61 protein-coding genes, 1 tRNA gene and 1 pseudogene (2 of these 63 running past the window's edge) are annotated in these 55,691 nt (G+C 49.6%); 16 read left to right on the top strand and 47 right to left on the bottom strand.

Annotated elements, in window-relative coordinates:
• Both M3223_RS06420 and M3223_RS06415 read right to left on the bottom strand, forming a co-directional pair.
• A protein-coding gene (locus M3223_RS06420) for a TetR/AcrR family transcriptional regulator (RefSeq protein WP_251560207.1) crosses the window boundary here: on the bottom strand, positions 1–397 show its 5' portion. 194 nt of this gene lie to the left of the window's left edge; only the first 397 of its 591 coding nucleotides appear in the window; it begins with the start codon at positions 395–397; its stop codon lies beyond the left edge, outside the window.
• On the bottom strand, positions 394–819 hold the full coding sequence (locus M3223_RS06415; RefSeq protein ID WP_251560205.1) for a VOC family protein: 426 nt from the start codon (positions 817–819) through the stop codon (positions 394–396). The genes M3223_RS06420 and M3223_RS06415 overlap by 4 nt, the downstream gene beginning before the upstream one ends.
• A 162-nt stretch (positions 820–981) precedes the next feature.
• Between M3223_RS06415 and M3223_RS06410 the strand changes: the two genes are divergently transcribed.
• Positions 982–1,506, top strand: coding sequence for a hypothetical protein (locus tag M3223_RS06410; protein WP_251560203.1), 525 nt, complete (start codon positions 982–984; stop codon positions 1,504–1,506).
• Between the two features lie 69 nt (positions 1,507–1,575).
• Here the strand turns inward: M3223_RS06410 and M3223_RS06405 are convergent, their stop codons facing one another.
• The 9 genes from M3223_RS06405 to M3223_RS06365 all read right to left on the bottom strand — a co-directional run bounded on the left by M3223_RS06405 (position 1,576) and on the right by M3223_RS06365 (position 10,477).
• A complete protein-coding gene (locus M3223_RS06405; RefSeq protein WP_251560201.1) occupies positions 1,576–2,670 on the bottom strand; it encodes a YncE family protein in 1,095 nt (364 codons plus the stop codon).
• Between the two features lie 112 nt (positions 2,671–2,782).
• Positions 2,783–3,613, bottom strand: coding sequence for a phosphoenolpyruvate hydrolase family protein (locus tag M3223_RS06400; RefSeq protein ID WP_251560199.1), 831 nt, complete (start codon positions 3,611–3,613; stop codon positions 2,783–2,785).
• 24 nt (positions 3,614–3,637) lie between these two features.
• Positions 3,638–4,855 carry a Tm-1-like ATP-binding domain-containing protein gene (locus M3223_RS06395; protein ID WP_251560197.1) on the bottom strand — a complete coding sequence of 406 codons (1,218 nt, stop codon included), beginning with the start codon at positions 4,853–4,855 and terminating at the stop codon, positions 3,638–3,640.
• A complete protein-coding gene (locus tag M3223_RS06390; RefSeq protein WP_251560196.1) occupies positions 4,852–5,763 on the bottom strand; it encodes a sugar phosphate isomerase/epimerase family protein in 912 nt (303 codons plus the stop codon). Before M3223_RS06390 ends, M3223_RS06395 begins: the two co-directional genes overlap by 4 nt.
• Before the next feature lie 12 nt (positions 5,764–5,775).
• Positions 5,776–6,858 (bottom strand): Gfo/Idh/MocA family protein, encoded by a 1,083-nt coding sequence (locus M3223_RS06385; protein ID WP_251560194.1) that lies wholly within the window; start codon positions 6,856–6,858, stop codon positions 5,776–5,778.
• Positions 6,859–6,886: 28 nt separating this feature from the next.
• Entirely contained in the window at positions 6,887–7,243 is a 357-nt protein-coding gene (locus M3223_RS06380) for a cupin domain-containing protein (protein WP_251560192.1), read from the bottom strand.
• 33 nt (positions 7,244–7,276) lie between these two features.
• Complete coding sequence (locus M3223_RS06375) at positions 7,277–8,104, bottom strand: carbohydrate ABC transporter permease (RefSeq protein WP_251560190.1); 828 nt, start codon at positions 8,102–8,104, stop codon at positions 7,277–7,279.
• A gap of 3 nt (positions 8,105–8,107) precedes the next feature.
• Positions 8,108–9,049, bottom strand: coding sequence for a carbohydrate ABC transporter permease (locus M3223_RS06370; RefSeq protein ID WP_251560188.1), 942 nt, complete (start codon positions 9,047–9,049; stop codon positions 8,108–8,110).
• 84 nt (positions 9,050–9,133) lie between these two features.
• Complete coding sequence (locus M3223_RS06365) at positions 9,134–10,477, bottom strand: ABC transporter substrate-binding protein (protein ID WP_251560186.1); 1,344 nt, start codon at positions 10,475–10,477, stop codon at positions 9,134–9,136.
• A gap of 180 nt (positions 10,478–10,657) precedes the next feature.
• On the opposite strand from M3223_RS06365, the gene M3223_RS06360 reads away from it, so the two are divergent.
• Together M3223_RS06360 and M3223_RS06355 are read left to right on the top strand one after the other, a co-directional pair.
• Positions 10,658–12,409: a cache domain-containing sensor histidine kinase gene (locus tag M3223_RS06360; protein WP_251560184.1), complete on the top strand. Its 1,752-nt coding sequence runs from the start codon at positions 10,658–10,660 to the stop codon at positions 12,407–12,409.
• The gene (locus M3223_RS06355; RefSeq protein ID WP_251560182.1) at positions 12,396–13,166 is read left to right on the top strand and encodes a response regulator transcription factor; all 771 of its coding nucleotides are present in this window, start codon (positions 12,396–12,398) and stop codon (positions 13,164–13,166) included. The genes M3223_RS06360 and M3223_RS06355 overlap by 14 nt, the downstream gene beginning before the upstream one ends.
• Before the next feature lie 44 nt (positions 13,167–13,210).
• On the opposite strand, the gene M3223_RS06350 is transcribed toward M3223_RS06355, so the two are convergent.
• From M3223_RS06350 to M3223_RS06340, 3 genes are all read right to left on the bottom strand, one after another.
• Complete coding sequence (locus M3223_RS06350; RefSeq protein WP_251560180.1) at positions 13,211–13,636, bottom strand: hypothetical protein; 426 nt, start codon at positions 13,634–13,636, stop codon at positions 13,211–13,213.
• Between the two features lie 139 nt (positions 13,637–13,775).
• A complete protein-coding gene (locus M3223_RS06345; RefSeq protein ID WP_251560178.1) occupies positions 13,776–15,815 on the bottom strand; it encodes a serine hydrolase domain-containing protein in 2,040 nt (679 codons plus the stop codon).
• A gap of 152 nt (positions 15,816–15,967) precedes the next feature.
• Complete coding sequence (locus M3223_RS06340; RefSeq protein WP_251560176.1) at positions 15,968–16,336, bottom strand: DoxX family protein; 369 nt, start codon at positions 16,334–16,336, stop codon at positions 15,968–15,970.
• Between the two features lie 213 nt (positions 16,337–16,549).
• Here M3223_RS06340 and M3223_RS06335 point away from each other — a divergent pair, with 213 nt between their 5' ends.
• Positions 16,550–17,401: an arylamine N-acetyltransferase gene (locus tag M3223_RS06335; RefSeq protein WP_251560174.1), complete on the top strand. Its 852-nt coding sequence runs from the start codon at positions 16,550–16,552 to the stop codon at positions 17,399–17,401.
• A 106-nt stretch (positions 17,402–17,507) separates the two neighbouring features.
• Here the strand turns inward: M3223_RS06335 and M3223_RS06330 are convergent, their stop codons facing one another.
• From M3223_RS06330 to M3223_RS06320, 3 genes are all read right to left on the bottom strand, one after another.
• The gene (locus M3223_RS06330) at positions 17,508–19,556 is read right to left on the bottom strand and encodes a serine hydrolase domain-containing protein (RefSeq protein WP_251560172.1); all 2,049 of its coding nucleotides are present in this window, start codon (positions 19,554–19,556) and stop codon (positions 17,508–17,510) included.
• A 113-nt stretch (positions 19,557–19,669) separates the two neighbouring features.
• Positions 19,670–20,959 carry a sensor histidine kinase gene (locus tag M3223_RS06325; protein WP_251560170.1) on the bottom strand — a complete coding sequence of 430 codons (1,290 nt, stop codon included), beginning with the start codon at positions 20,957–20,959 and terminating at the stop codon, positions 19,670–19,672.
• Positions 20,949–21,701 carry a LytR/AlgR family response regulator transcription factor gene (locus M3223_RS06320; protein WP_251560168.1) on the bottom strand — a complete coding sequence of 251 codons (753 nt, stop codon included), beginning with the start codon at positions 21,699–21,701 and terminating at the stop codon, positions 20,949–20,951. Before M3223_RS06320 ends, M3223_RS06325 begins: the two co-directional genes overlap by 11 nt.
• Before the next feature lie 196 nt (positions 21,702–21,897).
• Between M3223_RS06320 and M3223_RS06315 the strand changes: the two genes are divergently transcribed.
• From M3223_RS06315 to M3223_RS06305, 3 genes are read left to right on the top strand one after another with little or no spacing between them, the layout of a single operon-like run.
• Positions 21,898–22,752 (top strand): ABC transporter ATP-binding protein, encoded by an 855-nt coding sequence (locus M3223_RS06315; protein WP_251560166.1) that lies wholly within the window; start codon positions 21,898–21,900, stop codon positions 22,750–22,752.
• Positions 22,745–23,401 carry an ABC-2 transporter permease gene (locus tag M3223_RS06310; RefSeq protein WP_251560164.1) on the top strand — a complete coding sequence of 219 codons (657 nt, stop codon included), beginning with the start codon at positions 22,745–22,747 and terminating at the stop codon, positions 23,399–23,401. Before M3223_RS06315 ends, M3223_RS06310 begins: the two co-directional genes overlap by 8 nt.
• Complete coding sequence (locus M3223_RS06305; RefSeq protein WP_251560162.1) at positions 23,398–23,763, top strand: GntR family transcriptional regulator; 366 nt, start codon at positions 23,398–23,400, stop codon at positions 23,761–23,763. Before M3223_RS06310 ends, M3223_RS06305 begins: the two co-directional genes overlap by 4 nt.
• A 100-nt stretch (positions 23,764–23,863) precedes the next feature.
• Here the strand turns inward: M3223_RS06305 and M3223_RS06300 are convergent, their stop codons facing one another.
• The 4 genes from M3223_RS06300 to nrdR all read right to left on the bottom strand — a co-directional run bounded on the left by M3223_RS06300 (position 23,864) and on the right by nrdR (position 26,113).
• Complete coding sequence (locus M3223_RS06300) at positions 23,864–24,118, bottom strand: hypothetical protein (RefSeq protein ID WP_251560160.1); 255 nt, start codon at positions 24,116–24,118, stop codon at positions 23,864–23,866.
• A gap of 101 nt (positions 24,119–24,219) precedes the next feature.
• Positions 24,220–24,903, bottom strand: a complete 684-nt coding sequence (locus tag M3223_RS06295) for a hypothetical protein (protein ID WP_251560158.1) — start codon at positions 24,901–24,903, stop codon at positions 24,220–24,222.
• 418 nt (positions 24,904–25,321) lie between these two features.
• Positions 25,322–25,397, bottom strand: a tRNA-Ala gene (locus M3223_RS06290).
• A gap of 248 nt (positions 25,398–25,645) precedes the next feature.
• Positions 25,646–26,113, bottom strand: coding sequence for a transcriptional regulator NrdR (gene nrdR / locus M3223_RS06285; protein WP_251560156.1), 468 nt, complete (start codon positions 26,111–26,113; stop codon positions 25,646–25,648).
• A gap of 154 nt (positions 26,114–26,267) precedes the next feature.
• On the opposite strand from nrdR, the gene M3223_RS06280 reads away from it, so the two are divergent.
• Entirely contained in the window at positions 26,268–26,486 is a 219-nt protein-coding gene (locus tag M3223_RS06280) for an alpha/beta-type small acid-soluble spore protein (RefSeq protein WP_251560154.1), read from the top strand.
• A gap of 111 nt (positions 26,487–26,597) precedes the next feature.
• On the opposite strand, the gene M3223_RS06275 is transcribed toward M3223_RS06280, so the two are convergent.
• The 5 genes from M3223_RS06275 to polA all read right to left on the bottom strand — a co-directional run bounded on the left by M3223_RS06275 (position 26,598) and on the right by polA (position 32,381).
• Positions 26,598–27,185, bottom strand: a complete 588-nt coding sequence (locus tag M3223_RS06275; protein ID WP_251560152.1) for a lytic transglycosylase domain-containing protein — start codon at positions 27,183–27,185, stop codon at positions 26,598–26,600.
• Complete coding sequence (coaE, locus tag M3223_RS06270; protein WP_251560151.1) at positions 27,182–27,778, bottom strand: dephospho-CoA kinase; 597 nt, start codon at positions 27,776–27,778, stop codon at positions 27,182–27,184. Before coaE ends, M3223_RS06275 begins: the two co-directional genes overlap by 4 nt.
• 73 nt (positions 27,779–27,851) lie before the next feature.
• Positions 27,852–28,646 carry a manganese efflux pump gene (locus M3223_RS06265; protein ID WP_251560148.1) on the bottom strand — a complete coding sequence of 265 codons (795 nt, stop codon included), beginning with the start codon at positions 28,644–28,646 and terminating at the stop codon, positions 27,852–27,854.
• A gap of 107 nt (positions 28,647–28,753) precedes the next feature.
• Positions 28,754–29,611 carry a DNA-formamidopyrimidine glycosylase gene (gene mutM, locus M3223_RS06260; RefSeq protein WP_251560146.1) on the bottom strand — a complete coding sequence of 286 codons (858 nt, stop codon included), beginning with the start codon at positions 29,609–29,611 and terminating at the stop codon, positions 28,754–28,756.
• Positions 29,612–29,723: 112 nt separating this feature from the next.
• Complete coding sequence (polA, locus tag M3223_RS06255; protein WP_251560143.1) at positions 29,724–32,381, bottom strand: DNA polymerase I; 2,658 nt, start codon at positions 32,379–32,381, stop codon at positions 29,724–29,726.
• 132 nt (positions 32,382–32,513) lie between these two features.
• Between polA and M3223_RS06250 the strand changes: the two genes are divergently transcribed.
• Positions 32,514–32,738, top strand: coding sequence for a hypothetical protein (locus M3223_RS06250; RefSeq protein ID WP_251560141.1), 225 nt, complete (start codon positions 32,514–32,516; stop codon positions 32,736–32,738).
• Between the two features lie 50 nt (positions 32,739–32,788).
• On the opposite strand, the gene M3223_RS06245 is transcribed toward M3223_RS06250, so the two are convergent.
• The 6 genes and pseudogenes from M3223_RS06245 to M3223_RS06220 form a co-directional block, all read right to left on the bottom strand.
• The gene (locus M3223_RS06245) at positions 32,789–33,073 is read right to left on the bottom strand and encodes a glycoside hydrolase family 31 protein (RefSeq protein WP_251560139.1); all 285 of its coding nucleotides are present in this window, start codon (positions 33,071–33,073) and stop codon (positions 32,789–32,791) included.
• A 529-nt stretch (positions 33,074–33,602) separates the two neighbouring features.
• A complete protein-coding gene (locus M3223_RS06240) occupies positions 33,603–34,073 on the bottom strand; it encodes an antibiotic biosynthesis monooxygenase (protein WP_353057679.1) in 471 nt (156 codons plus the stop codon).
• A 45-nt stretch (positions 34,074–34,118) separates the two neighbouring features.
• Positions 34,119–34,496, bottom strand: a pseudogene (locus tag M3223_RS06235) (ankyrin repeat domain-containing protein); the annotation flags it as partial.
• 42 nt (positions 34,497–34,538) lie between these two features.
• Entirely contained in the window at positions 34,539–35,372 is an 834-nt protein-coding gene (locus tag M3223_RS06230; protein ID WP_251560137.1) for an ABC transporter ATP-binding protein, read from the bottom strand.
• Positions 35,369–36,397 (bottom strand): FecCD family ABC transporter permease, encoded by a 1,029-nt coding sequence (locus M3223_RS06225; RefSeq protein ID WP_251560135.1) that lies wholly within the window; start codon positions 36,395–36,397, stop codon positions 35,369–35,371. The genes M3223_RS06230 and M3223_RS06225 overlap by 4 nt, the downstream gene beginning before the upstream one ends.
• Positions 36,398–36,399: 2 nt before the next feature.
• On the bottom strand, positions 36,400–37,677 hold the full coding sequence (locus M3223_RS06220) for an ABC transporter substrate-binding protein (protein WP_251560132.1): 1,278 nt from the start codon (positions 37,675–37,677) through the stop codon (positions 36,400–36,402).
• Positions 37,678–37,913: 236 nt separating this feature from the next.
• On the opposite strand from M3223_RS06220, the gene M3223_RS06215 reads away from it, so the two are divergent.
• Entirely contained in the window at positions 37,914–38,669 is a 756-nt protein-coding gene (locus M3223_RS06215) for a glycerophosphodiester phosphodiesterase (protein WP_251560130.1), read from the top strand.
• Here the strand turns inward: M3223_RS06215 and M3223_RS06210 are convergent.
• From M3223_RS06210 to M3223_RS06175, 8 genes are all read right to left on the bottom strand, one after another.
• A complete protein-coding gene (locus M3223_RS06210) occupies positions 38,650–39,270 on the bottom strand; it encodes a nucleotidyltransferase domain-containing protein (RefSeq protein ID WP_251560128.1) in 621 nt (206 codons plus the stop codon). The two genes, M3223_RS06215 and M3223_RS06210, sit on opposite strands and share 20 nt — an antisense overlap.
• 166 nt (positions 39,271–39,436) lie before the next feature.
• Positions 39,437–40,003: a nucleotidyltransferase family protein gene (locus M3223_RS06205; RefSeq protein ID WP_251560126.1), complete on the bottom strand. Its 567-nt coding sequence runs from the start codon at positions 40,001–40,003 to the stop codon at positions 39,437–39,439.
• A 217-nt stretch (positions 40,004–40,220) separates the two neighbouring features.
• Positions 40,221–40,880 (bottom strand): phosphate signaling complex protein PhoU, encoded by a 660-nt coding sequence (gene phoU, locus M3223_RS06200; protein ID WP_251560124.1) that lies wholly within the window; start codon positions 40,878–40,880, stop codon positions 40,221–40,223.
• A 27-nt stretch (positions 40,881–40,907) separates the two neighbouring features.
• Positions 40,908–41,663: a phosphate ABC transporter ATP-binding protein PstB gene (gene pstB / locus M3223_RS06195; RefSeq protein WP_251560121.1), complete on the bottom strand. Its 756-nt coding sequence runs from the start codon at positions 41,661–41,663 to the stop codon at positions 40,908–40,910.
• Between the two features lie 64 nt (positions 41,664–41,727).
• Entirely contained in the window at positions 41,728–42,492 is a 765-nt protein-coding gene (gene pstB, locus M3223_RS06190; protein ID WP_251560992.1) for a phosphate ABC transporter ATP-binding protein PstB, read from the bottom strand.
• A gap of 72 nt (positions 42,493–42,564) precedes the next feature.
• A complete protein-coding gene (pstA, locus tag M3223_RS06185; RefSeq protein ID WP_251560120.1) occupies positions 42,565–43,458 on the bottom strand; it encodes a phosphate ABC transporter permease PstA in 894 nt (297 codons plus the stop codon).
• Positions 43,455–44,369 carry a phosphate ABC transporter permease subunit PstC gene (gene pstC, locus M3223_RS06180; protein WP_251560117.1) on the bottom strand — a complete coding sequence of 305 codons (915 nt, stop codon included), beginning with the start codon at positions 44,367–44,369 and terminating at the stop codon, positions 43,455–43,457. The genes pstA and pstC overlap by 4 nt, the downstream gene beginning before the upstream one ends.
• Before the next feature lie 289 nt (positions 44,370–44,658).
• On the bottom strand, positions 44,659–45,576 hold the full coding sequence (locus M3223_RS06175) for a phosphate ABC transporter substrate-binding protein (protein WP_251560115.1): 918 nt from the start codon (positions 45,574–45,576) through the stop codon (positions 44,659–44,661).
• 186 nt (positions 45,577–45,762) lie between these two features.
• Here M3223_RS06175 and M3223_RS06170 point away from each other — a divergent pair, with 186 nt between their 5' ends.
• Positions 45,763–46,647: a LysR family transcriptional regulator gene (locus M3223_RS06170; RefSeq protein ID WP_251560113.1), complete on the top strand. Its 885-nt coding sequence runs from the start codon at positions 45,763–45,765 to the stop codon at positions 46,645–46,647.
• A 46-nt stretch (positions 46,648–46,693) separates the two neighbouring features.
• Here the strand turns inward: M3223_RS06170 and M3223_RS06165 are convergent, their stop codons facing one another.
• From M3223_RS06165 to M3223_RS06150, 4 genes are all read right to left on the bottom strand, one after another.
• Positions 46,694–47,062: a DUF3243 domain-containing protein gene (locus M3223_RS06165; RefSeq protein ID WP_251560111.1), complete on the bottom strand. Its 369-nt coding sequence runs from the start codon at positions 47,060–47,062 to the stop codon at positions 46,694–46,696.
• An 89-nt stretch (positions 47,063–47,151) separates the two neighbouring features.
• Positions 47,152–47,811, bottom strand: a complete 660-nt coding sequence (locus tag M3223_RS06160; RefSeq protein WP_251560110.1) for a nitroreductase family protein — start codon at positions 47,809–47,811, stop codon at positions 47,152–47,154.
• Between the two features lie 136 nt (positions 47,812–47,947).
• On the bottom strand, positions 47,948–48,607 hold the full coding sequence (locus M3223_RS06155; RefSeq protein ID WP_251560109.1) for a hypothetical protein: 660 nt from the start codon (positions 48,605–48,607) through the stop codon (positions 47,948–47,950).
• An 85-nt stretch (positions 48,608–48,692) separates the two neighbouring features.
• Entirely contained in the window at positions 48,693–49,601 is a 909-nt protein-coding gene (locus tag M3223_RS06150; protein ID WP_251560108.1) for a transglutaminase domain-containing protein, read from the bottom strand.
• 326 nt (positions 49,602–49,927) lie between these two features.
• Between M3223_RS06150 and M3223_RS06145 the strand changes: the two genes are divergently transcribed.
• Both M3223_RS06145 and M3223_RS06140 read left to right on the top strand, forming a co-directional pair.
• Positions 49,928–50,182: a GlsB/YeaQ/YmgE family stress response membrane protein gene (locus M3223_RS06145; protein ID WP_251560107.1), complete on the top strand. Its 255-nt coding sequence runs from the start codon at positions 49,928–49,930 to the stop codon at positions 50,180–50,182.
• A gap of 173 nt (positions 50,183–50,355) precedes the next feature.
• The gene (locus M3223_RS06140; protein ID WP_251560106.1) at positions 50,356–51,537 is read left to right on the top strand and encodes a M20 family metallopeptidase; all 1,182 of its coding nucleotides are present in this window, start codon (positions 50,356–50,358) and stop codon (positions 51,535–51,537) included.
• 65 nt (positions 51,538–51,602) lie between these two features.
• Here the strand turns inward: M3223_RS06140 and aroC are convergent, their stop codons facing one another.
• A complete protein-coding gene (aroC, locus tag M3223_RS06135; RefSeq protein ID WP_251560105.1) occupies positions 51,603–52,658 on the bottom strand; it encodes a chorismate synthase in 1,056 nt (351 codons plus the stop codon).
• 140 nt (positions 52,659–52,798) lie between these two features.
• On the opposite strand from aroC, the gene M3223_RS06130 reads away from it, so the two are divergent.
• From M3223_RS06130 to M3223_RS06120, 3 genes are all read left to right on the top strand, one after another.
• Positions 52,799–53,680, top strand: coding sequence for a LysR family transcriptional regulator (locus M3223_RS06130; protein ID WP_251560104.1), 882 nt, complete (start codon positions 52,799–52,801; stop codon positions 53,678–53,680).
• Between the two features lie 129 nt (positions 53,681–53,809).
• On the top strand, positions 53,810–54,355 hold the full coding sequence (locus tag M3223_RS06125; protein ID WP_251560103.1) for an NAD(P)H-dependent oxidoreductase: 546 nt from the start codon (positions 53,810–53,812) through the stop codon (positions 54,353–54,355).
• An 18-nt stretch (positions 54,356–54,373) separates the two neighbouring features.
• Entirely contained in the window at positions 54,374–54,916 is a 543-nt protein-coding gene (locus M3223_RS06120; RefSeq protein ID WP_251560102.1) for an NAD(P)H-dependent oxidoreductase, read from the top strand.
• Positions 54,917–54,971: 55 nt separating this feature from the next.
• Here M3223_RS06120 and M3223_RS06115 read toward each other — a convergent pair whose 3' ends face one another.
• Positions 54,972–55,346 (bottom strand): winged helix-turn-helix transcriptional regulator, encoded by a 375-nt coding sequence (locus M3223_RS06115; protein WP_251560101.1) that lies wholly within the window; start codon positions 55,344–55,346, stop codon positions 54,972–54,974.
• 102 nt (positions 55,347–55,448) lie between these two features.
• Positions 55,449–55,691 carry the end of an aminoglycoside phosphotransferase family protein gene (locus M3223_RS06110; RefSeq protein WP_251560100.1) on the bottom strand. Its footprint extends 735 nt past the window's final position, so 243 of the gene's 978 nt are visible here — the last part of the coding sequence; the start codon falls outside the window, past its right edge; it ends in the stop codon at positions 55,449–55,451.

Here is a 55,691-nt window from a genome sequence, read left to right as displayed (position 1 = left end):
GCAACAAACGCATGGAATGGTTTGTATCCATTTCCCGCCATACTTCCCAGCCGAGAATGGCCGGGCCGTCGATCAGCATAATGCGCCTGTTTCTTTCCTCAACAGCGGCTAAAATAAAGGCTCGACAGCCCAAATATAGCTGCTCCCATTCATCCTCGCTTGTCGACGCTTCCTGTTCTACTTTTGCGGCTACCTCCCGCTGCACATCCTCTAGTACAATCCGAAACAATTCCTTTTTGCTGCGAAAGTGATGATAGACCGCCCCCCTCGTCATGTTTGCTTCGAGCACAATGGATTCAAGGGCTGTATTGGCATAACCGTATTCAGTAAAATGAACTCTGGCAATTTCAATCAGCTTGCTAATCGTATCCTCCGTCTCGGCCTTGCTTCTCCTCATGGAGTCTGTTCCTTGTACTGATCTGCAAAATGTTCAGCCGGAGGAATAACGGTAATCATATCAATTAAAACCCCGTTAGGATCAGAGGTTATAAAATGCCGCTGCCCAAAGTCCTCGCTGCGGATGTCGAGCTCAAGAGGGAGCTTTGCTTCGCGGATGAGACGCTCGTATTCGGCATCCACGTCCTCCACCTCAAAATTAAGAATCAATCCGTTTACTTTATTCCGAAACGATACGGGAATCGTAGCATGCGCGGCGTCGAGAATCGCCAGCTCAAACGGCATGTCCGTGCCTGACTTTTTTAAACTCACATACCAATCCGCCTCAAAAACAAGCTCGAATCCAAAATGGCTCACGTAAAATGCGGCAGTTTCCGCCACCTTTTCCGTTAAAAGGACGGGATAAAAGCTGGATAGTTTCATAGGAAAAGCCCCTCTCCGTTTATTTAAAGCGATCTTAACATACATACTGTATGTATGTAAATAAGAAATGGGATCTTTTTGAAATTCTAATCAAGCCAGCCCGCACGCTTTCTATTGATTTTTCATATAATGCCGTAGTTCAAGTAGAAGGAGTAACGTATTATGACGATGGAAAAAACCTTTAGCCATACCATCAAAGGATCGCAGCTTGGCATAATTCTCGTTCTATTTATTTTGCTATTCATCGTCACGCAGACTTTTTCCAAGCTTCTTTATAAACGCAGCGGTTCTTCAACGATACATGCAACCCAAACCTTTCGAGTCATAAACGAATCGGATAACTTAAGGCTGCAAATGCGCGAAAACTCCGGCTTCATCGAAGCTCCGCCCTCCAACAGCTGGCTGGAACCCGATGGAGGAAAAGATTTATTCTTACAAGATATTAGTCAGGGATTCAGCAAATGCTGGTATCAGATATATGATCGAGGTGAAGTTGACGGTTTAATTCAGTTTCTGATGATTACTCACCTTATTGGGGACATTCCATACTGCTATTTTTCTAATATCGAGTGGACGAACAATGACATTGCTTTTTATCAAATTAATATAGGAGATAGTAAAGGTGAATTTCCGACGCTCATAATAACGGATCGCACCGACAGTACTAGAAGAGGCCGCTTCCGGTAAAGCTTATTCATAAACATTAATTAAAAAAGGTGATATCCGCCGAAGGATATCACCTTTTGTTATCGAGCATTATCCAGACAGCACCGTTATTGTATTCCCCGCACCATTGGCGAAAAAAACGCGGTTGTTTTTCTCGTTGACGACGCCTGCCGACGTCCCCAGCCCCATACGAAGATCCGCTTTAATGATTTTACTCGTCGCTCCATCGATGACTGTCGCCCGGCTTGGCGGTATTTCTTCTCCGGCGGTTGAGACATAAATGCGATTCAGCTTGCGGTTAACTACCGGAATCCGCGGCGATTCTCCGCCTTGAATCGTCGTCATAATTTGATTCGTTTTCCCGTTAATAACCGTAATTTTAGAGCTGTTTGTCGTGTCGTCCGGCGCGTAAATAAGGTTTGTTACAGGATTAACCGCAAAGGTGTCAATGTCTCCAACGTTTGGAATGGTTTTGATCCGCTGATTCGTCCGCCCGTTGACGATTGACACGCTGCTCCTCTCTTCAACCGCAATGTAAAGGCGATTCGTACGTAAATTAATAACAAGCGAGAGCGGTCCCTGCCCCACTTTTATGGCAGACATTACGCGATGGGTACATCCATTAATGACCGTTGCAGTATTCGATCCGGTATTTAACACATACACCCGATTTGTAAACGGATTAACGGCAACCGCATGAGGAGCTGCAAAGCTGGGATTTTGCGTTCCAACCGGTATCGTTGCGATGACTTTCTCCCTCGTGCCGTCAACAACCGTAACCGAGTTTCGTTCAATATTAAGCGCATATACTTTATTTGTCTTGATGTTGACCGCGATGGAAGCAAAAGCCCCGCCTGCCTCCAAAGTGCGGACGAGCTTATTTGACCTGCCGTCAATTATAAACAGCTTGCCTGTCAAACCCGACACAAAAATTTGATTCGTCCGCGGATTGACGGCAGTGAAAACGGCTCCGGCGAGCCCTTCAACAGTCGCAACGACCCGATTCAAACGGCTGTCAATTACCGATAGACTGCCGCTGCCGTTATTCGGTACATATAACATGCCGGTGCGCTTATTTATGGCGATATCCGACGGCCTGCTGCCTACACGAATCGTTGCGATGACTTTGATTTCACTAATCTCGATTCCCTCCCTACTCCATTTGGAGCAGAGTATGAAAATCAAAGCGTGAGCGCTTGTACGTTTCTGCTGCTACAGCGAAATTGTACACTTGCTCTATTTTTTTAAGGTCGTGCATTCAAAAAGCCCCCTTTCGCTAGAAAAGGGGCTTAACGTCTCACTTTGTCGTTAATTGTTTGAACTTTTCCACCTGCTGCGTAATTGCCACCTCGGTCGGCAGCCGCTCAATGCTGGAGGCTCCGAAAAATCCGACAACGCCGTTAGTGCGTTCAAGCACATAAGCCGCATCCTCCGGCTCCGAGATTGGCCCGCCGTGGCAGATGACCAGAATATCGGGATTGACGGATTTGCCTGCGTCATGAATTCGCTGCACCAAATCGACCGATTCGTCGAGTGTATACGCCGTTTTGGCGCCGATCGCGCCTTTGGTCGTCAGTCCGACATGGGCGACAAGCACATCAGCTCCGGCTTGCGCCATTTTGATCGCATCCTCCTCACTGAACACATAAGGAGTGGTGAACAGATCCAGCTCATGCGCTTTGCGGATCATTTCAACTTCAAGGTCATACCCCATGCCCGTTTCCTCCAGATTTTGGCGGAAAACCCCGTCAATTAGCCCGACGGTCGGGAAATTCTGGACGCCGGAAAAGCCCATATCCTTGAGCTGCTTCAGATACACCTCCATGAGCCGGAACGGGTCCGTGCCGCATACTCCGGCAAGCACCGGCGTATCCTTCACGATCGTCAGCACCTCTCCGCCCATCTCCACGACAATTTTATTGGCATCGCCGTAAGGCATCAGTCCGGCCAGCGAACCGCGCCCCGCCATGCGGTAACGGCCCGAGTTGTAAATAATAATCATGTCGGCTTCGCCCGCTTCGGCGCATTTGGCCGACAGCCCTGTACCCGCCCCCGTGCCGACGAGCGCTTTACCTTCCTTGATTTGCGCATGGAGCCGCTTCAAAATCTCGCTTCTGGAAATTGCCATGTTCCATTCCTCCTAAGCTAGGATCTACTTATTCATCATAACGAGCAGCCGCTCCGCGATTAGCGCAGCTACAGCCGGGTCGTTAATATTTTCTTCCGTCTCGATTAAAGGGATATCCTCGCGAAGATGCTCCTTGATTCCTTTTAATAAAGCCTTGCGCTCCTCCACGCCGTCAAAAGCCTGTCCGGTCCGATCCAACATGGAAACTCCGCCCTGCGGAAAAATGACGATCGTTCCTGCCTGGCTTGCGTTAAGCTTAAGCGCAATTCGCCGGCCCAGCTCCGAGTTCTCGGATAAGGTCGTCCTCATTAGCGTTGTGGTTGGATTATGAATATAAAAAGTCCGGTCCTTGAACTGTTGCGGCACCGTCTCCGGCGGGCCAAAATTGACCATATCCAATGCGCCGACAGACACGACCTGAGGAATGCCCGCCGCACCCGCCGCCTCCAATCGATTCGGCCCGGCGCTGAAAACGCCTCCGACCAGCTCGTCCGCAAGCTCTGTTGTCGTTATATCCGCAACGCCTTTAATGAATCCCGCCCGGATCAGTTCTTCCATCGCCATTCCCCCGGCGCCTGTGGCATGAAACACAAGGACGTCGTACCCTTGCTCCTCTAACAGCTCCCGTACCCGGGTTACACATGGCGTGGTAACGCCGAACATCGTCGCGCCGAGCATCGGCTTTTCCGTTTCGTCATCCTGCTCTCTCGAAATCTCCTGTATCATACCGGCCAAAGCATACGCGGCGTTGCGCAAAATCCGCCGGGACAGCTTGTTGATGCCCGCAATATCGACAACGGAGTACATCATCATAATGTCTTTTTCCCCAACGTAGGGCCGGGTATTACCTGATGCGACCGTAGATACGAGCAGCTTGGGAATGCCAATTGGCACTTCTCTCATCGCTGCCGCGCCAATCGTCGTTCCAGCCGTGCCGCCCATGCCGTACACAGCTCCTATCCGGTCCTGCTCCAGCAGATCCGCCATTATGCTGGACACGCCGTCCATCATAACGGAGATCGCTTTCCCTCGATCGTTCTGCTTCTGCAGCTCAGCCAGACTCATTCCGCCGCGCTCGGCCACCTCTGCACTGCTGATATCAGGAGTGAAAAACGGCGTGCCGAGCACTCCCATATCAATGACAAAGGTTTCAACGCCAAGCGACTCGAGCGCCTGTTTGACAAAATCAAACTCTGCGCCTTTTGTATCCAGCGCACCTACCAGAACCGCTTTTTGGGTCACTTTGCCTCCACTCCGTTCACTAGAGCTTCAACATGAAGCTTGGTCAGCCTGACAACCTCCGCCTCGCCGATCTGGTCTTGCTGATAGAAGGATGGATAGTGAGTATCAATCGTCATCATCGCTTGCGGATCATGCTGGGCAATCGCTCTCAACACCGGCTCATGATCGTAATCATCCCGACCGGCAATGGCAAAATTGCCGAACAAGCCGTGCGGATGCTGTTCGTCCTGCGAATCGTAAGCGCGGTTAGCCCCTTTCAGATGCGTTTGCCAAACATAACCTTTCACATGCTCGTAGGCATCCAGTTCTGGAAATTCTCCGGCTCTCCAGCCGTTGATAATATCCCAGTTGATCTTAAGATTAGGATGATTGGCGTACCGCGCCAGAATGCCAAGCTCCTTGGCGTTTTTCGTCAGCGTCGGTGGCTCGTTTTCAACAAGAATCGTTTTGTTCCGGGTCCGGGCATGCTCGGCATGGCGAGCCAAAATCGCTGCATTATAGCGATATGCGACGTCCTTTTCCGACATCGGGAGCCCATCGAAGCCTTCCGCCCGATGAAGCGAGTAAACCCGAACATAAGACGTTTCGAACAAATCCGCCAGATCGAACAGCCGCTCAAGTACCTGGCTCATTTCCTGATGATGCTGTTCATCGTAATTGTCATATTTCGGAGGCCCGGAGAAGGAGCAGGTATTAACCGCCCATGAGCTCAAGCAGCTTACTTTCATGCCGGCTGCATCCAGCTTGCCCTTGATGACACGGGCCGCGTCCATCGGGATGTTATCCAGGGTGTAACCGTCCAGCTTGGCTCTCAAATCCACATAGGAGAACCCAAGCGCTTTTGCCTGTTGCAGCGCCTCGTCAAATGATTCACAGCCGAGCATATCCGAGCACACACTAAGCTTCATGGTTTGACCTCCCTATTCAATCGTAATCCACTGATCCGAACGTTTTTTATAAGCATCGAAGATGCGCGTTAAATGCAAGGAGTCTTTAAGCGTCGAACGGGTGATTTTTTTCCCTTCCAAGACGTGGCTGGCAAAATAATTAACGCTCTGCACCATGCCCTGCAGCAGCAGGTTTTTGTTGTAAATCTGTCCAAGAGAATATTCCGGCTCCCATAATACAGGGCCGTCCGCAGGATCATCCCCGATGTAAATCGGAGCTTTGCCGTACTCGCCGCTGCCCTTTTTCCCTTTGTAGTAAATGAGCCTCATTGCGTTATCGATGACGACATTTTGCTTGTCCCCGATGACCTCAAAACGTTCGAGCGGGCTTGTCTCCGCCTGCGTGGAGGAAAGCTGCAGCGAGCCGATTGCGCCTGACTTGAACTTCAGCAGCGTCTGGACATTGCCGCTTGGCTGATGCTCAATAAAACACATCTCCTTCACATCGCCCATGAGGTAGTGAATGCCCGACATCGGGTGGCAAATATCCAGAAACCAATGCAAGCTCGTTCTGGTGTTAATCTCCGGCTGAAACGGCGACAGCGTCAGCGGGTAACGCCCGTTAATCGACACCGATTCTCCAAATTCAGGACGGTCGAGAATTTGCCGAGCCTTTTCAAACGTCGGGTAAAAATAGCGTTTGTTGGCCACCAGAACAAATTGGCCTGATTTATCTTCAAGCTCCAGCAGGCGTTCCGCCTCTTCAGCCGTATAGGCTACCGGTTTCTCAATCCAGACCGGCAAGCCGGCGGCAAGGATATCCGGCACGATTTTCGGGTAGAGCGGATGGCCGTTCTGGTCAAAGTTCAGCACGACAAACACCGCGTCCAGCTGTTCCTTTTTGAGCATCTCCAGATGGCTCGTATAGGCTTTGTCAGCACCGAACCGTTTACGGTAAATTTCCGCGCGCTCTGCATTCAGATCGCATACTGCGACCAGATCAATCGGCGCATAATCAAACGTCGGATACACATTGCGGAACGCATGGGCGCCGCAGCCGATGAAGCCTACTCTGATTTTCCGGTCGTACTCGTAATTGAATTTAATGTTGTACATATCCACGTCCCTCTCTGCTGAATGTCTGTTATTCGCCGATCGTTTTGCGGTCAGGCGCGGAGTAAGCGATAATCATGCGGCATGGCTCCCAGCTGGTGACCTTTGCATTATGCGGGACGTTGCGCGGAATCCGCAGCAGCATGCCTGGCTTGAGATGAACAACCTCGTCTCCAAGCGTGTGGTCGCATTCGCCGGAGAGAACAAAGATAACCTCTTCGCAGTTGGGATGGATGTGGCGGGGATTTTCCGTGCCCGGATGGATAAATACCATGCCGAAGGTTAACTCGCACTCGGAATCGATTTCTTGACCCATCAGCCACTGAAGCCCGCCCCATTCTACGGGATACATGTATTTTTCTTCATTTGCATTTGTCACTGTTGCCATATCGATCTCTCTCCTTTTTTGTACGTCAGAAATTTATTTAACTGCCCCGTCGGACATGCCTTCCACGAATTGACGCTGAAAAATCAGGTACACGATAATGCTCGGAATCATGCTAATAACGGTGCCTGCAAAGATCAGGCCAAAGTTGGTGGAATTCTCGCCCTGGAAGGACAGCAGACCAAGCGATAACGTGAAATTCTCGTTGGAGATCAGCAGCACTAGAGGAAGCAGGAAATCGTTCCAGATGCTCATGAACGTAAACACGAGCAGAGCTACGACTGCGGGCTTGGCAAGCGGGAGCATGATGGAAAAGAACGCTCTCCATTCCGACGCGCCGTCCACATAGGCTGACTCTCTTAATTCCTTCTGGATATCCTTCATCGTGTTCCGCATCAGGAAGACCGAAAACGGAAGGGCCAGTCCAGCGGAAACAAGCACCACGCCCGAAAGCGAGTCTACAAGCCCAATGGATTTTAATTGATAAAAGACGGGGATGATGATGGCTTGGACCGGAAGCGCCATGCCGAGCAGGAACAGATAAAAAATCAGATTGTTTCCTTTAAATTTGATCTGCGCAAAGGCGTATCCAGCCGGGCAGGCTACGATGAGAACAAGCAGCATGCCGCCAATCGTAATGATCGTGGTGTTCCAGAAGTAAGTGCTGAAGTTGCCCAAGTCCCACGCCTTGGCATAGTTATCGAAACTCCATGACTTCGGCAGGGAGAAGGGCTGATTGACAATTTCCATGTTGGTTTTGAAGCTGGCCAATACAGCCCAGAAGATCGGCAGCGTTACGACCGCAAGCAGCACGAGCAGAACGGTCCATAACAGGACTTGCGGGTTAGCCAAACGTGTCCGCATGTTCTATTCCCCCTTATCCCGCCAATAGTTGAAGGCGATCGTCAGTCCGATAACAATAATGCCGAGCACGACGCTTCCAGCCGACGCATAGCTGACCTTGTTCATGCTGAAAGCCGCTTTGTACACATAAGTCGCCACCACCTCGCTTTTGTAAAAGGGGCCTCCCTGGGTCATAATCCACACAAGGCCAAAGCCTTTCAAGGCGTGGATGACAACCATGCTGACGACGACGTTCATCGTGTTTCGCAGGCTCGGCACGGTAATGTTCCAGAACTTGCGGAGCGGGCCCGCACCGTCAATATCTGCAGCTTCGTACATGGAATTGTCAATGCTTTGCAAGCCTGCCAGAAACAGAACCATATACGTGCCGTAGAACGCCCATGTGCTGGTGATTACGAGAGCGGGGATGACAATAGACGGTTCTCCAAGCCAATTTTGCGCCAAGGCTCCCAGCCCTACTTGTCTGAGAAATACATTAATCGCTCCATAGGATGGCTCGTAAATTTTGGACCACAGCACCCCGATAACCGCGAGCGAAAGTACGGATGGCAGATAAAATCCGGCCCGGAAAAACATCTTTCCCCGTTTCAGCTTGGCGATCATTACGGAAATAGCGAGCGTCGGCAATATCATTAGTACAAGCGAAAGCACGACCCAATAAAAGTTGTTAAACAGAGATTTGAGGAAGATCGGATCTTGCGCTAATTGCGTGTAATTAGCGGCTCCGACAAAGTTCATCGTTGGCGCCGCCCCGTCCCAATCAAAAAAGCTGAGACGAACCGCATCCGCCATCGGATAAAGCATAAACAGGATGTATAGAATTAACGCGGGGGAAAGAAACGAAAGAATGATTAACATACGTTTGATGCTGCGTTTTCCTTTTGAAGCAAGCCGGTTGGCTTCATTGACGGATGAAGGATTCACCACCATATTTGTTGTACTCATTGCTATCCCTCCAAGGGTTGCATGACATACGGGCCTTCACTTTGAAGCGCTTTCAATTCTTCTTGTAATTCGCCTACTTCCGGATTATTTCTTCTTGACCTGATATCCGGCAGCCCGATCCTTAACCGCTCCAGCCTCAATATTGTCCATCGCCTGTTTTGGCGTCACCAGACCGCCAAGCAGTCCTTGCAAATTCTGATAGTAGGCTTCCTTCGCTTCCGGTCCGATAAATACGGTCGGATTGTAGCCAAATCCGTTTTCGATATCCTTGATGGCCTGCGCCAGCACAGCTCCTGCCGGTTGAATGCTTGCCGAGCTGCTGGATGCCGGGATCAGGTTATAGGTCGGATCTCCCAAGGTGATTTCGCTGAAGTCCTTCGATAACACAAAGTTCAGCCAAGTCTCCGCCAAATCTTCGTCCTCCGCCTTCGACGGCACGACCCATGTGAGTCCGATTCCGCCCGTAGGGCTGGCCGTTTTGCCTTCAATAAAGGAAGGCATCGTGAACGCTGCCATGCTGTCTTCCAGCTTCTGATCGGCAATATCGGAAATCAGATACGTGCCCTCAATTTCCATTGCCGCTCTTTTGCTAAGCAGAGAAAATTTCGAATCCGCTTGCGTAAGGGTAACGGCTTCCTTCGGAATGTAGCCTTGTTTAACCCAATCCTCCAGCGTCTCGGCCGCTTTAACGAACTCAGGCGCATTCCATTTGCCGTCTCCGTAAATCAGATTTTCAACGGCTTCACGGCCCGCAACAGACTCCATAATGTTCGAGAAAATCCAGCCGATTGCATAACCGTTTCTGGCTCCGACCGTAATTGGCGATACGCCGGCTTCCTTCAGCTTCTCCAGCATGGACATGAACTCATCCTTTGTTGCAGGAGTAGTAACGCCATGTTTATCAAAGATATCCTTGTTGTAAAACACCATAATGGCATCTAATGTATGGGGCAGCTCAAAAATGTTTTCCTCGCCGGCTACAAGCTCGTAAGCGGTTGGCCTCAGCTGTTCTTCCCATTTATTTTTCGTGTAGAGCTCGTTCAGCGGTTTAATCAAGTTCACATCGGACAGCGTTTTCACCCGGCCCGGTCCCGCGTTAATCAGAATCGCGTCAGGCGGGGTAACGCCCGATTGCAGCATCGTCGTCAGCTTGCCGGATTCCACCTTCACCTCGCCGGCTACCAGCTCCACTTTAATGTCGGGATGCAGCTCTTTGAACTTGTTCACGACTTTTTCCCACAGCTTTTTCTCGGTGTCGTTATAGTAATTCGGAACCAATAAATCCAATGTCTGCGCACCCGTATTCCCAGCCCCAGCAGATGGATCGGTTTCGTTAGACGCTGCTGTATTTGGGCTGCCGGAAGGAGATGAACATCCGGATAATAAAGCGATTACAATAATTCCGCTCATAACGTATTGGCCTTTCATACTTTCCCTCCCCTTGAATGTGGTTGACGGCCCGTCTTAAAGCAACTATAAATAATATAAACCCGAAGAACAATGGTACATTAAGTCGAAAAAAGAGTAAAAATAATGGTTCCTCCTGTAGTTCAACCTTGAAATTTGGCCAATACAATGACACTACTCCTTGAATAGAGGTGGGAGTTAATGAAAATATCTCTTTCTTTATTTGCCAAGTTATTCCTTACATTCTCAATTCTAACATCCGCATCACTTACGCTCACCGGATACGTGACCTATCGAAATATGGCGGCAACATTAAACAACAATTTGGATAAAGAAACAAACGCTTATTTGGATCAAAAAATGAAAGCGTTAACAATATTTGTGAATGACATCGACCGGATGGGCAGCTCCATCTCCCAAAGCCCGGCCGTCTCGGATTTTTTGAAAAATACGGATCAGGATGTTTACTTTTCCTCCTTCCGGCAGCTGGATGGTTTAGTTGAACGCATTCATGCGATTCGCCCAGAAAATATCGGCATCACGATCGTAAGTGATAACGGGTTTACCTATAATTTTGGCTACACGCTCAGCGACCGCCAAATTCCGTTTCAGCAATTTCCGTGGCTGCCTCCGTCCCATTCTTACATGGATAAACCATTTCTTACGCCCTTGCACGACCGGCCTTATGTCGCCGTTAAAGAGCTGCAGCCTGTTTTTTCATTTGTCCTCCAGCTTACAAGCAACAATTTGAAGGAGCATGGCTTGCTGATTATCGATTTTCCCATGGAAGTACTGAATGATTTTTTTGAGACTTCCCCGTCCTCAGCAGAGCTTTCCGGGGTGTTTGTTACCGATCAGAACGGCGCGATTGTTCACCCCGTGAGCCAGCCGTTTATTACAGCAAAGGATTTAACGGATATGAACGGAACCTCTCGGATGGTTAAAAACGATACGTTCTACAAGGTCATTCACAAGCGGGATTCGGCAACCGGCTGGACGTTAGGCGCTTATTTTATGGAGGATCAGCTTTACGCATCCATTGATCAATTCCGCAATTCAACCATTGTCACAATTATTCAGACGATACTTCTCTGTCTGATCGCTTCCTTTTTCATCTCCCGCAGCATTGCGAGCCCTATTCAGAAGCTCAAACGATTGATGAAGCAGTTCGGAAGCGGCGACTTGGACCAATACTTTGAAATTCAGCGGAAGGATGAAATAGGCGCGCTCGGCGTCGGTTTTAACGGGATGGTGAAACGGATCAAGGAATTAATTCAGCTTGTTTATTACGAGCAAAATGAAAAGCGCAAAGCCGAGGTCGCTGCTCTACAGTCCCAGATCAATCCGCATTTTCTGTATAACACGCTGGAATCCATTAACTCCCTGGCAAGGAAGCATAAAGAGCCTGAGATCAGCAAAATGATCGTTATGTTAGGCAAGCTGTTGAGGATGAGCATCAGCACACATGATGATCTGGTCCGCATCGAGTCAGAGCTCGAATATGTGCAGTATTATTTGGAGATCCATAAATTCAGGCTGCAGAGACCGATTGATTATGAAATTACGATGGATGACGAAATGCGCCAGCTGTACACCGTCAAATGGATTTTGCAGCCGATTATTGAAAATGCCATTATTCACGGATTAGACCGCAAACAGCATGGCGGCAGCATTAAAATTACCGGCTGGAGCGATGGAGAGGATATCTTTATTCAAGTAGCCGATCAAGGCGTTGGCGTCGCTTACGAGCAGCTGCAGCAGATGCGGCATCATCTGCAGCATGATTCCGACCATATGACCAAGCAGGAAAAAAAGGTCGGGCTGTACAATGTCCAATCCCGCATTCAGCTTCATTTTGGCAAAAACTACGGTATATATCTGGATAGCGTCTTGCATGAGGGCATGAAGGTAACCGTGAAAATCCCAAGGAGGACGACGAATGAATCCCTATAAACTGCTTATCGTCGACGATGAATGGATGGTGTCGGATAGCCTGCGCACGATGGAGGAATGGCAGGAACGGAACATCGAGGTGATCGGGACCGCTTCCAATGGCGAGGAGGCAATTCAGCGTCTGGAGACCGAGCATGTGGACTTTATGATTACCGATATTCAGATGCCGGATATGGACGGGCTGCAGCTGCTTCAGCATGTTTATGAAAACAACCCTGGCTTGCAGGTAGTGGTTATCAGCGGCCACACTGAATTTTCGTATGCCCATACCGCATTGAAATATAAAGCAAAAGGTTATGTGCTTAAACCGCTCGATACGGATGAACTGCTTGGTATTATTGACGAAATGATCGCTGCGCATGCGTTGAAGGGATCGGCTGCTGCAGAACCGGAGCCGGTTGAAGCCGGTTCCCTAACGTATCAGGAGTCCGTCGTACAGCGCGCCAAAACATTTATTCAGGCCCACTTAGACCAGCCCATTTCCTTGGCTGACGCGGCCGAGGAGGTTCATCTGACCGCCCATTACTTCGGCCAAATGTTCAAAGCGGTTACCGGCGAAACCTATCTGTCTTACCTGACCAAGATGCGAATGGATAAAGCATGCGAGCTGCTTAAAAACCCCGAGCTCAAGTTATACGATATATGCCGCCAGGTCGGATATGTGGAATCGAATTATTTTTCGAAAGTTTTTTATAAGACAAAAGGGCAATTACCTAAAGAGTTTCGGCAGGAGCACTTTAACGGTCAAGCTGATTAGAGCTGAATAAGCTCGCTGAGCTGCGTTAAGTCATCCGCGTATTTTCATAAAACGGCATCTAAAACTTCCAGCTTAGTATTCGTCAGTACTTTCCAAGTTATTGAACTGGAACTGCTATAATTTGTAAAAAAAGCTTTAGGTCTGTAGTTTGTGTCATAGTTCAAAGTAACTGAAAATCGGTCACTACTTAACGAATAATAACCGATGCTGGCGGAGGTTGGTCTCCAAGTGTCAACATGCAAATAAAATAGATTCTGTCCGCCATTAGCTGGAATACTACTAGGAATTTCCGATTCAAGACTTCCTGAATAAATGGAAATAAAAAGATAGAAACGACTATTGTTAATAATTTGAAACTCTTGAGAACCCCTAACTTCAATAGAATTGTCATCAGAGCAGTTATTCGGTATAAATATTCTCGTAACAGCCACTAACAAAATAAACAAAACCAAGATCATACCTAAATTCATGTCTCTACCTCCTCGTCCTATACTACAACTTATGAGAAATGAAGAGACACGGTGCGAGTTTTACGCACATATAAGAGCCCTTTTCACGTTAGAAAAGGGCTCCGTCAACTGAAATCTGTGGTAAACGTATGCGCAAAATTTAGGAATTTTTAACCGTAAATACATCGCCCTTTTCTCCGCCAAACACAATCATACCGCCTTCAGGCAGCACAACGGATTTATTGCCGTGAACCTTTGAAAAATGCACCGCCGTGCCTTTTGCGTCAAAAACAGCAAATCCCCCGCTTGCCGGGCTCTTGACCGTGATTACCTTTTTGGCTGACTTTTTGTCGATTTTGTACCATACAGCCTCACCGTTCGTAATGCGAATCGATTTGGTGTTTTGAGGAAACGCTCCAATGGCAGCCTCGCTGACATACGTTTCTCCGTTAATGGTTAAATACTCCTTCTGATTCTTCTTATAAAATTCCAGATCAAACGTATCTCTTCCGCCCATAATCGGGATGGCGATTGCATTAACAGCCTTATTTGCATTCACTATTTTTGTGCCATAGACGTATCCGTTATCCGTATCTACAGCTATTTCTTTGGTCAATATGGCTTGTGCCAGATATGCCATAGAGGTGATTTTTTCATCCAAGCGGTAATATTTTTTGCCGTTTCGTTGTTCCCACGCTTTTTTGGCAGCTTGATTTAGCGGGTTGCGATCCAGCTTTTGATACAGATAAATGCCGTTAACGACTTGGCCTAATCCAGGTAAGGTCATGTATCCGTAATATTTGAGATACGTTTTGCCGTTCTCCGCCTGCTCAAAGCTTATGGCCGCACTACCGTCCTTGTTTTTGAACTGCCCGTCCCCTGTGTAAACGAATGTTTCAGGAGGAGCTGGACCTTCAGCGACTACAGGGATAACCTCTCCGTTTTTAATGTCCAGTTGAACTGTGCCGCCCGGATGACCGTACAAACCGGAGAAAGCCTGCAAATCCGCCGGCATGTCCACTTTAACAGCTGGCTCAAACGTTCGGTCTGGCAAAATTTCTTTTATGATTCCTTTATCTTTGATGTATTCCAATAAAATTTTCGATGCCATGAGGCCATTGAAGGTAGACGCCCCTCCTGAAGAAAGCACCGCCATTGAGATATCGTACTCCGGCAGCGTAACCACGCTGGAGTGATACGCTTGCGTGTCCCCGCCTTTGGATAATGCGGTAATTCCATAGTCATCAAACGGCGCCAGCTGAACGGCATCCCAGCCAAGGCCATAATTAATGAGGTTGGATGTTTCCGATATCCACACTCCTTTTTCGTATTCATGGCTTTGCATCGCTTCTGCCGACTTCTCCGATAAAACATTCTCATAGTTTCCGATAAGAACATCGGCGAACTTGCTCACATCCTCAGCGGTGGAGTAAATGCCTCCCGCCCCAATCACATTCACCGTTTCAACGGGTAAAGCCTGATCTAACCCTGGCATATAAGCTTTGGCGAGTTTATTTCGGTTAAACGAATCCAGCGGCGTTTTGGTCGAGTTTAACTCAAGAGGGTTGATAAAATGTTTTTGCAAAAATTTAGTGTAGCTTTTGCCGCTCACCCGCTCAACCAAAAGCTCTAACAGCTGGAATCCGTCGTTGCAATAAACCGAAAATTCGCCCGGCTCAGCCTTTAAGCGCTGGTGGCGCAATCGGTTCAACAACTCATCATGAGCTTCCGTATCGCTGTCATCGAACAAAAAGCTGTTTTTTAACGTACTGCCGTTTAATCCCGAGGAATGATTCATCAGCATGCGCGGTGTTATTTTTTTATACCGTTCATCCGCCATTTTAAATTCTTTCAAATACATCGTGAGCGGTTTATCCAGATCAATTCCATTAGACTCGACCAGCTTCATCGCAGCCGCCGTCACATACATTTTACTTATCGAACCTGTTCCGAACATCGTATCCTTCGTTACCGGCGTTTTTTTTGCTTTATCCTGCACACCGGCGCTGCCTGATAATACAACATCTCCGTCATCCCTGATGGCGTACTGAATTCCGCTAACGCCGTAATCGGATACGATTGTTGCTGCCATTTCCTTTGCCTTTTGTTCAACAGATTGTTGAACCGGCAGAGCAGACGCTGAGCTGACCGGAACAACGGCAAGCACAGCGGCCATGAATACAAAAAGCTTTTTCTTCATGAAATACTGCCTCCTTTAAATTGGCTATCTAGGTAATTCTCGTTTAAGGGGCAGATACCTTTTTTATAAATCCAATTACTGGTGAACAAAATCATAGCTTTTTAATGAAATAAAAAAAACGCAACCCAGATCAGGTTGCGCTGGATATTATTTTATCCAAAAAGATTGGAAAGTTCGTCTGCATATAACGCGACAACTGCAATCGCAATGGCAAGATTGAGCAGTGCCGGAATCATTTTGCCGATCGGATGTTTAACTCGAAGATGTGTGACAACCGCAACGAGCATCATAATGCCGATCAGCACGGCTGCCCAAGCGGCAACACCCGCGTACCAGTAACCGATCACAAGTCCTACGGCTCCGATAATTTGCACAAACCCCGTAACCGTACGGAACCATTGAGGCAGCTTAATGGAATCAAACAGCTCCACCTGATGCTGCGCTCCTGTAATTTTGCTGATGCCGAAAAATGCCATAGAGAAAAGCAGCCAACTTTGAAGTACGATCGCCAGTATATGCACCTAAATCCCCGCCCTTTTAGCTTTTGTTTATCTGACACCTTTCAGTGTCCTATCTGATAATATAATACCAGCGCTTTTCCTGTAAAGACATTCGTTTAAAGTATTTAGTGGAAATTTCAATTGATGTTCGGTAAAGCTGCTTGACCCTGACATTAGTGTCAACGTTTATACTAACGTTACAATTACCTCAATTTATCGGAAAGGGAGCAAACCATGACTCGACAGCCATTGCCTGCATGGGCCGCCCAATATTTAAATTATATCCAAGTTCCGGTTCAGGAACCTTCTTATGAATATTTAACAAGGATCTGTACCGCCCATCTCAATCGGATTCCTTTCGAAAACATTAGCACTTTGATGAATGTTAAAGCTTATCATCAGCAAAAACATCTAGAGCAGGATGTACAGAAGTTTGTGGAGCAGCTCTATCAGCATCATATGGGCGGAACCTGTTATGTCCTGAACAGCAGCCTGCATGAATTGCTGAAGCGGCTTGGATTTCACTCTCGTTACGCTTTACTGGGCGGCGGGCATGCCGCGCTGCTCGTCCGGCTCCCGGATGAACAAGAAGAACTGTATGTGGATTGCGGGAACAGCGCTCCTTTATTTGAGCCGATGCGCTTGGAGAGTGATCCTCACCAGGTATCCAGCTACTGCGGGATAGAGATAAGGTTCAGCCCGGGAGACGAACCCGGAACGTACACCTATCACAGATCGGTGGATGGAAAAGAGCTCACTGAGATGAACTGGACGTTTGATGCCCGAATACAGTACGGCTTTAATGATTTCCAACAAGCAATTGCCCATTATTACAAGCCGAACGGGTTGTTCACCTCTTCGCTGCGCTGCCAGCTCTGGCAGCTGGAGCAGCAGCGATCCCTATCGTTAGTCAACAATGTGCTCAGCATCCGCAACAGCCTCGGCCAGGCCGAAAAACGGATATTAACGAACCGCAATGAGATCCGTGAAGTGATCGACAGTGAATTTAACCTACCGAAGCTGCCTGTGGAAAAGGCAATGGATGTTCTTGAAGAACTGGGAATCGATGTGTTTCAATCGCAATAACGGAAAGAGGCTGGTGAACTGGCATCATGAACATGATGCAGCACGCAAAAAGCCATGAAGCACACGGGTTCCCGGGTGCTCATGGCTTTTACTTCATAGCGAACGGTTAACTCTTTTTAACATTAACCGAAAAGACGTCGCCCTTCTCCCCGCCAAAAACAATCAATCCGCCTTCAGGCAGCACGACCGTTTTTTTGCCACTAATCTTGGAAAAATGTACAACCGTTCCTTTGGCGTCATAAACGACATATCCTCCGCTTGATGGATACTTAACCGTTACGTCCCGGTTCGTTGTCTTTTTATCAATTTTATACCAAACAGCCTTGCCTTCGTTAATGCGGACCGTGGAGACTCCTTGAGAGAACGGTTGAATCCCGTCTTCGCTAATATAAGCTTCTTTATTGATCGTTAAGTATTCCGTACGGTTCTTCGTATGGAAATTCAGGTCAAACGAGTCTCGTCCGTTCATGACCGGGATTGCCATTGCATTGACCGATTTATTCTTATCAACAATTTTAGTACCGGAAGCATACCCGTAATCGGCGTTAACGGATATTTTTTTGATCAATAGCCCTTCTGCCATTAGATAACCGAGCGAGCTGATTTTTTCATCCAAGCGGTAATATTTTTTGCCGTTTCGTTGTTCCCATACTTTTTGGGTCGGTTGATCAAGCGGGTTGCGTTCCAGCTTCTGACTCAGATACAAACCGTTAATAACTTGGCCTAAGCCGGGAATGTTGTCATATCCATATTTTTTGAGATACGTTTTTCCATTTGCCGCCTGTACAAAACTTACGGTTGCACTTCCATCACTGCTTTTGAATTGCCCATCACCTGTATACACAAATTTCTGTACAGGAAGCGAATCGTCGTTAGGATCCATTAAAAGCTCTCCGTCTTTCACATCCAGATTAACCATGCTGCCCGTATGTCCGAATAGTCCGGAATAAGCCTCCAGATCGGCAGGCATATCGGCTTTTACCGGAGGCTGGAACGTTTTATCCGGCAAAATCTCACTGATGATTCCTTTGGATTTTAGATATTCAAGTAAAATAGCGGTGCCCATCGTGCTGTTAAAAGAAGAGGCTCCGCCTGAAGAAAGCACGGCCATCGAAATATCATACTCCGGCAGCGCAATCAGGCTTGCATGATACATTGGCGTATCTCCGCCTTTAGACAAAGCTGTAATCCCGTATTCGTCAAACGGCGCTAATTGAACGGCATCCCAACCGAGACCGTAATTAAAGGTGTTAGACTCCTCCGCAATCCAAAGTCCCTTCCGGTATTCCGGGTTTTGCATTGCCTTTGCCGACCTTTCGGATAAAAGCTCCGTACGGTTGCCCATCAGCATATCGGCGAACTTGCTCACGTCTTCAGCAGTGGAATAAATGCCTCCCGTTCCAATGAGGTTAACGTTTTCAACAGGTAACGCCTGCTGGAACCCAGTGAAGTATGTTTTGGCAAGCTTGTTTCTGTCAAAGGAATCAAGCGGCGTTTTGGTCGAGCTGAGAGCTAGCGGTTTGTTAAAATGAACCTGCAGGAATTTGCTATAGCTTAATCCGCTCACACGTTCAACTAAAATTTCAAGCAGCTGGAAGCCGTCATTGCAATAAACCGAAAATTCGCCGGGGGCCGCTTTTAAGCGCTGGGAGCGCAATTTGTCCAGCAATTCATCATGAGCTTCCGTATCGTTGTCGTCGAACAGAAAACTGTTCTTAAAGGAACTTCCGTATAATCCGGACGAATGATTCATTAACATGCGCGGCGTTATTTTTTTGTATCTTTCATCCGCCATTTTAAACTCTTTTACGTATGTGGTTAATGGCTTGTCGAGATCGATTTTGTTGAGATCGGCCAATTTCATCGCAGCAGCCGTTACATACATTTTACTTGTTGAACCAATTCCAAACATCGTATCCTTTGTTACCGGCGTTTTGGCCGCTTTATCTTTTATTCCAGCACCGCCCGATAATACAACCTTTCCGTCGTCTCTGATTGCATATTGAATCCCGCTAACGCCATAATCCGATACAATGTTTAAAGCCATTTGTTTTGCCTTTTGTTCAAAGGACTGCTCCGCCGTTTCAGCAGCTGCTGAACGGACTGGAATGACGGCCAGCACAGCGGCCATGAATACAAGAACCTTTCTTTTCATAATGCGCCTCCTACATAATGGACTTCCGTTCTGGACTCAGCATACAAGTCAAAAGCCCGCTTGGTCCTAAAACGTCCCGAAACGATAAAAAACAATCCCTAAACAGCAGCTGTTCAGGGATTGTTCGCCATGAGAGGCAATAGAACCATATTATGAAACTGTTTATTTTCCGTTTCAACGGTCATATGTCCGCCATACTTGTCGCAGATTCTAGCTATGTTGGTTAATCCGATTCCGTGATATTCACGGTTTGGCTTTTGACTGCGCAGGCGGATTACCTCATGATCCGTATAATTCCGAATATGAATAAGCAAATTCGACTCGGTAGCGTGTATTTTGATCACAATATGCCGATCCGCTGCAACCTTGACCTGTTTGGAAGCTTCAATTGCGTTATCCAGCATATTGCCGATGACGACGCATAAGTCATACCGGTCGATAGGCACATCATGAGAGCTTAAGCTTAGCTTTGTATCAATCCTGATGCCGTTTGCTTGTCCGATGTCCAGCGTATTGGTCACAAGAGCGTCGATAACCAAATTGCCCGTATTCACCTTCTGATAGGAGCCCTCAATTTTATTTAACGTCGTGCGGATATGCTCCACTGCGGACGCCAATTCATTGCGTTTAATGCATTGTTCAATATACAAAAACTGTTGATTCGTATCATGAATGATTCTTTTGATCGATTTAAAGCTGTGAACAACCTTTTCATAATTTGCATCCTGATAATCCATCTGCTGCTGCAGCCGTTCGTTCTCATGCCTATATTGAAACTTTTCCATAATCGTATCGAAAAAATAAACAATCATTATATTCAAAAAAAGCAGGGCAACGCTGGAGAGAAAATAGTAAAAGCTTTTATGCGACGCAATATTCAACTGATAAACACTCACAATCGGAATAACTAAAAATAAAGCGTAATACCGGTAAGGCAGGCTGAACCTTCTTCGCTTAGCAACGAGCCGTAATATCTGAATAACAGGAAACATAAGGATGCAATCTAGAAAAACGACTTTTATATGAGCAAGCTGATCTTGACCCGCAATAGGACGAGGGCCGCTAAAGTCAACCGAATTAAGCGCAAACAAGATATAGACCGAAATAAAATCAACAATTGTAAATAAAACAGCTAATAACATCGTAAAAACAAGGTTTAATTTCAGCTCTGTTTGATATGACTGCGCGATACTAAACACAAGAACAAAAAATAAGATGGAGGACACAATGGGGAAAAACTTAATCGTTAAATACAAGTAATCAAGAATTCCAAACATAATGAAATAAAAATACCGTTGACGCTTTTGAGTGGATTTCCCAAAAATCGAGTTAAAGAAAAAATTTAATTGAACGCCCATCAAAAGCACAACACAAAGAATAATAAGCCAATGATTATGTATCATAGCCGCCGGCCTTCATAACCATAAATTTGGTGTAAACGTCTTTAACCTCTTTCATTTTTGAGCGTCCGATCGGCAATTCCTTGCCGTTGGACATAAGTACAACTCCGCTGGCAAATTTCCGTACATGCAGCAAATTAATCATGATGGAACGATGAATTTGCAGGAAATTGCAATCCTTCAAAGCTATGGCGTAATCCGATAGGATGCCCTTGCTTTCATAGGTTTCATTAGGCGTGACAAAATACAGCTTGCTTTTCATCGTTATGCTTTTGGCAGCTTCAATGCTGATGAGATCATCATGTTTAAGCACAATTTCATCGTAGGCTGACTTGATGACCATAAATTTTTTATCAAGCGCTTGAAAGTAATGGCATAACTTAATGATTTTCTCCTCCAATACCGAAGGAGCAACAGGTTTAATCAAATATTGAAAGGTCATCACGTCAAAACTTTCCACCATATATTCCGGGTAGCTTGTCAGAAAAATAATCTGTTCATCCAGATGTTTTAACCCTCTTATTTTGCGGGCTGTTTGAATCCCGTTGATCCCGCTCATTTCAATATCTAAAATTAAAATATGAAATGCAGGCTTCTGTAGCCCATAATAGGAGACCAGCTCCTCCCCCGAGCCGAATAATTCGATTTCAAATTCTATGTTTGCCTTAATGGATAATGCAATGAGCATTTTTTTCACAAGCTCTCTTTGTTTTTCCTCATCATCGCAAATCGCCACTCGGTACATGCTTGTACACTCCTCCGTACGTTTTAAAAAACATTATGTAATATTATATCTGGTTTAATCGGATGGAAAGAATTTTGACTTGAAGCGTAAATTTTAATCCCTAAACATCAATTAGAAAATAGCCGTTGACAAGGAACTTGTCCCAGCTGTATATTGTGCATACACAACATACACAATTTTGGAGCGGAGGGACACCATGCTGGCTTTGGAAATCAACAATTTAAATAAAACTTACGAGCATTTTCAATTAAAAAACGTATCCTTTCAACTGGAAAAGGGTTATATTATGGGCTTTATCGGAGCCAATGGCGCCGGGAAAACAACCACCATCAAGTCCATTTTAAATTTGGTGCGCATGGACAGCGGCGAGATTCAGATTTTAGGCAAAAACATGGCTGAGCATGAAATTGAATTAAAACAAGAAATTGGCTCCGCATTTGGCGACATCAACTTTTATACGCGCAGCAAAATCAAAACGTTAACCAATGTGATCAAACGATTCTACACACACTGGGACGATGAAGTGTACAACAAGTATTTAAAAAAATTCAACTTAATTGAAGACAAAAAAATAGCCGAGTTATCAACCGGCATGAGAGTAAAATACAGCTTGGCCCTTGCCCTGTCGCATGGCGCCAAGCTGCTCATTCTGGACGAACCGACCAGCGGACTAGATCCGGTTGCCCGGGACCAGCTGCTCGATATTTTTCAGGAGCTTGTGCAGGACGGCGAGATCAGCATTTTATTCTCCACTCATATTACTTCCGACCTGGAGAAATGCGCCGACTACATTACCTATATTCATGACGGACAAATTATTAACTCTGCGGAAAAAGAAACGTTCATCGATACGTATCGTTTGCTGCAGGGTAAAAACGAGGATTTGGATAAGGTTAAACAGGCGCTGATCGCTTACAAAACAACTTCATTTGGCTTCACCGGTTTGATTCATACCAAAGATTTTGATCCAGCCTTAGATATTAAAGCATCCATTCCGAATCTTGAGGAAATTATGATTTACTGCTCGAAAAAGGAGAGTGTGTATGTATAACCTGCTCATTAAAGAATTACGGCTAGGCGTGCATCCCTTCTTCTATTTGATGCCCTTTCTGACTGGCGCCTTAATGTTAATTCCCGGATGGTTATACTTCCTGGTCATTTTATACTTCTGCTTTTTAACGATCCCTAACATGTTTGCCGGTTATAAAACTCAAAATGATCTCATTTTCTCCAGCATGCTGCCGGTAACCAAAAAAGATATTGTAAAAGCACGAATTTACGTCATTGTTTTGCTGGAGCTGCTGCATCTTGTTGTTGCGATGATCTATGGAGCCATATCGGTGCGCTTTTTCCCGGAGCTGGTCTACTATTTCTTCAAACCAACGTTTGGTTTCTGGGGACTCTGTTTTGTTATGATAGCGATTTTTAATCTGATTTTTATTTCCATGTATTACAAAACGGCGTATAAATACGGTGCTGCGACATTTGCATCTATCGCAGGAGCTATGCTGTTTGCCACCGGCGCGGAGTGGCTCAGCATCGAAAATGCTGCCATTTACGAGTTTTTCAAAGGGGCGGGATCAGACCAGCTGGCCAATCACCTGTTCGTATTCATGGCGGGCATTGTGATATTTGCGCTATTTACGATAATCGCTTATTATATTGCCATCAAACGGTTCCAGAAAGTGGAAGCACAATGAACATAGCAATTTCAAACGCTTCAGATAAACCTATTTATCAGCAGCTTTTTGAACAAATCAGCGCGCAAATTTTCAAGGGCGAGCTAGAAAACGGGTACAGCCTGCCCCCTATCCGCCAAGCGGCCACGGAGCTTCGGGTCAGTATCATTACCGTCAAAAAAGCGTGGGAAGAGCTCGAACGCCATGGTTTAATCTACACCGTAACCGGTAAAGGCTGTTTTGTCGCTGATCTCTCCCCCGCCGAGATGCTTCAGAAGCGCAATGAAATGGTGTTGAAACAGATGGCGATCGACTCTGCTTATTACAAATCTATCGGACTTACGATAGATGAGGTAATGGAGCTATTGCGGGAAGTTTATTAGTTATAGCGCCAATCAATGATAGCTAAAGTACAAACACGAACAACCGAGCCACGCTGAGTCAAGCGGACGCTCGGTTTGTTTGTGTATGGAAATAAATTGGTCAAATAAGATTAAATGCTTTTGCAAAAGCATTTAGGTCATCAATGACAAACAAGTCACTACTCCAACTACCTGGCCACACAGCATACAATGTCGTAGTTTTATTCATAGCTCTTTGATAAGCCTCCAGCACCTTCGACCTATCCGATTTGTTTTTATGGTAAACTTGAGATACAGTTCCCGTTTTGTCTACCTCAAAAAAACAAACAGTACTTATACAATACGGGAAATTATCAGTCTCTTTAACACTTCTCATCTGCAACTCCTCCTTTTTTTTCTAGGCCCAAGCTCAGGAAACTTCTATTACTCGAATCTTATTAATGTCTTGCTTCGATTAAACCGACCATGACAAGAGATTTAAAATAAATCAGAGCTTTGATTCGATCCTATGTACTCGTAATGATAAATCTTCCCTGTTGATCCGGCTGGCACAGGTCTAAGTTTATTTTTTTGAACAAGAATGCGGCAGTATTTAATTACGGTTTGTTTGTGAAGTTCCAATTCCCTTGCAGCATCAGAAGGACGCAGAACTCTATTGTATCGGATTGCGAACTGCATGAGTTGTCTTTCAATTTTGCAAAAAGGTCGGGCGGCCACAACATGTTGCTCTGCAAGCGTTCCGAGGTAAGGGGATAATAGATTCCGTAGCATTGCATCAATAAATGATGGATTATCTTTCATCTCATCCAATGAAATCAAAATAACTTCAAATTGCTGTGATTGAAGAAACAAAATACGATTTAAATCCAATCGATACTTCGTTCGGTCTTTACCGTGCGATCCGTAATCCATAATTTCGATTGCAAAACGTTTTCCTCCTACCGTCCACATAAAATCTAGGAAATAGGAGCGTCCTCGCCAATCCAACACTTCGTACTCCGGATGCAACCCATCAAAATGTCCCAGTAATGGCCACCAGATTTTTTCAACAAACATCCGGTTTCCAAAACCATGTCCTCGCTTCAATGCGTCTTTACGCTCCCCACTGCGCCGATTCAGATGCCCTTTTATCCATTTTGCGTGCTCAATTTCAAAACTCATCCCAACCACCTCCTAGATTAAATAAAAAACGCCCCGAATAATCCTGCACGGTGCAGAATCATCGGGGCGTGCTTCGCCTCTCTATTTAAATATTGTTTAAACTCGCCTTCCATGAGCCAACGCAATTTTTTGTATGAAATATCATACAAAAATCGGTTTGGAACCGCCTCTTTTTAATACTTTGTGTGATAAATCATACAAAACTCAGCCTTCACCGTCTACATTCAGCCAATTTGTATGATTTATCGTATAAAACCTGAAATATCGCCACAGCCTAAACATACTTTGTGTGAAAAATCATACAAATTGCGCTTACCACATCATTGCTAAGGCTAACTTGTCTAAATTATAGTACAAGCTCACACATTTTCCAAAACAATAAAAAACAGCCTATATAGGCTGTATGTTAGATAAATTATGGTGGAGCCTAGGGGGATCGAACCCCTGACCTCATCGCTGCCAGCGATGCGCTCTCCCAGCTGAGCTAAGGCCCCGTATGTAGATGTCGTATGTAAAATTTCAGCTTGATCAATCAAGCAAAAGCTTACCGCGACAAGAAAGATCATATCACGCAGCCTCAATTAGTGTCAACACAAATTTGGACAAGTATGTTCTCAACGTTCCTAACCTTAAGCATCTTTAAATTACCCTACACCCTAACAATTATAAGCAAAGACCCGCAGCCCGGCCCTCACCGTTCCTGCGGGTCCTCCCTCATTTTTAACCATCCGCCACGTCCGCCCTAATCCTCCACGGAGTTCTTAGAAAGCAGATTGGACAGCTCCTTCATAAACATGTCGATGTCCTTGAACTGCCTGTACACCGACGCAAAGCGCACATACGCCACTTCGTCGACCGGGTACAGCTGCTGCATGACAAGCTCGCCGATGCTGCGGCTTTCCACTTCGGCCTGTGCTGTCGTGCGCAGCTCCTTTTCGACCTCGGAAACGATCTCCTCCAGCCGTTCCACCGGCACGGGACGTTTTTCGCATGCCCGGATGAGGCCTCGCAAAATTTTGTCCCGGCTGAATTCCTCCCGGCTGCCATCCTTCTTAATGACGATGAGCGGAGTCTCCTCAATCATCTCGAAGGTGGTAAACCGGCGGCTGCAGCGCTCACACTCGCGGCGGCGGCGAATGGACTTGTCTCCATTAGCGGGGCGGGAATCCAGTACCTTCGTCCCGTTATGCTCGCAATAGGGGCATTTCATGATCAATTCCTCCTCTCCGTTAACGTGCCTGATCCTGTAATTCCGCGCCTGGCAAGGGCTTGCGGACTTTTTCATAAATTTATTTTCCTGCGGCGTATGAAGCTGGCATTTCGGCACATAATACTTTTACCAACCGCGAGGAGGTGAAACGACAATGGCACAAAACAACAACAGCAACAAGCTGGTTGTTCAAGGATCCCATGCAGCCCTGGACCAAATGAAGTATGAAGTTGCTCAAGAACTCGGTATCGCCATCCCACAAGACGGCTACTACGGCAACTTCACGACTTATGACGCTGGCTCCATCGGTGGTTACATCACGAAACGTCTTGTAACGATCGGCGAGCAATCCCTGGCAGGTCAATTCAAATAATTGACTTATCCATGGATATAAAAAGTCCGGAGGCGAATCCCGAAGCGGATAGCCTCCGGGCTTTTTCCTTTAACCTCGCGTTACAGCCTTATCGCTGCCTGTATAATTTCATTATACATAACGGGACCATTCGGGATAAAGGCTTTTGTACTTTTTGTAGTAATAATCAACCCGCTGCACGTAATGGCGTGTCTCCCCGTACGGCACCTGATCCAGATGCTCCATCGTTCCGTCCCACACCTTGTCCCGCATCCACTGGCGAACCTTGCCTGGACCGGCGTTGTACGCAGCTACAGCAGCAACTGAGTTTCCTTTAAATTGATCGTGCAGCGCATGGACATACCACGAGCCCGCCTTAATGCTAAGCTCGGCGGAGCCGACTACCGTTTCCCTCGTCGTTGCCGCATCAAACTTGGCCATCTCGATAATCCAATCCGCTGTTTCCGGCATGAGCTGCATGACTCCCCCTGCTCCCTTGCTGGACACTTTATCGGTTTTAAAATTGGACTCGACCCGGATTATCGCCGCAATGAGGTACGGATCTACGTCGTTAATGGAGGCCTCCGTTTCAATGCTCTGCATATAGGCGATCGGATACATCATTCTGCCCATCCAATCCGACTTGAGAAAAAGCAGCGCGATAAAACCCGTCAGCACGAGCAGCAGCACCCTTTTGCGGGCAAACCAGCCCCAGCTCATAGGCTTCTCCGGTCGGCAAGAAACCTCATAACCTGCTCGCGTGTCTGCTCCTCGGTTCCGCTGTTGTCGATAACCCAGTCCGCCCTGCGCTTTTTCTCCTCCAAATCCATTTGCAGCCCGATCCGTCGAAGCGCTTCCTCGCGCTCCATGCCGTTTCGTGCCATCAGCCGTTCCAGCTGAATATGTACAGGCACATAGACCACCAACACACCTTCATAGGAGCTATCCTGCCCCGTTTCGAAAAGCAATGGAATGTCCGCAGCGACAAGCCGGCCCGGCTGCTCTGCTTCTGCCCGGTCCATCTCTTCCTTCATATGCTGCCTGATCGCCGGATGCAATATGCTTTCCAGCCGCTTAAGCTTGTCCGGCTGTCCAAACACGATGCGCCCAAGCGCGGCGCGGTCGAGGCTGCCTTCCGCCAGCAGCACCTGCTCTCCAAAAGCGGCAACGACCTCGGCGAGCGCCGGCTTCCCTGGAAGCACAACAGCCCGAGCCGCTTCATCTGCATCCGATACGAATACGCCGTTCTCGTGAAGCATGCGGGAAACGGTACTTTTTCCGCTCGCAATGCCACCTGTCAATCCGATTCTCATCGCATTTCACCTCCAGCCAGATCAGCCAATTTAAACTTCAATATCCCCCCGTAACGGAGGGATATCTCAGATGTCACCATAACTTGCCTAACCCAAGCGCCAGCAAAAGAATTCCCGGCAGCAGGCTTAACAGCTTCATCCTCCTTACCCCGGAGAAACGAAAGCCGAATCTCATGCCTGCAAGCAGAAAAAGTCCGCTCGCCGTCATAATGCACAGCGCCGTCAGCCACGGCTCCAGCCCGACCATTGCAGCTCCGAGCCCTGCGCCAAACGCGTCAAGCGACAAAGCCGCTCCCAGCAGTAGCGCCTCGCCAGCGCTGATGCTTCCTGAGCTGTCCACGTCCGCCGCTTGCGGCGTGCGCAGAATTTGAATGACGAGTCCCAGCTTTTTGATCTCCAACGTAAGCACCGCAATCGCCGGCACTGCTTGCTCCGCTGCCGCAGCGGTCATGCCGCCTCCAGCCGTACTGGCGGAATAAACACCGCTCGCGGGATCGGCTGACTCATGCTCGGCTGCAGCTTGCTGCGTCATTGTTGCTCCGGATGGCATATCATCAGCTTGATTGTTTTTTGGCGCATCGCTGACGGTAATGTCACTCCCGCGGGACTGCTGGAACAACGCATAACAGCCGATACCGATTAGAATGAACGCGCCAATGAGCTTTGCGCCGTCCGCCGTTACAAATCCCGTCAGCCAGGCTCCCAGATTCATGCTCAGCAAAATAACTGCACCCGAACAGCCTGTTATGATAAGCACAGACAGCAGCGGAATACGAATTCTCCGCAGCCCGTACGTAACGCCGACGCCGAATCCGTCCACGCTGACGGCAAAGGACAGCAGCAGAAGCGGTAACAAATGGGCAACCATCGTTGAAAGGTCCTCCCTGCGTATGACTTTGCTCCATCATATGCAAGGGGTAGGCGTCTGTTCCTATCGTCGGTCTGAGGGTGTTATCCGGCTATAAAATCAGCCGATTATTGGGATCCTACAGCATGGCGGACGCCCGGTAGCGGCTGGCAATCTCCGCAGAAATGCGTCCCCCGGCCTCCGACGACCGTTTTGATGATTGGTGAGCCGCAGGTTGGACAAGGCTCGTTTTTGCGCCCGTACACCAGCAGCTCATGCTGAAACTTCCCCGGATCTCCTTGACCGTTCACGTAAGATTTAATGGAAGAACCGCCAGCTGCAACCGCCCGCTCCAATGTGGCGCGGATCGACTGATGCAGCAGATTCCATTGTTCCGGCTTCAGCCGGTCAGCCGTAAGCTCGGGATGAATGCGTGCGGTATGCAGCGCTTCATCCACATAAATATTGCCAAGCCCGACAATGTATTCCTGATTGAGCAGCAGCGGCTTAATTTTGCTCGTGCGCTTTGCCAATCTCGATCGCAGAGCTTCCAGCGTGAAGCCTTCATCCAGCGGCTCAAGGCCCAGCTTCGCCAGCGGCGGCTGAGTGAATTCTTCCCCCGGCGCAAACAGATGCATCGTGCCAAACTGGCGCACATCCTTATAGCGCAGCTCCGTTCCGTCCGTAAACCGGAACTGGACATGGGTATGCTTTTCAACCGGCTCATCCGCTTGGAAAAGCCCGTATCGTCCTTCCATCCGCAGATGGGACACCATGACGAGCCCGTCCAGCACAAAACGGATAAATTTCCCTCTGCGTTCCACTTTTTCAATCGTATGACCGGCAAGCGCAGCGGCAAACGCTTCCGGCTCACGCGGCTTCTGTATAATACGCGGCAGACTGACCACGACCGAGGAGATCGTTTTGCCTGCGGCGATAATGTTTAACGTACGGGTTACCGTCTCTACCTCCGGCAATTCCGGCATAACTGAATCACACCTTTCTGTCGGAGTCTATTATACCAAAAAACCGCCCGCTCCGGGCTGCCGGAGGGACGGTTTTCATGAACTTATATCGTTATCGCTTCAACAACATCCATTACTTCGCTTCGTACCAATTAGCCCCGTAGCTCACTTCGGCTTTAAGCGGCACGTTGAGCTCAAGCGCGCTTTCCATGACCTCAGGCACGAGTGTTTTCATCGTCTCCAGCTCGTCCGGATGCACCTCAAAAACAAGTTCGTCATGCACTTGAAGCAGCATGCGGGAGCGTAGGCCTTCAGCGCGCAGACGATTTTGCATTTTGACCATTGCCAGCTTGATTATATCCGCCGCTGTGCCTTGAATCGGCGTGTTCATCGCCGTCCGCTCCGCAAACGAGCGCAGGTTGAAGTTCGACGCTTTGATCTCCGGCAGGTAACGGCGGCGCTCCAGCAGCGTTGTAACATATCCGTCCTGGCGAGCCTGCAGCACGATGTCGTCCATATACTTGCGCACGCCTTGGAACGCTTCAAAATACTGGTCGATAAAACGCGCGGCCTCTTTACGGGTAATGTTCAGGTTTTGCGACAGGCCAAAATCGCTGATTCCGTACACGATGCCAAAGTTAACCGCCTTCGCCGAACGCCTCATGTTGGAATCCACCTCCGACTCCGCTACGCCAAACACATCCATCGCTGTTTTGGTATGAACGTCGAGGTCGTTCGTGAACGCTTCGGCCAAGCCTTCGTCGCCCGAAATATGCGCCAGCACACGCAGCTCGATCTGCGAGTAATCCGCCGCAAGAATAAGCCAGCCTGGCTCGGACGGCACAAACGCCTTGCGGATTTTGCGTCCTTCCTCGAGACGGATCGGGATGTTTTGCAGGTTCGGAAACTGGCTGCTAAGCCGTCCGGTTGCCGCAATCGTCTGCCGGTAGTACGTATGGATTTTGCCGCTGTCCTGGCGAATTTCCTTAAGCAGCCCTTCGACATAGGTAGACTGCAGCTTGTGCAGCTGGCGGAAATGCAGGATGAGAGGAATAACTTCATGGTATGGCTCCAGCTTTTCCAGAACGTCTGCATCGGTGGAATAGCCGGTTTTAGTCTTTTTCATTACAGGCAAGCCGAGCTTGTCAAAAAGAATTTCCCCGAGCTGCTTCGGTGAGTTGATGTTGAACTCCTGACCGGCCAGACGGTAGATTTCCTCCATGTCGGATTTGATGCGGCCCTCCAGCTCTGCACCGAGCTGGCGGATCGTCTCCGCGTCAACTTGAATGCCCTGCCGCTCCATATCCGCGAGCACTCCGGACAACGGCTGCTCCAGATCGTAGTACAGCTGATGCATGCCCTGCTCCTCAAGCTGGCTGCGCTGCAGCGGCGCAGCTCCGCGCACCGCGTCCGCTTTGGAAGCCAAATGCGCGTACAACGCTTCCTTACCCGGAACCTTAAACTTCGCGCCCTTGCCGTAAACGGACTCGTCCGTTGGCACGGATGGCAGGCCGATACGCGTGGCGATGCCGCTGACGCTCTGATCCGTCGCTGTAGGGTCCAAAATGTACGCCGCCAGCACGATGTCGAATTCCACGCCTTGCAAATGCACGCCAAGCTTGTTCAGCGCCAGCTCCGCCCGGTGCAGGTCGCAGCCGATCTTCGGCGCGTTGACGTCGGAAAGCCATGCTTTGAAGCCGGAGGCATCCTCGCTATCCAGCCATTCCGCTCCCATCGTGTATACGCCTTCTTCGGCGGCATAGGCCGCTCCGATAAGGTCCGCATGATGCGGATTGTCGCCGATTGCTTCCAAATAAAACGCGCCGGACTCACGCAGAGCTTTCTCCAGCGCCTCGCGTGCTGCCGTATCGCCTATCTCCACTGGCAGCACGTTCAGCTCTTTTTGCGGCTCGGCGTTGGTTGCACCGGCAGCAGACAAGTTCAGACGCTCGATAAGCGATCTGAACTCAAGCTTGCCGAACACCTCCGCCAGCTCGGCCGGCTCATATCCGTTGTAGGCAAAATTCCCTGTCTCGCCCTCCAGCGGCACCTCGCGGAAAATCGTCGCCAGCTTTTTGCTCATGATCGCCGACTCGCGGTTCTCTTCCACACGCTCCTTCAGCTTGCCTTTCAGCTCGCCGGAGCGCTCCAGCACCTGCTCCACACTGCCGAATTCATGCAGCAGCTTCAGAGCGGTCTTTTCGCCAACGCCGGGAATGCCGGGAATGTTATCGGAGGTGTCGCCCATAAGCCCCTTCAGGTCGATAATTTGCTGCGGCACGAGTCCGTAGCGCTCTTTAACAGCAGCGGGATCGTACAGCTCCGTTTCACTGACACCTTTGCGGGTTACGGCAATCGTCACCTTGTCGGAGGCAAGCTGGAGCATATCCTTGTCGCCGCTGACGACAACCGTATCAACGCCCTGCTCGTCCGCCATCCGTGTCAGCGTGCCGATGATGTCATCCGCCTCGTAACCGGACAGCTCAAACTGCCGAATGCCGAACGCTTTGACCACCTCTTTAATGAGAGGAAATTGCTCGGACAGCTCCGACGGAGTTTTGTCACGGGTGCCTTTGTACTCGGCGAAGCTTTCCGTGCGGAACGTAACTTTGCCAGCGTCAAAAGCGACCAGCACATGGGTCGGCTTTTGCTCTTCGAGCACTTTGAGCAGCATCGTCGTAAAGCCGAATACGGCATTTGTATGTAGTCCGGCCGCATTTGTCAGCGGCGGCATTGCGAAAAAAGCCCGGTAAGCAATACTGTTGCCGTCGATCAGTATCCATTTGTCCATTGGCTGGCACCTCGTTCTTTGCTTGGTTGCTTTTATCATACCATACCGGGATGGAACTTCTGAAACGGGGGATGTAAAATAACCGTATTATCGATACATCCAGAATCATGTAAATTTAGGAGGTAATCCACTTTGGATGGAGTAGGAATTATTGGGCTATTTTTTTTACTGATTTCGCTGCTGTTCTTTGCGGTTCATATCGCGATTTGCGTGTGGGGATACCGAGATGCCAAAAGCCGCGGCTGCAGCAACGAACTAGGTTTGCTGGTCATGATTGCTCTGTTGTTTTTCCCGGTTATCGGCCTAATTGTTTATCTGCTTATCCGCAACGAGCTTACCGGCCGGTTTAGAGGCTAACTTTAATGCAAAAAGCCATCCCGCGCGGAATGGCTTTTTGGTGTCTGATGTCATGATAGCACAAAACACGAGATGACTGCGGGCCAGAGCAAAGGCATTCCACTCAGCGTCAAAGCAAGCTTCGGTTGGCGCTTATAGAGCAGCCAGCTGGAAATAACACCGCCCAACCATACCACAGGGTAACTTCCTATAACTGCAACGAGCATAACCGCAAACCAGCTGAATCCGCTGTCAAACGCCATGAAAGACAGGCCGATAACGACCAGCCAAGGCACCAGACATACAGCTCCGATCACTTGCAAAATAACAAGCCATGCCTTAATCGATACTTTCATCCGTTCAGCCTCTTTCCTCTCCCGCCAGCAGCCCCCATTTTAGGGAACAACAACTCAACTGAACATATCGGGAAAATGGGCAGGCTTCAATAGATGCGGCGCTTCTTTTAGAAATATAGTTGCCTGGAAATTTTCATGTCCTCATATCTGGTGCGTTTATTGATTGAACTTGATGGAACCTCTAACGTAACTGAGAGCGCTTATTTAGCCCAAAACGACTCTTCCGCAAACGTAACGCAACTGAGACGCCTTATTTCATCATATAGACGCTAAAACGGCCTGAAACTGTACGAATAACGCCGCTCAGTTTCGTTAGAATTTATATAGCCGCAAAAAACGCTAAATAACGCTTTTCAGTTTCGTTAAATTCGTTGGCTTCCATCCAAAAAGCCCCTTCCGGCATCCCGTGTTAGTGGAGTGTGTTTCCGCCTTTCTACAACGCACATTCCTTAAAAAAACACAGCCCCTCAAGGCGCTGTTCGCGTCCCAGAAGGGCTGTGTGATTCGTTAAAAACTTAAACCTATTTGCTTAAGCCTGTTCCGCCGCCTCTGTCTCCGGCAAATGCGAAGCAGCTACGCGGTAGATCGTCACTTTGTTGCCAACGATCGGACCTGCTCCTTCGGAACCAGCCGCCGGACGGCCGTGCGGACCGCCATGTCCATGCCCGTGGCCGGATGCAGCGCCAGAGCTCTGCTGCGAACCGCCATGGCTGCCTTCCGCTTGTCCGCCGGAAGCAGCTCCCTCATTCTCCGCCGATGCTTCCTGGCGGCGCGCATGCGCGCCGCGGAAAGAATCGCTGGAAGCCCAAGCCTCAAAATCGGCCTTAGACTGCCAGGTTGTACATACGCGAATTTCTTCCTCCGCATCCGATACTTTGCCGTGCAGCACATCCATGCGGATAAAACCAGGGAATGTATGTACCGTCTTTGGCTTCGCAAACCGCTCTAACACCGCTTCCGCGAAACCTGCTTTTACGACGATTCGGTTCTCTACCAGCACTGGACCTTCCGGCTCGGCCGGTTTGTTTTCGTCCAGCAGGCCTTTAATATATTCCGCAACCGGGGCCGCTTCGGGGCCGCCCATAAGCGCATGCTGCAGCAGCGTTATGCCGTGCGGTCCTTTGGCGTTCAGCTGCGACGGATGGCGCTCAAGCACCGAGCGAACGAGCTCAAGCTCTCCCAGCATCGCCGCTCCGAACAGGTCGAGACGCGCTCCTTGCGCCAGCAGCCAGCCTAAAATATCTTTCCGTCCGGTATGAGCAGCAGCGCCAGCCGCCGTTTCCCAGTCGCCGCCTCCCCAGTTCATTGCGGCATGCAGCAGCCCCGGCTCTTGGGCCAGCAGCTCCTGCACACGCGTCAAATCGCTATGAGCCGCTCCGACAAATGCCCGGACGAGCTCCGGGTTCAAGGCTTGCTCCGACATCCTCATTCCTCCATTAAATGAAATCTATTTTTTCAAATGCTGTTAATTCAAAACCGTTTCTCTCAAATGAAGCAGCTCAATCTGCTCCTCGCGGGGCATTGCCGCACGCTCTGCCTGGAAGCTAGGAATGCCGTTGTCCATCGTGATCCGCCCCTCGACGCTGAACACATCGCGAAAAAAAGCGGCGGTGAACAGCTCCGCCGGACGTCCTTGCGCGGCAACTCTGCCATCCTTGACGGCAATGAGCCGGTGACAGTAACGAGCCGCCTGATTTAAATCATGCAGCACCGTCACAACGGTAATGCCCTGCTCTCGGTTGAGTCTGCCAACAAGCTCCATAAGCTCAAGCTGATGGGCGATATCCAAATAAGTAGCAGGTTCATCCAGCAGCAAAACGGACGGGGTTTGGGCAATTGCCATCGCCAGCCAGGCCCGCTGCCGCTCGCCGCCTGACAGTGCTTGCAGAGGCCGGTGTTGGAGACTTTGCAGTGAGGCAGCGGACAATGCCCAGTCCACGATGCGCTCATGTGCTTCCGCGCTGCCGTCCTGGTACCATTTCAGATGCGGATGCCTGCCCTTGCGGACCAGCTCGCGCACGGTAAGCTCAAGCCCTGATTCCTGCGTCTGAGCCAGCATGCCAATGCGCTGCGCGGCTTCTTTGTTCGGAATCACCGCGAGATCCGTGCCATCCAGCATCGCCTTGCCGCCATGCGGTCTAGTAAGCCGGGCAAGCATACGCAGCACGGTCGATTTGCCGGAGCCGTTCGGGCCAATGATGCCGACCCACTCGCCCGGCTGGACGTCCAGATCGATTCCATGTACGACCGGGCGATCCCCGTAGCTTAATTTTAAGGATTGTCCGGAAATCCGGCTCATCGTTTGACCCCCTTGCGAAGCAAATAAAGAAAGAACGGCGCGCCGAGCAGAGCGAGCAGAATGCCAACCGGAAACTCGATTGGATCAAACAATGTGCGGGCCATCGTATCAGCAAAAACAACCAATGCAGCTCCGCCAATGGCCGATACCGGCATTAAAATGCGGTAATCTGCACCAACGATCAGCCTTACGATATGCGGCACAACAAGCCCGACAAAACCGACCATACCGGCTTGGCTAATCGCCGCCCCCGCTAAAAAGGCAGCTACGCCTATGATTATGAGCCGGTACATTTCCACCCGGACACCAAGCAGCTTCGCCGCATCATCGCCAAGCGCCAAAAGATTGGCCGGTTTGATGAGCACAAGCGCCGCTATAAGACCAGCCAAAGCATAAGGCAGCAGCGTATCCGCATGCGGCCAGCTTCTGCCGTTGAGGCTGCCGCTCATCCACGGAAGCACCGATTGCACTTTTTCACTGTTCAAAATCATCAATGCGGACATTCCCGCTCCGAGCAGGGAATTGACCGCCACGCCGGCAAGAATAAGACGAATCGGCGATGCGCCGCCCTTCCAAGCCAGCAAATAAATAACAATGCTCGCGGCAAGCGCCCCGACGAATGCAGCTGCCGGAAGCAGAGCGATTTGAGCCGGAAAAAGAATCATAATAACAACAGCAGCAACACCGCCGCCGGACGAAACGCCGATAATACCAGGATCGGAAAGCGGATTGCGGAACACACCCTGCAGCAGCGCTCCGGATAATCCGAGGCAGCAGCCCACCATCATTCCTGTCAGTGCGCGAGGCAGACGTAAATTCCATACGATTTGCCATGCCTCCGTGTCGCTGCGATGCCAGAGGGCGTTCCACACTTCGCTAACCGGTATGCGGATCGACCCCAGCGCAAGCCCGCATAACAGGCTTGCAATTAACAGGGCCGATGCCGTTCCCAGTACGATCAGATTCCGTGCCGCTGCCGGGTACCTAGCCTGCTTGAGCTCGGTCGGAGACAGAACGGAAGCCATTTTTATTTCACCTGATTCAACAGCTTGTTGATCGATTTAATCGCCTCTGGCGCGCGGATGCCTGGATTAGCTGCGAACAGCTCCGACGGCAGCACTTCGAAACGGTCTTCTTTAACTGCGCTCAGGTTTTTCCAAGCGGGATTGGTTTCGAACTCTTTTTTGAACGACCCTTTTACTTCAGCCGCGTCCCCGTGAGTGATCAGCAGGATTAGGTCCGGGTTAGAAGCGACAATACGCTCCATGCTAAGCTCCGAATACTGGGGCATCTTGTCCATTTTCGGGAATTTAGCCGCTACGTTAGTACCGCCTGCAAGCTCCAGGAAGTTGCCCGGGTAGCTGGAAGGAAGCGCTACGACAAAGCTGCCCGGTGCTCCGTATACGATGAGCGTTTTTGGCTTGGCAGCAGGCTTTTGCAGGCTGCTTACGGTGCGGTCCATATTCGCGATTACCTGCTCCGCCGTGCTTTCGTTACTTAGCAGTTTGCCGTAGAGACGGATGGAAGACTTGATCTGGTCGTACGTGTTATGAGAATTGAATAACACCTGAGCGCCGAGCTTTTCCATCGTTGCCTTTTGGCTCATCAGAGAAGGATTGGCAATGACCAGATCCGGTTTGACGGAAGCCAGCTTCTCGAAAAGAATGCCGTGCGTGCTGCCGACCTCAACGGCGGAAGCCGCTTCAGGAGGATTAACCTTCCCCATTGCCGTTGGACGGCCTACAACCTTGCCGCCGAGCGCGTAAATCATTTCCGTATCCGACGAGGAAAGCGTCACGATACGCTGCGGGCGTTTGTTCAGCGTGAACGAGCCTGCGCTCGTTTGGAGCGTCAGCTTGCTGCTGATCGCAACCGTACGGCTTTTGGAGGACCAGTTGACCCATTTGCCGAATGCTTCCGTAAGCAGACGAAGCGGCACAAAGGTTTTTCCGTTTTTAATGACTGGCGCGGCATCCAATTGGGATGATTTATCGTTTATGTAGGCGGTTTTGGAACCGGCTGTCAGCTTGACCTTCACACCGCCGCTCGTAGCAATGACGGTTTTGGTGGAGTTATTCCAGCTTGCCGTGCCTCCAAGCGATTTGACGATAGAGCTGTATGGCACAAGCGTACGTCCGCTGACCACGATTGGCGAAGCGTCCAATGCGAGTGATTTGCCATCCAGCGTAACTTTAATCGGCGCGGACGCCGCTGTTGCTGTAGATGGCTGAAGGGCTCCTGTTCCCGATGTGATCAACAATGCTGCGGCCGCAGCAGACAAAACCCACTTTTTACTGCGAAACATAGAACAATTACCCCCTGCGTTAGTTATTAATAATGAGAATCAATATCAATTGACTTCATCATCATATTGATAACGATTATCATTGTCAATAGTTTTCTTTTTATAAGGACTTTTCAATGGAGATCAAGCTTTACTTGAACAGGACAGCCTGGATGAAAGGCGCATATAATAAGCTTAGTCAGCTTGCAGCACAGCTTAAAGAAAGTCTCAATATCGACTCGGGGATGGTGACGGAAATGAAGTCAAATCGAGCGGTTAAAGTGATTGGACATCGAGGAGCCGCCGGAGAAGCCCCGGAAAATACGCTGGCCAGCTTCCTGCTGGCCGCTGAACAAGGAGCCGATATGGTTGAGCTTGATGTTCATCTGTCAGCCGACGGAAAGCTCATCGTATGCCATGATGAGACGCTGGACCGGACTACTGACCAAACTGGTGCGATTCGCGACCTAACATCAGACGCTGTTCTTGCCTCAGATGCGGGAAGCTGGTTTTCTCCTGACTTTTCTGGTGAGCGAATTCCTTTATTGGAAGAAGTGTACGAAGCATTGCCGGATTCAATGGAAATTAATGTAGAGGTCAAGGATGCCGCCGGAAGCGCACTTGACGATAACCTATTGGAATTTCTGCATGAGGGTAAACGAATAGAACGTACAGTAGTCTCTTCTTTTGACCACAAGCTGCTCGTTCGGCTGAAAAATAAGGAGCCGCAGCTGCGGATCGGACTGCTTTATGCGGCTGATCTGGTCGATCATGCTGGTTACGCAGCTCTGCTAAACGTTGATGTTTTCTCCCTGCATCCCTTCCACGAGCTGATTGGCGCTAAAGATACGGCAAATGCGGTTACAGCAGGTATGGCCGTATATCCTTACACGGCTAACGAGCCCGCTCAGTGGCAGCGGCTGCTCGACATTGGGGTGACGGGCATCATAACCGATTATCCTGGTAAATTAAAAACTTATCTTAGTTCACGCCTCATGATTGAACCGAATTAATAACATCATCCATCCAAGGATGCCCTTGTGGAAATTGCATTTGCAGAGAGGAGTAGAACCACAGCTTCTCCTCTCTATTCAGATGAGGCAGGATCCGTTCAAAATCCAACTGATCCTTCTCTCTGATTTGAGAGCCGCCGCCTTTATAAAAGAGCTGAAGCTCCGGTTTTAGGTAGGGAGTTCCTTCTGGAGTAAAGGCTCGAATATCCGCCCAGTTGCGGCGAATGGACGGCTTTCGCCCATAAATCCAATCTTCCTGTTCGCGGTCAATAATCATGAGCTGGAGCTCCCATGGTGAAGTCTCATTTCTAGACAACCAAATATCCTTTGTCGTATTCAAATACTCTCCCGGCTCTCTAAGGCTTAACTTGCCGCTGTCAGCCTTGTAGATTAACCAGTCCTGTGAGAGACGGTCAAATACGGCCTCCTGCTCGTCCCGGAAAATGATAACATCCGTATCCTCATGATATCTTGTTTGCTGCCCCAGGTAGAGATCCAGAGCCCAGCCTCCTGCAATGGCCCACCACACAGGAATAGGGTCAAATATATTGCGCGCTTCCGCAACTGATATCGGTTCCCAGTTCGAATAATCTGTTCGCATGTTGTTTCATCCCCCTCTCAATTGTTTCATAAAACGATTGAAATTAATTCCTTCAGATCATCAATAATAGCGTCTGCCTCGGGTTCTCGACCATAATGGGAGGTACGTTTCCATGGCGTCGATTCGCTGACTCTCCATCAATTCGCCCCTCCCGCTACGAACCAATTTACCTTACAACCGTCACCTTCGGCCATCTGCTCTGCCAATTCTTTTGCTTCATACGCAGATCAAAAATATCCAGCCGTTCCTTCGCTTCAAGAAAATAAGGAGTAGGACTTAATTCCATATTCAACACCGCTTCAAGTCCGCAGGGAGCGGCCAAAATAACCTGGTCCCGGTCATCCAGAGCAAGCCCAAGCGCCGTTGCCGTTTCAGGAAATTTGGAAATTGCATCAACGGTTGAAGTATATGGCGGAAAGTTATTTTTGAGGTGCATGCGAGCCTGGTTTTTAACGGACCAAGGTACATCGGGCCTCAATTGAAAACGACGGGTTTCCAATTCCTTCTCCACAGCTTCCTCCAAATTGCTGGGGTCAAAATAAACGACATCAATATCACCAAGCGGCGTCCTGGCCGTAAATCCATGTAGAACATCCCATATTTTTGACCTTACAAAACCTGCGCACACCAGCCAATCGGGCAGCTCCAGCGACTGGGCCGTCCGCAAAATATCCATCATCCACTCGTCTTGCCGGACGAATTCAAGGATGTCACTCTCTCCGTTAATAATCAATTCTGAGTCTCCGTTTCGGCTATGTAAAATTGGTCGTAAATAGAAACATACGTTCCTGTTCACTATAACAAAACTGGAAGTAATCGGCAATAAAAACTTTAGGTGAATAACATGGCTACTCCTCATTTTTTCTTTCTAGAAAACAAAAAAAGTACAACCTCGAATTCGACGAGGCTGTACTTTTCAGTTCAATTCCTTCATTGATTCATTCAATCCATTAAGCGTTCAAATCCGGGCGTTTGCCCGTAACGAGATAAGCGACGCTTTCGCCGATGTTTGTGGCATGGTCGGCAATCCGTTCGATGTAGCGGCCAACAAAGCTGAGCAGCATCGACTGGTTGATCGTCTTCGGATCCTCCACCATAAGCGAGAACAGCTCGCGGATGATGCTGGAGTAAAGCGCGTCAACCTCGTCGTCGTCCTTCGCCATTTTGTAGGCGAGATCCACGTTTTCCTGTACATATGACTGGATTGATTCAAAGATCATTGTTTGCACAATCTCAGACATGCGCGGCAAATCGATGAGCGGCTTAATCAGCGTTTGCCCTTCCAACCGCATAACCACTTTAGCAATGTCGACCGACAGGTCGCCCATGCGCTCCAGGTCGCCGGAGATGCGGAACGCGACCAGTATGCGGCGCAAGTCTTTCGCCACCGGCTGCTGGGTTGCAATCAGCTTGGAGCCGAGCTCGGCAATTTTTTCCTCAAGGCGGTTCAGCTCGGGATCATGCTTGATGATTTCCGCGGCTTCCTTGGCGTTCACCGTCATCAGCGCCTGCATGGATTTGGCGAGGGCGGACTCTACATGGTCCCCCATCTCCTGAAGCATTTTGTTCAGCTGCTGGAGTCCTTCGTCAAGCTCTCTGCGTTTGATCATGCTGGCTCTCCCCTCTCCTCCGGCGTTTTAGCCGAAACGTCCTGTAATGTAATCTTCCGTTCTGGAATCAACCGGATTGGAGAACAGCTTCTCGGTATCATCCGTTTCCACCAGCTCGCCGTTCAAGAAAAAGGCGGTGCGATCCGACACACGCGCTGCCTGGTGCATGTTGTGCGTAACCATGACGATGGTGTAATCCTTTTTCAGCTCGCGAACCAGCTCTTCAATCTTTAGCGTGGAGATCGGATCGAGCGCGGAGGTCGCTTCGTCCATAAGCAACACGTCGGGCTCAACCGCAAGAGCGCGGGCGATGCAAAGACGCTGCTGCTGTCCGCCGGACAGGCTAAGGGCAGACTTGTTCAACAGGTCCTTCACTTCCTCCCACAACGAGGCGCCGCGCAGGCTGCGCTCCACAATTTCGTTCAGCCGGGCTTTATCCTTAATGCCATGCAGCCGAGGACCGTAGGCTACGTTGTCAAATATTGATTTGGGGAAAGGGTTCGGCTGCTGGAATACCATGCCCACCCGCTTGCGCAGCGTTTCCACATCCGTGTCGTCGCTGTAAATATCCTGTCCGTCCAGCTTCACGCTTCCATCGATTTGTACGCCGGGAACAAGATCGTTCATCCGGTTGAGCGTGCGCAGAAAAGTCGATTTGCCGCAGCCGGACGGGCCGATGAACGCTGTAACGGTCTGTTTCGGAATGTCGAGCTTCATGTTTTTCAGGGCATGGAACTCCCCGTAGTGCAGATTCAAGCGCTCAATTTCCATAATGGATGTCATTGCTTTCCCCTTCTCCCCATGTCTTATGAACAAATTTCCCAGCTTAATCCCGGTTTATCGGCTTTTAACCGAAACGTCCCGAGATGTAATCGTCCGTCTGTTTATGATGCGGATTTGTAAAAATGACGTTTGTATCGTTATGCTCGATCAGGTTGCCCATATAGAAAAAGGCCGTTTTGTCCGAGACACGCGCAGCCTGATGCATGTTGTGCGTGACGATAACGATGCAATATTCCTGCTTGAGCTCCGAGATCAGCTCCTCAATTTTTGAGGTGGATACCGGATCGAGCGCCGATGCCGGCTCGTCCATAAGCAGAATTTCAGGCTGTACGGAAAGCGCGCGGGCGATGCAAAGACGCTGCTGCTGGCCGCCGGAAAGCGCTAACGCCGACTGATGCAGACGATCCTTCGTTTCGTCCCAAAGCGTCGTGCGGCGCAGGCAGGACTCCACAATTTCGTCGAGCTCGCGTTTGTTTCTAATGCCGTGGTAACGAGGGCCGAACGCGACGTTTTCATAAATCGACTTATAGAACGGGTTCGGCTTCTGCCACACCATACCGATGCGTTGGCGCAGCGTTACAACATCGGTATCCGGCGCGTTGATATTTTCGCCTTCCAGCCAAATGCTGCCCTTCATGCTTGCTCCCGGAATGGTGTCGTTCATCCGGTTAAGGCTGCGCAAAAAGGTGGACTTGCCGCAGCCGGACGGGCCGATAAGCGCCGTAACGCTGCCCTGGGCAAAGCTGAGATCAACCTTTTTGACCGCTTCCTTCTCTCCGTAAAAGATGCTCAGCTGCTCCGCAGCCAAAGCAATACCGCTGCCTGGCATCGTGCTTGCGCCAATGGCGCTGATAGGGGGTGCTCCAATCGCCATCTGTGTAACCTCCTCAATCTGTGATTATTAGCGGGATGCCGTCAGCTTGCGGTATAAATAACGTCCCAGCCAGCGGGAGCCCAGGTTGAACAGCAGCACCGTAATAATCAGCACGGCGGAAGCGCCGGCAGCGATTTGCGCCGCATCGGGAGCGATGCCTTCGCTGTTGATTTTCCAAATGTGCACCGCCAGCGTTTCAGCCGGACGAAGCGGGTTAAGCGGCGAAACCGGGCTGAACGGATTCCAGTCGGTAAAGTCAAGGCGCGGCGAGCTCATGCCGGCCGTAAACAGCAGTGCGGCGGCTTCGCCGAACACGCGGCCAGCAGCCAGAATTGTGCCGGTGAGAATAGTCGGCAGCGCTACAGGCAGCATTACCTTGGTAATTGTTTTCCAGCGGGTGAGGCCGAGCGCAAGTCCCGCTTCCTTTTGCTCACGGGGAACGCCGCGAATGCCCTGCTCCGTAATCCGCACCATCAGCGGCAGGTTAAATACCGTAAGCGCTAACGCGCCAGCCAGCAGGGAGAACTCCAGATCAAAGTAATTCACGAACACGAGCAAGCCGAACAGGCCCACAACGATGGACGGGAACGAGGAAAGCACCTCAACGACAAGACGGATGAAATCCGTGAATTTGCCGGGTTTGGAGTATTCGGCCATGTAAATGCCTGCGCCAATGCCAAGCGGCACTGTGATGAGCATCGTCAGCACGAGCAGGAACAAGGAGTTGAACAGCTGCGGTCCGATGCCGCCTCCGGTTTTGAACGTTTCCGGCGGCGAGGTCAGGAAGTCGAAGCTTAGATGGCCGATGCCGCGGAACAAAATGAAGCCGATCAATCCCGCCAGAAGCACGATGATCAGGAAAGCAAAAAAGTAGAAGACTGCGGTGGCAATGCGGTCAACGGTTTTGTTGGATAATTTCATCGCAGGCTTCTCCTTTCCAGAACGCGGACGATAAAGACAAACACAAACGTCATCGTGAGCAGCACAAGCGCCAAGCTCCACAGAACGTTATTTTGCACGCTGCCCATAATTGTGTTGCCCATGCTGAGCGTAATGACGCTAGTCAGCGTAGAGGCGGATTCAAACAGCGATTTCGGAATAAACGGAGCGTTGCCGATGACCATCTGCACGGCAAGAGCTTCACCGAAGGCGCGGGCAATGCCGAGCACCACACCTGTTAGCATCGACGGCATTACGGCAGGCAGAATGCTGCGGGAAATCGTCTGCCAGCGCGTGGCGCCGAGCGCGTAGCTGCCTTCTTTAAGACCGCGCGGCAAATTGGACATGGCATCTGTGGCGATTGTCGTAATTGTCGGCAAAATCATGATCGACAGCACAATCGCGCCTGCCGCGACACCTAAGCCTTGTCCAGGAAAAATGGCGCGCAGCGTCGGTACGATAACGGTCAGACCAACAAAACCGTAAACGACGGAAGGAATGCCGGCCAGCAGCTCGATTACCGGCTGCATAACCCGTTTGCCGAACTTCGGCATCAGCTCTGTCATGAAAATTGCGGCGCAAAACGCCAGCGGGGCCGAAATGCACGCTGCCAGAATGGAGGTCATAAAGGAACCGGTAATAAAAGGCAAGGCTCCGAATGAAGCCGGTTCGCCGTCAGGGGACCATTTTACACCGGTTAGAAACTCCTTCAGGCTTACACCATCAACAAAAAAAGTGGCAAGCCCTTTGGAAGCAACAAAATAGACGATAGAAAAAATCGTTATAATTAACACGGAAACGCAAATCAGCGTGTATGTTTTGCCAAACCATTCGCCGCCGGAACGGCTGCGCTTGCGATTGCCGCCGGATGGCCGGCTTGATGTATCATTCATTGGTTGGTTATCCGCCTCTCCTTGGACCGGCGCAGCAAGGCTTGCGCCATCGGAGCTTCTATTGGAAGGTTGCAGGGTGGCTTTCATCGCTTGTTCTCTCCTTACGCCGTTTACTCTTGTCATCAAGGTGAAACGACTGTTGCCGTCCTTGACGGCACGGTGCGTTTCATTCAAAGGAATATAAGAAAGTATAGATAATATCTATACTTTCTTATATTCAGCGCAAAGCCAAGAAGGAGCCTGTTAGGACGCCTTCTTGGCCTGCTGCTGCGCCCAAGGGCTCAGCTGTTTATTTTTTTACGATTTCGCCAGCGTCGTTGCGCTCAACCGTCATCTCTTTGATGGAGATGTAACCGAGCTCTGTTACGTCGGTTTTTTGAACATCGTCGCTTACCATGAAGTCGAGGAACGCTTTAACGGCTTCGTTCGGCTCGCCCTTCGTGTACATGTGCTGGTAAGCCCATACCGGATACGTGCCTGTTTTAACGTTGTCCGGCGTAGCTTCTACTCCGTCCAGCTTCAGCGTTTTAACGGAATCATCGAGGTAAGACAGCGCCAGGTAACCGATTGCTCCAGGAGTTTCGCCGACAAGCTTTTTAACCGTACCGGAGGAATCCTCTTGGATGTTACCCGGCAGATCTTCGGATTTCGTGCCAAGCGCGTATTTCTCAAACGTTTTGCGCGTACCGGAGCTGGAAGGACGGTTTACGATAACGATTTTTTCGTCTGCGCCGCCAACATCTTTCCAGTTCGTTACTTTGCCGGTGAAGATGTCAACCAGCTGCTGCTTCGTCAGGTTGTCGATGGCGATGTCTTTGTTCACAACCGTTGCCATTGCTACAACCGCTACTTGATGATCAACCAGCTCGTCCGCTTTAGCAGCGTCGCCGTCCTTGAACTTCTCGTTAGCAAAAATATCGGAGTTGCCGATATCGGCTTGTCCTTCGGAAACTTGCGTCAGGCCGGTGCCGCTGCCGCCGCCTTGCACTTGAACCGTGATGTCCTTATATTTCGAATCGGCCATGAATTTTTTGGATACTTGCTCCACCAGAGGCTGCATTGCCGTAGAGCCGGCTGCCAGGATGGAACCGCTCAACGAGCCGCTGTCCGCTTCGCTGCCGGAAGCATTGTTGCCTTCTTTGCTGCCGCAAGCCGCAAGCGTAAGGGCAAGCACCATTGTCATCAGGACCAGCATTGTCTTCTTCATCTTTTTTGTTTCCCCTTCCGAGAACCAAGTTTTGAACTGGCTTACAGGATTTATTGTACGAACCTGTTGTTAAAGCCATATGTTCAGTTTGTAAAGGGAATTGTAAAATTAAATAGATATCATCTATACTTAATTGGAATAATACAATATTTAATCTATATCAGTATGAATGGCGGATGATTGATCATGACAATCGTTAAATGGAAGCTGATCGTGCTGCTGGAGAAGCATAAAAAGGTGACGCTTGCGGCAAAGGAGCTTGGCCTAAAACAGCCAACGGTTACTTTTCATATGAAAAAAATGGAGGAAGAATGGGAAACGCAGCTTTTTCACACAAAAGCCGGACGGATTTTGCTGACAGACGCCGGACGGATTTTATACAGATTTGCACTGCAAATGCTGCAGCTGCATGAGGAAGCACGGGTAGAGATGAAGCTGCGAGGCGCAGCTATTAAGCGGCTGCGCATTAAAATCGATGCCCCCTGCAGGGAGGAAGCAACGGTTCTTGCGTCGGTGCTGCTTCAGCCTTTCGGTTATGCGCTTGAGTTTACGGACGGCAGCTTTAAAGCAGTCGAAGCAGAACATGACGAGCCTGATCTGATCATCCGGGAAGCGTTGGCGCCGTCACCTAGTGAAAAGGAGCATTATTGGAAAGCGGAGCTTAAGCTGGCTGTATCGGCGGCACTTCCTCCTTATTCCACGGCTTCAGCACAAGAGCTGATCGATATTGGCGCAGGCTGGATCGCTGCGCAATCGGGCACTTTGCTGAGGCGCCAAAGTCTCGTCTGGGCCGCAAGCCGTGAAACGATGCTTCGCGAAAGCTATTCGGTAGCAGACACCGGCTCTGCACGGAAGATGGCAGCGCAAGGGCTTGGATTCACTTTTGTGCCCGAATTCGACGTTATGGAAGGTCAGCATGCATCAGCGTTTTCTATATCCTTGCCAGGAGATCGGGCGCTTCGTTTTCTCCCGCTTCCCGCCTCCTTGGCCTACGGCCTTCGGCTCACGCCGGGAATCCGCTTGCGAGAGCTTGATTCAGCGCTGTTTGAACGTTTGTTTGGCGACAGTTAACTTAAAAACACCTGCCCGGTTAAGGGCAGGTGTTTATTATGTCCAATTATGAACGTTCAATTAATGGTTCATTTGTTTCTTGACTTAGTCGGACCAGCATATGAGCGAGCATATGGCGCTCCTCATCCTTGCCGACCTTCCATAATTCCTGCAGCAGCTTTTCCTCGCTGTTGCGCGGCTCCTCATGTTCGGCCAAATACCCGGCAACCTTTTCGGCAGCCAAGGCAAGCTGTTCGTCATTTACTCCAATTCGCCTCGCCAAGTCGATTCGATTGCCAAGATAGCTTTTGAACTCCGTAAAGCTGGACAGAATCTCATTCTTCTTGGCTGCGTCCATATTCCGAAGCGTATTCTTCACCCGTTCAAAGGCTTCCGAAGCCTGCGGCTCCGCTGCTGATTCGTTTGTATGCGCCATCGTTTCATCCGCCTCCCGATGCGTAGTTTGTCTTGCCTGAGCACTACTTACCCGGGGAAAATCGAATTCAATCAATGGAGCAAGACCGATTAACGGCTGAAGCCGTTCCAGCTCGTAACGTCGTCTACATCAAGACGCACGGTCGGATGCCCAGGCTGGGCCGCCTTGCCGAGAGCTATCAGCATAACGTTGGCATAACGCTCGGAAACGCCCATCAGCTCACGGAATTGCTGAACGTTGTAACCCGCCATTGGAACCGTATCAAGTCCTTTGGCGCGAGCCGCCAGCATCAGCTGCTGAGAAACGAGGCCCCCGTCGATTAGCGCATTCTGCAGCGCTTTATCGGGTGCAAGATTGCCATAAAATTTGCTCATATTGCCAACAAGCTTTTCCGCCGTCGCTTCATCCATGTAGCCGGCCTCGATCGCCTTGGCATATATACGGGACGCTTCGGTGTAAGCCTGCAGGTCCACCAGGACGGCAATGACAGCCGACGCCGCTACAATCTGCTCCTGATTAAAAGCGATTGGCAGAAGCTGCTGCTTCAGTTCCTTGTCTGTAATGACAATGAAACGCCAAGGCTGCATATTGCTGCCGGACGGAGCCGTTACAGCTGTCTGCAGCAGTTCCTTGATCTCCTCATCGGAAAGCTTAAAATCCGGATCGTACTTTCTTACAGAACGGCGGCCTTTAAGCACCTCATAAAAATCTACAGCCTGCACCGTTTCCTGCTCCCCTGTTAAGCTCATTCTCTCCACTCCCGTTTAACTGTATTTGTAATAATCACAGTATAGGGAGCGGTTAATTCTGTGTCAATAGGTCGGAAATAGATTTTCTCAGATAAAAACCCCTTAGCCTGCAGGCTAAGGGGTTCGGAACATGAGATTAAGCATCCAATCCGTGCTCTTCGCGGATGCGATACAAACCGGTGATAAGCGGGTCGGCCGTATCACGGTTCAATAAATGCAGCGCAAGCAGGAAATGGAACGGCATCGCTACAACGTTGTTCCCTTCCTTAATGGACGGGAAACCAGCCTCGACAACCGGACCGTGGTCTGGATGAATATCAATATCAACATGCACCGGCTCGTCCGGGAACTCGGCACGGCAAGCGGTGGCGCAATGAGGAACGATTACTTGATCAAACAGGTATTTAGCTTCTTCTTCGTTCTGCGGCGGCGGCGGCAGCAAGCGGCTGCGCTCTCCGCGTAAAATATCGACAAAGAATGAAGACATCCACAGTGCAGGATCATCGTTCTTTTGGAAATTCTGGACAAGCTCATTCATGAAAAAGCCCACGGAATGGGGATTTTTATTGGCATCCAATAGCCGGTAAGTGAACAAAGGTCCATACATAGGATGGCTCACGACCTGGCCGTCCACTTCATATTCATCTTGGTAAAAACTTGTCAGCGCCAGTTCGCCATGCTTGTACAGCGCGGCAATCATCTGCTGAAGCTCCGCCTCGGTAAGTTCAGGCTTGCCTTGTTCAGGGGCCTCCGGGCTTTGCGCTTCTTGCTCTTCGGTATTATGATTAGTCGTCATGAACGCATCCTCCTCATGCGTCCATCTTACCATTACCGACTGGAAAGGGAAAGCCGTTTCAAAGGGTTATCCGCCACTTTACCCGTTATTTGGAAGATTTTGTCGTTGCTTCTGTACGCGGGTATGCCGCGAGGTCCCATGTATGATCTTTCAGCATCACAGATTCCGGCTTCATGAAATACGCCAGCTTGCTGCGGCCGTATGCCGGATCATCTAGCGTAGCGTCCAGATGATGCCAGGTTCCGTTCAGCTTGACCATATTCCAAATATGCAAATCCCCTTTGGCTTTACCGTAAACGAGCCTGCTTTCGTATCCGGTCTCTTCCAGCATCCGATGCAGCAATAGCGCATAACCCTGGCAAACGGTTCCCTCCGTGCCGAACAGCCCCGCATATGCAGAATGGTTGGCAAGCGTCCGGTCATACCGGAGGCGGCCCATAACCCACTCATACATCGCTAACAGCTGTTCCCGGTTCCGTTTGGACGCAATCGATTTATCCGCAACGGCTTTTTGCACTTCCTCGCGCACCGCTTCGCTTTGCTCCGGCGTCTCCCAATAGGTCATCCGAAAATCAATCGTTGCTTCAAATGCGGTGCTTGTCCAGTTCCAGGTCATTTTTTTAAGCACAAAACGCATGTAGTCATCTTTTGCTCCAACGTCCTTGAATACTTGCTGCAGCTTTTTATCGATGCCCGCCGTATCCCCGCGATAGCGGATCGTTACATGCTCGCCATAATTATTGGACATAACATTAAATACAATATCGGTTATTTCCTCATAGGAAGTCGCGGAATGCGTTGTTCCTGAAGCATAAAGGCTTGCCGCGTTTGTTGTTTGCTGCAGGCTGCCTGATGCAGCGGCCGGATTCGTGAACGCAGCCGAAGTGAACAACGATAAGGCTAACGCAGCAGCTGCCAAAGCTTTGGTGCCTCTCCATAGCTTGAACGATTTTGCCTCATCATTAGCCATTTTCTGTATCATTCGTCCCATCATTCCGATTCCTCCTCAGTAACCCCACAGCACATTCGATATAAGACTAAATATCTATCCATATATCGATTTATAGTTCTATTGGCAGGGTTTTTTAGATAATAGTTTCTTCGGAATGAATAAAGACCTATTGAAGATCCTTCTTAAGAAATGGTTCTTTAGGACTAAGTTTGAAAATTCCTTTTCTTATATTAATAATGGCTCGCCAAGCAGGGAAACCTGAAAAGGCAAGCGACAGGTTTAGCCGCAGGGTGATTGGAGCCTCTGCCATAGGGTTACTAAATAGCATGAGCAACACAATACGAAACAGCATAAGGGAGGAAACAATCATGGCTTGGTTATGGGCGTTAATTGTAGGCGGTATTATCGGATGGCTGGCGGGAATGCTTGTCGGCCGGGACGTGCCGGGAGGCATCATCGGCAACATCATTGCAGGTTTTGTCGGAGCTTGGCTCGGATCGATGCTGCTTGGTCAATGGGGACCGGTCGTAGGCGGATTCTACTTTATTCCGGCTTTGCTCGGCGCGATTGTCCTTGTGGCCATCGTGAGCCTTATTCTCGGCAGCATGCGTCGAGCCCGCTAAGGCGGGTCAGGACCGCTGCATAAGTTGAGCAAAGCTTAAAAGGCTTAACTGCAGCCTGACATTTCAAAAAAGGACGAGACTCCAGTCGATCGGCTGGAGTCTCGTCCTTTTTGCTTAGAGAGTTTGTGCGTTATACTGAACAAAGATGTATTTACCGCTAAGGAGACTGATCTATGTCCGCATATGAACAAATCATACAAGAGCTGTCTGAACATCACGGTTCACGCTGGAAAGAGCTGTCTGTTCAAATCGGCAATAACCCTGAGCTAGGCCACGCGGAATTTCTGGCTTCGGCTTGGCTCTCCGAGGAGCTGGAGCAAGAAGGATTCACCGTCCAGCGCGGTGTGCTTGGCATGAAAACTGCCTTTATCGCTGAATATGACTCCGGCAAACCGGGGCCAATCGCGGGATTCTTGTGCGAATACGACGCATTGCCCGATGTTGGACACGCTTGCGGTCATCATCTGATTGGCGTCATGAGCATGGGCGCTGCCATCCTGCTCAAAAGCGTCATTGAATATACCGGAGGAAAAATCCGCGTATACGGCACACCGGCTGAGGAAACGAGCGGCGGCAAAGTGACGATGAGCGACGCAGGTCTGTTTGACGACTGCGGCTTTGCGCTCATGGCTCATCCGTACCACTCTCATGAGCGTTCCGGTAAATCGCTGGCGCTGGATGCGCTGCAATTTGATTATTTCGGCAAAACCGCCCATGCTGCAGCCAGCCCCCATCTAGGAGTTAACGCTTTGGACGCCGTTATTATGCTGTTCAACTCCGTTAATGCCCTGCGCCAGCAAACGCGCAGCGATTCCCGTATTCACGGCATTATCAATAACGGAGGACAAGCCCCTAATGTCATTCCCGGGCATGCCTCTGCGCAATTTTACGTACGTTCTGCCGACCGTTATTATACCAACGAACTGACGCAACGCGTAAAGGCATGCGCTGATGGCGCTGCGCTGCAAGCCGGCTGCCGGATGGAGATGAAACACTTCGAGCTCAGCTATGACGAGCTGGTTACAAACGAGACTTTATCGGAGGTCTATCAATCGCTGCTTTACAAAACAGGAGTTACAGACGAAGATGTGCTGGCCGGAAGCGATCACGGCTCTCTCGACTTGGGCAATGTGTCGCTCCGCTGTCCGGCGATTCACCCATATTTAAAAGTGGTCAACGATAAGCTATATCTGCACACGGCGGAATTCCGGGATGCGGCTATGCGGGAGGAAGCGCTTGACGCCATGCTTTCAGGGGCAAGGCTGCTTGCTTCTACCGCTTATGAGGTGCTGGCAGATCCGGAGCTTTACCGGGAGGTACGCGCGGAATTTGACCAGGTCGCAAGGGGCAATTAACAGAAAAAACCGCAATGAAGGATAGGCTCCTGTCATTGCGGTTTTTCTATTTGCGGTACTGAAACTTAGCTAAGCAGCGCTGCCTGGCGTTTGTAATGATCCTCGATGACCATACAAGCCATCGCTTCAATTACGGGAACGACGCGGGGACAGATGCAAGGATCATGCCTGCCGATTGTCCTGATTTCGCGCTCCTCCCCATTTGCATCCACCGTGCGCTGCGGCAGGGAAATGGAAGAGGTCGGCTTCACGGCAACGCGGAAAACAATGTCCGCTCCCGTGCTGATGCCGCCTACAATTCCTCCGGCATTATTCGTTACAAATCCATTAGCGTCCATCTCGTCGTTATGCTCGCTGCCGCGCATCGTTGCCGCCGCAAATCCCGCTCCGAACTCAATCCCTTTGATCGCTCCGATGGACAGCATCGCTTTCGCCAGCTCAGCGTCCAGCTTGTCGAACACAGGCTCTCCCAGTCCGGGCAGCACGCCGTTGATGCGGCATTCCACGATGCCGCCGCTGCTGTTGCCTTCCGCCGCCAGCTGCTCGATCCGCTCCACCATCCGCTCCGCTGCCGCAGGATCGCAGGCGCGGACCGGATTGCGCTCAATCGCTTCCGCGTCAAAGGTTTCGCATTTGATGCCGTCGATCTCCTTCGTGTAAGCGACAATCGACACGCCGCGCCGTTCCAGCAGCTTGCGCGCTACCGCTCCCGCCGCTACGCGGGCAGCCGTTTCCCGGCCGGACGCCCGGCCGCTTCCCCGGTAATCGCGGAAACCGTATTTCTGATCGTACGTGAAATCCGCGTGCCCAGGACGGTAGAGATTTTTAATATCATCATATGCAGAAGGGCGCATGTCCGTATTGTTAAGCATAATGCAAAGCGGCGTGCCCGTCGTTTTACCTTCAAAAATACCGGACACGATCCGGATTTTATCGTATTCTTTGCGCGGAGTCGTAACCGACGACTGGCCCGGACGTCTGCGGTCCATCTGCACTTGGACGTATGCCTCGTCAAGCTCCACTCCCGGAGTTACTCCTTCTACAATAACTCCAACCGACTCACCGTGCGATTCGCCGAACGTCGTCATTTTTAACCGTTCTCCAAATGTGCTTCCTGCCATCTCTCTTCACTCCCGCTGTATAATTCGGCGACTAGCCCGCCTGCTGTTCTGCTCATTTTCTTATTTTCATTTTACACGTATACTTGCAATAAATGAAATCAAGTTATTTACACGTTGACATAGAGAGGATTGATGGCAAGATGGCGATTAACTCTGAATGGTACCGAATTTTCCTTCATGCGGCCGAAAGCTCCAATCTGACCCGAGCAGCTCAATCGCTCCATATGACCCAGCCTTCCGTCAGTTATGCTATTAAACAGCTGGAGGAGGAGCTCGGCGTCAGACTGTTTGACCGGCTGCCCAAAGGCGTTCGTTTAACCCATGAAGGAGAAGAGCTGCTGCGCCACGTCCGGCAAGCGTTCGCTGAGCTTGAAGCCGCCGAACGAAGCATGAAGAAGCGGCTCCGTCTGAACGAAGGAATGCTGCGGGTCGGAGCCAACGGAGCCATTATTAAACACTTTCTGCTCCCCATACTGGACACCTACCACGAACGGAATCCCGGCATTCGCATTCAATTGTCGCAGGAGCGCACACGCCTTATTTTGGACCGTCTGAAAAAAGGAGCGCTTGATATCGGCTGCGTTTATCTTCCCGTTGCAGATGAGGAAATTGAGATTGTCGGCAGCCAAATCTCTCTTTATTGCGCCGTTGTCGGACAAGCTTTTGCAGACTGGTCGCAGGAGGTCCTGTCGGCCGAAAAGCTGGCGCGGCTGCCGCTGCTTATGCTGTCTCCCGGCAGCTCGACACGTTCTTTTATCGAGGAATGGTTTCAGATGCAGGGAGTCGACGCCGAGGCCGATTTTGAGCTGAACAGCCTGGATATGCTCGCTGAATTTACGGAACGGGGGTACGGCGTTTCCTTTCTGCCGCGGGCTTATGTGGAACCTCAGCTTAAAGATGGAACGCTGGTCGAGCTGCGCACAGAAATCCCGCTGCCGGATCGCCAAATCGGGGTCGCGACTCGCAAGCATTCTACGCCTTCCATGGCGGCAAAATCCTTTCTTGAATTGCTTATTCATTAAAGTCCGGCGTTGCAAGGCGCACTCACCTTTAGGTAAGTACATGAACTAAATGTGCGTACTTACGCAATTCTAGGATGCGGGTTACACTTCAAGAGCAATAGAGATTAATCGCTCAAGGAGGGCAACCATATGAAAAAAACACTTGTCGTCGTTACCCATCCAAACATGGAAACTTCCATCATCAATAAACGCTGGGTAGAGGAGCTTCGCAAATACCCGGACAAATATACGGTTCATGAGCTTTATAAAGCATATCCGGATGAAAAGTTTGATGTAGAAAAGGAACAACAGCTGATTGAGGAGCATGGAAATCTTGTCCTGCAATTCCCCATGTATTGGGCAAGCTCACCGCCGCTGCTTAAAAAATGGTTCGATGAAGTATTAACCCATGGATGGGCCTATGGGTCGCAGGGAAAAGCATTTAAAGACAAAAAAACGGCACTGGCCATATCCTTGGGCGCGGAAGAAATCGACTTTAGCAAGGAAGGAATTGTAGGCCACGAGCTGGATGAAATTCTGCTTCCCTTTAAAGTGAATTTTAAATTCTGCCATGCGGATTATCATCCCCCCTTTACCTTCTTTTCAGCTGAATACACTATGGCACAGAACACTGACTTGTTGAGCAAATTAGAGCGCAGCGCTGGGGATTATGTTGAATTTCTAGATAAGCTTTAATTTAAGGAGGAATTAATAATGAAAACACTTGTTATCGTCACGCATCCAAATATGGAGACGTCCATCGTCAATAAACGCTGGGTAGAAGAGCTTCGCAAATACCCGGACAAATATACGGTCCATGAGCTTTATAAAGCTTATCCCGATGGAAAGATCGACGTAAAAAAAGAACAAGAGCTGGTTGAAGCCCATGGTAAACTGGTCTTGCAATTCCCTGTATACTGGTGGAGTTCCCCGCCGCTGCTCAAACAATGGTTTGATGAAGTATTACAGCATGGATGGGCCTACGGGTCGAAGGCGGAAGCTTTAAAAAACAAAAAAACCGCATTGGCCGTAACGGCCGGCGGTACGGAGCATGATTTTAGCGTGGAAGGAAGCTTAGGCAAAACCCTTGACCAGTATCTGGTTCCTTTTGAAACGTCTTTATCGTACTGCAAAATGAATTACCGCTCTTTCTATGCCTTTTATGGAGCTGAACATTATTTGGCAGGAAACAGCGAGTTACCGATTTTATTGGACCGAAGCGCGCAGGGTTACGTAGAATTTCTGGACAAGCTTTAATTGCACAAAAAAACAGTATCTCCATTAATGGAGATGCTGTTTTTTCTATGACTTGTTAAATGGGAAGCGGTTCCGTCTCCCCATTGGCGTCGGGCACGAAATTCTCCTCTCCCCAATAACACATCATATCTAAAATCGGAATGATTGAACGGCCCCGTTCGGTCAGCGAATATTCCACTTTGGGAGGAATCTGCGGGAATTCCTCGCGGCTAATGAGACCGTCCGCCTCCAGCTCCTTTAACATCATGCTTAACGATTTAAAGGAAATGGTGCCTATTCCCCGCTGCAGCTCATTAAACCGCATGACTTTTTTTTCGGAGAGCCAGTACAATATGCTCATCTTGAATTTTCCGCTTATTACAGACAAGGTGTAACCAAAGCTGGTGTCCTTTTGATGAATGCCGGTCAGTTCACAAATTCTGTCACTCATGGTTTTATTGCCTCCTAACGGAAATACCCAACAAAAAAGATCACGGTGTTCCCCTAGAGTATCGCGGTCTCTGGTCTCTATAAAGGAGAAGCCGCTGTCGGATTATTTGATTCTGCTCTTAATGAACCCACTATACCACTTCGGTACGATGAGTTCAAAACACTCGTGATCCTCCATAACCCGGTCGATTTTTGCCATCATGTCGGGGAGTTCCTCTGGCTTTACCTTTAACATCCACACGACGGACGAAATCAATTCCATCGCGAGGTAGAGGCAATACAGCTGCCAAAATTGCTCCGTCGGCTCTTCGCCATGATGATACCCTTGGATTTGACCGACCGAAAA

Origin of the sequence: Paenibacillus pasadenensis, from assembly GCF_023715725.1 — a bacterium.
Classification (GTDB): domain Bacteria; phylum Bacillota; class Bacilli; order Paenibacillales; family Paenibacillaceae; genus Paenibacillus_O; species Paenibacillus_O pasadenensis_A.
The sequence above is the reverse complement of the archived record's forward strand: the minus strand, read 5'-3'. Positions and strand labels throughout refer to the sequence as shown.

Coding starts and splice junctions, on each gene's coding strand:
- M3223_RS06415 (WP_251560205.1), bottom strand. CDS start 819: ATGAAACTATCCAGCTTTTATCCCGTCCTTTTAACGGAAAAGGTGGCG.
- M3223_RS06410 (WP_251560203.1), top strand. CDS start 982: ATGACGATGGAAAAAACCTTTAGCCATACCATCAAAGGATCGCAGCTT.
- M3223_RS06400 (WP_251560199.1), bottom strand. CDS start 3,613: ATGGCAATTTCCAGAAGCGAGATTTTGAAGCGGCTCCATGCGCAAATC.
- M3223_RS06390 (WP_251560196.1), bottom strand. CDS start 5,763: ATGAAGCTTAGTGTGTGCTCGGATATGCTCGGCTGTGAATCATTTGAC.
- M3223_RS06385 (WP_251560194.1), bottom strand. CDS start 6,858: ATGTACAACATTAAATTCAATTACGAGTACGACCGGAAAATCAGAGTA.
- M3223_RS06380 (WP_251560192.1), bottom strand. CDS start 7,243: ATGGCAACAGTGACAAATGCAAATGAAGAAAAATACATGTATCCCGTA.
- M3223_RS06375 (WP_251560190.1), bottom strand. CDS start 8,104: ATGCGGACACGTTTGGCTAACCCGCAAGTCCTGTTATGGACCGTTCTG.
- M3223_RS06370 (WP_251560188.1), bottom strand. CDS start 9,049: ATGAGTACAACAAATATGGTGGTGAATCCTTCATCCGTCAATGAAGCC.
- M3223_RS06365 (WP_251560186.1), bottom strand. CDS start 10,477: ATGAAAGGCCAATACGTTATGAGCGGAATTATTGTAATCGCTTTATTA.
- M3223_RS06360 (WP_251560184.1), top strand. CDS start 10,658: ATGAAAATATCTCTTTCTTTATTTGCCAAGTTATTCCTTACATTCTCA.
- M3223_RS06355 (WP_251560182.1), top strand. CDS start 12,396: ATGAATCCCTATAAACTGCTTATCGTCGACGATGAATGGATGGTGTCG.
- M3223_RS06350 (WP_251560180.1), bottom strand. CDS start 13,636: ATGAATTTAGGTATGATCTTGGTTTTGTTTATTTTGTTAGTGGCTGTT.
- M3223_RS06345 (WP_251560178.1), bottom strand. CDS start 15,815: ATGAAGAAAAAGCTTTTTGTATTCATGGCCGCTGTGCTTGCCGTTGTT.
- M3223_RS06335 (WP_251560174.1), top strand. CDS start 16,550: ATGACTCGACAGCCATTGCCTGCATGGGCCGCCCAATATTTAAATTAT.
- M3223_RS06330 (WP_251560172.1), bottom strand. CDS start 19,556: ATGAAAAGAAAGGTTCTTGTATTCATGGCCGCTGTGCTGGCCGTCATT.
- M3223_RS06325 (WP_251560170.1), bottom strand. CDS start 20,959: ATGATACATAATCATTGGCTTATTATTCTTTGTGTTGTGCTTTTGATG.
- M3223_RS06320 (WP_251560168.1), bottom strand. CDS start 21,701: ATGTACCGAGTGGCGATTTGCGATGATGAGGAAAAACAAAGAGAGCTT.
- M3223_RS06315 (WP_251560166.1), top strand. CDS start 21,898: ATGCTGGCTTTGGAAATCAACAATTTAAATAAAACTTACGAGCATTTT.
- M3223_RS06310 (WP_251560164.1), top strand. CDS start 22,745: ATGTATAACCTGCTCATTAAAGAATTACGGCTAGGCGTGCATCCCTTC.
- M3223_RS06305 (WP_251560162.1), top strand. CDS start 23,398: ATGAACATAGCAATTTCAAACGCTTCAGATAAACCTATTTATCAGCAG.
- M3223_RS06300 (WP_251560160.1), bottom strand. CDS start 24,118: ATGAGAAGTGTTAAAGAGACTGATAATTTCCCGTATTGTATAAGTACT.
- M3223_RS06295 (WP_251560158.1), bottom strand. CDS start 24,903: ATGAGTTTTGAAATTGAGCACGCAAAATGGATAAAAGGGCATCTGAAT.
- nrdR (WP_251560156.1), bottom strand. CDS start 26,113: ATGAAATGCCCCTATTGCGAGCATAACGGGACGAAGGTACTGGATTCC.
- M3223_RS06280 (WP_251560154.1), top strand. CDS start 26,268: ATGGCACAAAACAACAACAGCAACAAGCTGGTTGTTCAAGGATCCCAT.
- M3223_RS06275 (WP_251560152.1), bottom strand. CDS start 27,185: ATGAGCTGGGGCTGGTTTGCCCGCAAAAGGGTGCTGCTGCTCGTGCTG.
- coaE (WP_251560151.1), bottom strand. CDS start 27,778: ATGAGAATCGGATTGACAGGTGGCATTGCGAGCGGAAAAAGTACCGTT.
- M3223_RS06265 (WP_251560148.1), bottom strand. CDS start 28,646: ATGGTTGCCCATTTGTTACCGCTTCTGCTGCTGTCCTTTGCCGTCAGC.
- mutM (WP_251560146.1), bottom strand. CDS start 29,611: ATGCCGGAATTGCCGGAGGTAGAGACGGTAACCCGTACGTTAAACATT.
- polA (WP_251560143.1), bottom strand. CDS start 32,381: ATGGACAAATGGATACTGATCGACGGCAACAGTATTGCTTACCGGGCT.
- M3223_RS06245 (WP_251560139.1), bottom strand. CDS start 33,073: ATGAAAGTATCGATTAAGGCATGGCTTGTTATTTTGCAAGTGATCGGA.
- M3223_RS06230 (WP_251560137.1), bottom strand. CDS start 35,372: ATGAGCCGGATTTCCGGACAATCCTTAAAATTAAGCTACGGGGATCGC.
- M3223_RS06225 (WP_251560135.1), bottom strand. CDS start 36,397: ATGGCTTCCGTTCTGTCTCCGACCGAGCTCAAGCAGGCTAGGTACCCG.
- M3223_RS06220 (WP_251560132.1), bottom strand. CDS start 37,677: ATGTTTCGCAGTAAAAAGTGGGTTTTGTCTGCTGCGGCCGCAGCATTG.
- M3223_RS06215 (WP_251560130.1), top strand. CDS start 37,914: ATGAAGTCAAATCGAGCGGTTAAAGTGATTGGACATCGAGGAGCCGCC.
- M3223_RS06210 (WP_251560128.1), bottom strand. CDS start 39,270: ATGCGAACAGATTATTCGAACTGGGAACCGATATCAGTTGCGGAAGCG.
- phoU (WP_251560124.1), bottom strand. CDS start 40,880: ATGATCAAACGCAGAGAGCTTGACGAAGGACTCCAGCAGCTGAACAAA.
- pstB (WP_251560121.1), bottom strand. CDS start 41,663: ATGACATCCATTATGGAAATTGAGCGCTTGAATCTGCACTACGGGGAG.
- pstB (WP_251560992.1), bottom strand. CDS start 42,492: ATGCCAGGCAGCGGTATTGCTTTGGCTGCGGAGCAGCTGAGCATCTTT.
- pstA (WP_251560120.1), bottom strand. CDS start 43,458: ATGAAATTATCCAACAAAACCGTTGACCGCATTGCCACCGCAGTCTTC.
- pstC (WP_251560117.1), bottom strand. CDS start 44,369: ATGAATGATACATCAAGCCGGCCATCCGGCGGCAATCGCAAGCGCAGC.
- M3223_RS06175 (WP_251560115.1), bottom strand. CDS start 45,576: ATGAAGAAGACAATGCTGGTCCTGATGACAATGGTGCTTGCCCTTACG.
- M3223_RS06170 (WP_251560113.1), top strand. CDS start 45,763: ATGACAATCGTTAAATGGAAGCTGATCGTGCTGCTGGAGAAGCATAAA.
- M3223_RS06165 (WP_251560111.1), bottom strand. CDS start 47,062: ATGGCGCATACAAACGAATCAGCAGCGGAGCCGCAGGCTTCGGAAGCC.
- M3223_RS06160 (WP_251560110.1), bottom strand. CDS start 47,811: ATGAGCTTAACAGGGGAGCAGGAAACGGTGCAGGCTGTAGATTTTTAT.
- M3223_RS06155 (WP_251560109.1), bottom strand. CDS start 48,607: ATGACGACTAATCATAATACCGAAGAGCAAGAAGCGCAAAGCCCGGAG.
- M3223_RS06150 (WP_251560108.1), bottom strand. CDS start 49,601: ATGATGGGACGAATGATACAGAAAATGGCTAATGATGAGGCAAAATCG.
- M3223_RS06145 (WP_251560107.1), top strand. CDS start 49,928: ATGGCTTGGTTATGGGCGTTAATTGTAGGCGGTATTATCGGATGGCTG.
- M3223_RS06140 (WP_251560106.1), top strand. CDS start 50,356: ATGTCCGCATATGAACAAATCATACAAGAGCTGTCTGAACATCACGGT.
- aroC (WP_251560105.1), bottom strand. CDS start 52,658: ATGGCAGGAAGCACATTTGGAGAACGGTTAAAAATGACGACGTTCGGC.
- M3223_RS06130 (WP_251560104.1), top strand. CDS start 52,799: ATGGCGATTAACTCTGAATGGTACCGAATTTTCCTTCATGCGGCCGAA.
- M3223_RS06125 (WP_251560103.1), top strand. CDS start 53,810: ATGAAAAAAACACTTGTCGTCGTTACCCATCCAAACATGGAAACTTCC.
- M3223_RS06120 (WP_251560102.1), top strand. CDS start 54,374: ATGAAAACACTTGTTATCGTCACGCATCCAAATATGGAGACGTCCATC.
- M3223_RS06115 (WP_251560101.1), bottom strand. CDS start 55,346: ATGAGTGACAGAATTTGTGAACTGACCGGCATTCATCAAAAGGACACC.